The sequence below is a fragment of the Pseudomonas sp. Pdm06 genome, assembly GCF_014851795.1.
Lineage (GTDB): Bacteria > Pseudomonadota > Gammaproteobacteria > Pseudomonadales > Pseudomonadaceae > Aquipseudomonas > Aquipseudomonas fluorescens_AA.
In genome coordinates this window covers 576,018-633,688 of sequence record NZ_JACVAH010000002.1, presented here as the reverse complement: position 1 = coordinate 633,688, position 57,671 = coordinate 576,018, and the positions used below count along the sequence as shown (strand labels likewise).

Genomic DNA, 57,671 nt, shown 5'->3' with positions numbered 1-57,671 from the left:
CCGGCACCAGTCGATCCCCATTGGCCGGCCAGTCCGAAACATGCAATTGCATGTGCTGGACGCCCACGGGCAACTGCTGCCAGTGGGTGTACCCGGCGAGATCCATATCGGCGGTGTCGGTGTGGCCCGCGGTTACCTCAACCTGCCGCAACTCAGCGCCGAACGCTTCATCGCCGACCCGTTCTACGGCAAGGCCGACGCGCGCCTGTACAAGACCGGCGACCTCGGCCGCTGGCTGCCTGACGGCACCTTGCAGTACCTGGGGCGCAATGACGATCAGGTGAAGATCCGCGGCTTCCGTATCGAACTGGGCGAGATCGAAGCCAAGCTCGCCCAGCACGATGGGGTGAAGGAGGCCGCGGTGCTGGTCCGTGAGGACGTACCGGGGGAACAACGCCTGGTGGCCTATTTCACCCAATACGCGCCGGACGAAGCGGCGGACATCGACGCGCTGCGTACCTGGCTGCTGGCCCAACTACCGACCTTCATGGTGCCGGTGGCCTATGTAGGCCTCGACGCCATGCCGCTGACCCCCAACGGCAAGCTCAACCGCAAGGTACTGCCGGCGCCGGACCTGGAGGCTTTCATCACCCGGGGCTACGAAGCCCCCATCGGCGAAACCGAAATCACACTGGCCCAGTTGTGGGCTGAAGTGCTCAACGTAGAGCGCGTAGGGCGTCACGATCACTTCTTTGAACTGGGCGGGCATTCCTTGCTTGCCGTCAGCCTGATGGAACGGATGCGCCAAGAGGGTCTGGAAGCGGATGTGCGGACGTTGTTCGAGCAGCCCACGCTCTCGGAATACGCGGCAACGACAGAAAAAATGGAGATTGTCCTGTGAGTGTGATCGAACTGTTGGCGACACTAAAAGAAAAAGACGTACAGCTTTCAGTCAAGGGCGATCAGCTCGTGGTACGGGGCCGCAAACAGTCTCTTAGCGAGCCGGCGGTGCTGGCCTTGCTGCGCGAGCACAAAGCCGCGTTGATCGAGTTGATCCAGGCCGGGGAATACGATGACAGCAAGGCTGGCGAAATCGACATCCCAGCCAATGCCATCGCGCCCGGTTGCAGGCATATCACGCCGCAGATGCTGCCACTGGTGACCCTCGACCAGCCGGCCATCGACCGCATCGTGGCCACTGTGCCGGGCGGTGCGGCCAACGTGCAGGACATCTACCCGCTGGCGCCGTTGCAGGAGGGGATTCTTTATCACCACCTGACCGCCACCCAGGGCGATCCCTACTTATTGCAGGCGCACTTCAGCATCTCCCGGCAGGAGCGCCTGACGGATTTTGTCGACGCCTTGCAAAGCGTGATCGACCGCCACGATATCCTGCGCACTGCCATCGTCCGCGAGGGGTTGCAAGAAGCGGTGCAGGTGGTCTGGCGCGAGGCCCGGTTGGGCGTCAAGGACATCAGTGCCGACCTCGCCGAGGGTGACGTCATGGCGCAATTGCAGGCGCGCTTCGATCCTCGACATTATCGCCTGGACGTCAGCCAGGCGCCGCTGTTGCTGCTGGTGGTCGCCGAGGACCCAGCCAAGCAGCGCTGGGCCGCCATGCTGCTGTTCCATCACATGGCCCTCGACCACGCAGCCCTGACGGTTGTGCAGAGTGAAATGCAAGCCTACCTGATGGGGCAGGCCGGGCAATTGCAGCCGGCCGCTCCTTACCGCGACTATGTCGCTCGGACCCGACAGGCTGGCCAGCGCCAGGCTGACGAGAGGTTCTTCCGCCAGATGCTGGGGGACGTCGAGGAGCCGACCTTACCCTTTGGCCAACAGGATGTGCTGGGCGACGGCAGTGCCATCGAAGAAAGCCATCTGGCACTGGCCCCAGACCTCAGTCGCCGCCTGCGCACGCAGGCACGTCAGCTTGGCGTGAGCGCGGCGAGCATTTTTCACCTGGCCTGGGCGCAGGTGCTCGGCGGTGTATCGGGCCGTGACGACGTGGTGTTCGGCACGGTGATGCTCGGTCGCATGCAGGCCGGTGAAAGCATGACCCGGGCCCTGGGCATGTTTATCAATACCTTGCCGCTGCGCGTGGGTGTAGGTGCACAGAGCGTGCGCGATGGGGTGAAAAGCACCCACGCCGGGTTGAGCAGCCTGCTCAGTCACGAATACGCCTCCCTGGCCCTGGCGCAACGTTGCAGCGGCGTGGCGGCGCCGGCGCCGCTGTTCAGCGCGCTGCTGAACTACCGTCACAGTGCCAGCGCGGCGCATACCCCCGCGGCTGAAGTCAGCCTGGCCTGGGACGGGATGGAGGCCCTGGGCGCGGAAGAACGCACCAACTACCCACTGATCCTCTCGGTGGACGATTTCTCCGATGACTTCGCCTTGTCGGTGCAAGCCACTGCGCTGATCGGCGCGCAACGCATCGGCGATTACATGCAGGCAGCCGTTGAAAACCTGGTCGCCGCCTTGGAGTCTGCGCCCGGAGCGATGCTCAACAGCCTGTCGTTCCTGCCAGAATCGGAGCGTGAACGGGTGCTGCTGTCGTTCAACGACACCGACCTTGATTATCCGCGGGAACAACCGATTCATGCCTTGTTCGAGGCCCAGGCCGAGGCGCGCCCGGACGCGCCGGCAGCGGTACAGGGTGGGCAAGTCCTGACTTACCGCGAACTGGACAGCCAAGCCGGGCGTCTGGCCAGGCATCTGCTCGACCTTGGCCTGCAAGCGGGTCAAACCGTGGCGATCCTGCTGCCGCGCTCGCTCGATCTACTGGTCAGCCAGTTGGCCGTCCTCAAGTGCGCGGCGGTGTACTTGCCACTGGACATCAACGCGCCCGGCGAGCGCCAGCAGTTCATGATCGAGGACAGTCACGCCGTACTGGCCTTGACCCACAGCCGCGAAGCCTTGGCGGCGGATGTGCGTCGGGTGGACCTGGACAGTGTCGACCTTCCCGAGCCAGCGGCCCATTACAGCCAGCAACCCGCATCGAGCGAAGCGCCGGCCTACATCATGTACACCTCAGGTTCCACGGGGACGCCCAAGGGCGTGCTGGTGCCACATCGGGCCATCAGCCGGCTGGTGATCAATAACGGTTATGCCGACTTCAACCAGCAGGACCGGGTGGCCTTCGCCTCCAATCCGGCCTTCGACGCCAGCACACTGGAAGTCTGGGCACCGTTGCTCAACGGCGGTTGCGTCGTTGTGGTCGACCAGGACGTGCTGTTGTCCCAGGAACGCTTGCACAGGCTGTTGCTCGAGCAAGCGGTGAATGTGTTGTGGATGACGGCGGGGCTGTTTCACCAATATGCCGACCGCCTGATGGACGTGTTCGCCCAGTTGCGCTACTTGATTGTCGGGGGCGATGTGCTGGACCCCGCGGTGATCGCCCGCGTCCTGCAGGACGGCGCGCCGGCCCATCTGCTCAACGGCTACGGCCCGACGGAAGCGACGACGTTCTCGACCACCTACGAAATCCAGGCCATTGGCGACGGCAGCGTCCCGATTGGCCGGCCCTTGGGCAACACCCGGGTCTACATCCTCGATGCGCAGCAGCGACCCGTGCCCCAAGGCGTGGCCGGCGAGCTGTATATCGGCGGCCTGGGGGTCGCCAAAGGTTACTTGAACCGACCGGACCTGACCGCCGAGAAATTCCTTCTCGACCCGTTCAGCCAGAACGCCCAGGCCCTGATGTACCGCACCGGCGATCTCGGACGCTTCCGGGAGGACGGCAATATCGAGTACCTGGGCCGCAACGACGGCCAGGTGAAGATCCGCGGCTTCCGCATCGAACCGGGGGAGATCGAAGCCCGCCTGGGGCAACACGCTGCGGTGAAAGAGGCGACGGTGCTGGTGCGTGAAGACGTTCCCGGCGAAAAACGCCTGGTGGCTTATTTCACCTTGCATTCAACGGATGACAGCGCGGACATCGAAGCCCTGCGCGCGCACCTGCAAAGCCGCTTGCCGGACTATATGGTGCCGGCCGCCTACGTGCGGCTCGATGCCCTGCCGCTGACCCCCAACGGCAAGCTCGACCGCAAGGCCCTGCCGGTGCCGGATCAGGCGTCGATCGTTACCCGGGGCTACGAAGCCCCACTGGGCGACACCGAAATCACCCTGGCTCGCCTCTGGCAGCAAGTCCTTAACGTCGAGCGGGTGGGACGCCACGATCATTTCTTCGAACTGGGCGGCCATTCCTTGCTCGCCGTCAATCTGATCGAGCAGATGCGCCAGGTCGGCTTGAGTGCCGATGTCCGTGTGCTGTTCGGCCAGCCGACCCTTGCGGCACTGGCCGCGGCGGTGGGGGGCGGCAATGAGGTCGAGGTGCCGGCCAACGGCATCACCCCCGATTGTGAACGGATCACCCCGCAGATGCTGCCGCTGGCGACATTGACCCAGGAGGCGATCGACCGGATCGTTGCCGCGGTGCCGGGTGGTGTGCCCAACGTGCAGGACATCTACCCGCTGGCACCGTTGCAGGAAGGTATTCTCTATCACCATGTCTCGGCACAGCAGGGCGATCCCTACGTGTTGCAGGCGCTGTTCGCCTTCCAGGACAAGGCACGCCTCGACGCCTTCGCCCAGGCCCTGCAAGGGGTCATCGACCGGCACGACATCCTGCGCACCTCGATCATGTGGGAGGGACTGGAGCAGCCGATACAGGTGGTCTGGCGCAAGGCGCTGTTGAGCGTCGAGCAACTGCAGCTGGACGCGTCGGACGCCGATGCCGTGACCCAGCTGCATGCACGTTACGACTCTCGTCATCATCGCCTGGACATTCGCCAGGCCCCGCTGATGTGCCTGCGTTATGCCCATGACCCGGTCAACCAGCGCTGGGTGGCGATGTTGCTGTTCCACCACATTGCCCTGGACCATACCGCGCTGGAGGTGGTGCAGCAGGAAATGCAGGCGCACCTGCTCGGCCAGGCCGGACAATTGGCCGCCGCGCTGCCGTACCGCAACTATGTGGCCCAGGCGCGCCTGGGTGTCAGCGAGGCAGAACATGAGGCGTTTTTCCGCGAGATGCTCGGTGATGTCGACGAGCCGACCCTGCCGTTGGGATTGCAACAGGTGCAGGGTGACGGTCGCGGCATCGAGGAGGCCAAGCTGGAAGTGGACGCCGTTTTGAGCCACCGCTTGCGGGCGCAGGCGCGGCAGCTCGGGGTGAGTGCGGCGAGCCTGCATCATTTGGCTTGGGCGCAGGTGCTGGGGCGCCTGTCCGCACGGGAGGACGTGGTGTTCGGCACGGTCCTGATGGGGCGGATGCAGGGCGGCGAGGGCGCTGACCGGGTCCTTGGCATGTTCATCAACACCTTGCCGCTGCGGGTCAACCTGGATGAGCAGGGGGCCCGCGCGGGAGTCAAGACCACCCATGGGCGACTGACTGCATTGCTCGGTCACGAACACGCTTCGTTGGCCCTGGCGCAACGTTGCAGCCGCGTCGCCGCACCGGCCCCGTTGTTCAGTGCGCTGCTGAACTACCGGCACAGCGCGATCGGTTCGGCTTCAGCCGAGGCCATGAGCGCCTGGCAGGGCATGGAAATCCTGAGCAACGAAGAGCGGACCAATTACCCGCTGACCCTATCGGTGGATGACCTGGGCGATGGCTTCATGCTGAGCGCCCTGGTGTTGCAAGGCATCGGTGCGGCGCGCATCTGCGCCTACATGCACACGGCCCTGGAAAGTCTGGTGCAGGCCCTCGAACACGCGCCGCAGACGCCACTCAACCGACTGGAGATCCTGCCGCAAAGCGAACGTAACCAGCTACTGGAGGATTTCAACGCCACCCAGCGCACCTATCCACATGAGCAAACCGTCCTGGCGCTGTTCGAGGCCCAGGCCGCGTACCTGCCGCAGGCGATTGCGGTGGTGCACGGGCAGCGGCAAGTGAGCTACGCGGCGTTGAACGAGCAGGCCAACCGCCTGGCCCATCACCTGATCGGCCTTGGCGTGCAACCGGACGACTGCGTGGCGATCCTGTTGCCACGTTCCATCGAGCTGCTGGCCAGCCAATTGGCGATCCTCAAGTGCGCGGCGGCCTACGTGCCGCTGGACCGCAACGCCTCCCTGGAACGCCAGGGCTTCATGCTCGACGACTGCCAGGCCAAGTGCCTGCTGACGTTCAGTACCGAGACCGTGCCCGAGGGTGCATCGCGCATCGACCTGGACACGCTGGACAGCCAGGGCCCGGCGCACAACCCGGCATTGGCGCAGTCCAGCGAGTCGATCGCCTACATCATGTACACCTCGGGCTCCACTGGCACCCCGAAAGGCGTGCTGGTTCCCCATCGAGCCATCAACCGTTTGGTGATCAACAACGGTTACGCCGACTTCAACGCGCAGGACCGCATCGCCTTCGCCTCTAACCCGGCGTTCGACGCCAGCACCATGGACGTCTGGGGCGCCTTGCTCAATGGCGGGCAGGTGGTGGTGATCGACCACGAAACCCTGCTTGAGCCGTCAAGGTTCTCCCAGGTCTTGCAGGACTCGGGGGTTACGGTGCTGTTCGTGACCACGGCGATCTTCAACCAATACGTGCAACTGATTCCCCAGGCCCTCGGCCGCTTGCGGATCCTGCTGTGCGGCGGTGAACGGGCCGATGTGGCGTCGTTCCGGCGCTTGCTGGACCTGGCGCCCGGTTTGCGCCTGGTGCACTGCTATGGCCCGACCGAAACCACCACCTACGCCACCACCCTCGAGGTGAAGGCCGTGGCGGCGGACGCCGAATGCGTGCCCATTGGCGGACCGATCGGCAATACCCAGGTGTACGTGCTCGATGCACGCCAGCAATTGGCACCCTTGGGTGTCGTCGGCGAGATGTACATCGGCGGCCAGGGCGTGGCCAAGGGGTATCTGAATCGACCGGACCTGACCGCGGAAAAATTCATCGCCGACCCGTTCAGCCACGAACCCGACGCGCTGCTGTACCGCACCGGTGACCTCGGTCGCTGGTTGCCGGAAGGCAGCCTGGAGTGCTTGGGGCGCAACGATGACCAGGTGAAGATCCGCGGTTTCCGCATCGAGCTGGGCGAGATCGAAGCCAAGCTGGTGGCCTGTGACGGCGTGAAGGACGCGGTGGTGCTGGTGCGGGCCGATGAGTCCGGCGAGAAACGCCTGGTGGCCTATGTCATTGCCCAGCCGGCGGTTACGTTGAGCGTGGCCGGGTTGCGCGAGCAATTGTCCGCGACCCTGTCTGAGTACATGGTGCCTGCGGCGTTCGTGATGTTGCCGGCGTTCCCGTTGACGCTCAACGGCAAGGTGGACCGCAAGGCGCTGCCGGCGCCGGACGCCGAGGCTTACGCGAGCCAGGCCTACGAGGCACCCCAGGGCGAGATCGAACAGGTCTTGGCCGGTATGTGGGCCGAGCTGCTGAAAGTGGAACGGGTCGGGCGCCACGACAATTTCTTCGAATTGGGCGGGCATTCGTTGCTGGCGATGAGGCTGATCGAGCGCATGCGCCAGGTCGAGCTGTCGGTGGATGTGCGTGTGCTGTTCAGCCAGCCAACGCTGCAGGCGCTGGCCGCTGCGGTGGGCGGGCATCGTGAAGTGGTGGTGCCGGCCTGCGCCATCGTCGAAGGCTGTGAGCGCATCACACCGGCCATGTTGCCGCTGGCTGTATTGAGCCAGGAGGCCATCGATCGGATCGTGGCGAGCGTGCCGGGTGGGGCGCGTAACGTGCAGGACATCTATCCGCTGGCACCGTTGCAGGAAGGCATCCTTTATCACCATTTGACGGCGAAAATGGGTGATCCGTACGTGCTGCAGACGCTGTTCGGGTTTGACAGCCGGGCCCGCCTGGATGACTTTGCCCAGGCATTGCAGGGGGTGGTCGACCGGCACGACATTCTCAGGACCTCGATGGTCTGGGAAAACCTCGACGAACCGATGCAGGTGGTGTGGCGACAGGCTCGGCTCAGCGTCGATGAGTTGGAGGCGGACCCAAGTGCCGGCGATGCCGTTGCCCGGCTGTATGAGCGTTTCGATGCCCGGCATTACCGGTTGGACGTGCGTCAGGCCCCGATGCTGCGCCTGGCCATTGCCGAGGATGTCGCCAACCAGCGTTGGGTTGCCATGCTGCTGTTCCACCACATGGTCCTGGACCATACCGGCCTGGAAGTGCTGGAGCGTGAAATGCAGGCCCAGTTGCTGGGCAAGGTGCATGAACTGGGCGAATCGGTGCCTTATCGCAACTATGTGGCCCAGGCGCGCCTGGGTGTCGATCAACAGGCACATGAAGCGTTTTTCCGCGACATGCTTGGCGACATCGACGAGCCAACGCTGCCATTCGGCCTGCGGGACGTGCAAGGCGATGGCAATGGCGTGGAAGAGGTGAAGCTGGCCGTGGAGGCGGGCCTGTGCCGTCGTCTTCGTGCCCAGGCCCGCCAGTTGGGCATCAGCGCGGCCAGCCTGATGCACTTGGCCTGGGCGCAAGTCCTGGGCCGTGTCAGCGGTCGCGACGACGTGGTCTTCGGCACCGTGCTGTTGGGGCGCATGCAGGCCGGCGATGGGGCTGATCGGGCGCTGGGCATGTTCATCAACACCCTGCCATTGCGGGTGAGCCTGGCTGGACAAGGTGTATACGCAGCGGTGAAGGCGACCCACAAGCGACTCACCGGCCTGCTGGGCCATGAGCATGCTCCGTTGGCACTGGCCCAGCGTTGCAGTGGCGTGGTTGCGCCAACGCCGTTGTTCAGTTCGATGCTCAACTATCGTCATTGCGGGGTTGAGGTGACCGCGCAGGCGCTGACGGCGTGGCAAGGCATCGAGTCGATTGGCGGTGAAGAACGTACCAATTACCCCGTGACGCTGGCCGTGGATGATGAAGGCGAGGGCTTCAGCCTGGTGGTGCAGGCGCTGGTCGGGACCGGTGCGCGGCGTATCGGCGAATACGTGCAGACCACACTCGAAAGCCTGGTCACCGCTCTTGAGCAGGCTCCGGATACGCCATTGCAGGCCCTCGCGAGCCTGCCGGCGGCCGAACGCCAGCACCTGTTGGAAACGTTCAATGCCACTGCGGTCGACTACCCGCAGGGCCTGACCTTGCACGGCCTGTTCGAGGCGCGGGTCGAGGCTTGCCCGGACGCTGTAGCGGTAGTGGCCGACGAGGCGCAACTGAGTTACGCGCAACTCAATGAGCGGGCCAACCAGATTGCCCATCGCCTGCTGGAACTGGGCATTCGCCCGGATGACCGCGTGGCGATCTGTGCCGATCGCAGCCTGGACATGGTCGCGGGCCTGCTGGGGATTCTCAAGGCCGGTGCGGCGTATGTGCCGCTGGACCCGGATTATCCCCACGAGCGCCTGGCCTACATGCTGGAGAACAGCGCGCCCATGGTGGTGCTGACCCAACGTGCGTTGCAGGCGAGCCTGCCGGCGACGCAGGCGCGAACCTTGCTGCTGGATGAGGCGCAAGGGTTCTCGACGCAGCCCACCGACAATCCGCAGGTCGAAGGCCTGCATGCCCATCACCTGGCCTATGTCATCTACACCTCGGGCTCCACCGGCCTGCCCAAGGGCGTGATGAACGAGCATGGCGCGGTGGTCAACCGCCTGCTGTGGATGCAGGACGAATACGGCTTGACCGCCGCCGACGCGGTGCTGCAAAAGACTCCGTTCAGCTTTGATGTGTCGGTGTGGGAGTTCTTCTGGCCGCTGTTCAGTGGTGCGCGCCTGGTGATGGCCCGTCCGGGTGGGCATCGCGACCCGGCGTACCTGCGCGAAGTGATCCAGGTCCAGGGCATCACCACGCTGCACTTCGTGCCGTCGATGCTCGATGTGTTCCTGGCCCATGGCGAGGCAAGTCAATGCGCAGGTCTGGTGCGGGTGATGTGCAGCGGCGAGGCGTTGCCGGGTCATCTGGTGCGGCGCTTCAAGGCGCAATTGCCGCACACTGGGCTGTACAACCTGTACGGACCGACCGAAGCGGCGGTGGATGTGACCGCGTGGGACTGCACGGGCGCCGAAACGCCGGACAGCACGCCGATCGGCAAGCCGATTGCCAACACCCGGATCTACCTGCTCGATAGCCATCAACAACCGGTGCCCATGGGCGTGGCCGGGGAGATTTACATCGGCGGTGTGCAGGTGGCGCGGGGTTACCTGAACCGTCCGGAACTGACCGTCGAGCGTTTCCTGTGGGATCCGTTCAGCCGTGCGGCGAATGCGCGGATGTACCGTACCGGCGACCTGGGTCGCTACCTGCCGGACGGCAACATCGACTACCTGGGGCGCAACGATGACCAGGTGAAGATCCGTGGTTTCCGCATTGAGTTGGGCGAGATCGAAGCGCGGCTGGCGCAACACGAGACGGTGAAGGAAGCCGTGGTGCTGGCCCGTGAAGATGCACCGGGTGAAAAACGCCTGGTGGCCTATTTCACCCCGCACTCAGTGGATGAAATGGCGGATATCGAGGCCCTGCGTACCCATCTGTCAGGGCAACTGCCGGAATACATGGTGCCGAGCGCCTACGTGCGGCTCGATACGCTGCCGCTGACCCCCAACGGCAAGCTTGACCGCAAGGCGCTGCCGGCACCGGACCTGGACGCGGTGATCACCCGCGAATACGAGGCCCCACAAGGCGAAGTGGAAGCCCGCATTGCCCGGATCTGGGAAGACTTGCTCAAGCTCGAACAAGTCGGTCGCCACGACAATTTCTTTGAGCTGGGCGGGCACTCGCTATTGGCGGTGAAAATGATCGAACGCATGCGCCAGGTCGACCTGAGCGTCGATGTGCGGGTCTTGTTCGGTCAGCCCACGTTGGCCGCATTGGCCGCCGCCGTCGGTGGCTATCGGGAAGTTGTGGTGCCGGCCAACGGTATCCCGGCCGGTTGCACACGCATCACACCGGACATGCTACCGCTGGCCGAACTGTCTCAAGAGGAGATCGAGCGAATTATCGCGACGGTGCCGGGCGGCGCGACCAATGTCCAGGACATCTATGCCCTGGCGCCGCTGCAGGAAGGGATTCTGTATCACCACCTCACCGCCGCCGAAGGTGACCCCTATCTGCAGCAAGTGATATTCGGTTTCGACAATTTCACCCGCCTGGAAGATTTCGCCCACGCGTTGCAAGCCGTCATTATCCGACACGATATCCTGCGCACCGGTGTGCTCTGGGAGGGGCTGTCCGAGCCCATGCAGGTGGTCTGGCGTGACGCGCCATTGAGTTTCGAGTCGGTTGCGCTGGATCCGGCCCAGGGCGATATCGCCACACAGTTGCACCAGCGTTTCGACCCCAGGTTCTACCGCCTGGACATTCGCCAGGCGCCGATGATGCGGATTGTCTATGCGCAGGACACGGCGAACCAACGCTGGGTGGGCATGCTGTTGTTTCACCATCTGGTGGACGACGTCACGTCACTGGCGGTGCTGTCCGCGGAAATCGAGGCGCACATGCTCGGCCAGGCGCAGCGGCTGTCGGCGTCGGTGCCGTACCGCAATTACGTGGCCCAGGCCCGCTTGGGCGTGAGCCGTGAGGAGCACGAAACCTTCTTCCGCGACATGCTCGGCGATATCGACGAGCCGACGTTGCCGTTCGATTTGCAGGATGTGCAAGGCGATGGCAGCGGCCTCGAGGAGGTGCGCCAGGATGTCTCGACCGACCTGAGTCGCCGGTTGCGGGCCCAGGCGCGTCAGCTCGGGGTGAGTGCGGCGAGCCTGTATCACCTGGTTTGGGCGCAAGTCCTGGGCCAGGTGTCGGGCAAGGACGATGTGGTGTTCGGCACGGTGCTGGTGGGCCGGATGCAGGGCGGCGAGGGGGCCGACCGCGCGCTGGGGATGTTCATCAATACCTTGCCGTTGAGGGTAGGCCTGGGGGCGCAAGGTGTGCTCGTAGGGGTCAAGGCGACCCATGCCCGCCTGACCGCGTTGCTGGGCCATGAACATGCCTCCTTGGCGTTGGCGCAACGCTGCAGTGGCGTGCAGGCGCCGACGCCGTTGTTCAGTGCCTTGCTCAATTACCGTCACACCGCCACGGCGGTGTCGAGCGAGGCATTGTCGGCCTGGAACGGTATTCAGGTGCTGGGTGGCGAAGAACGGACCAACTACCCGCTGATGTTGTCGGTGGACGACCAGGGCGAAGCGTTCAGCTTTACCGTCATGACCCCGGCGCGCATTGGTGCGCAGCGGCTGTGTGGTTATGTGCAGCACACGCTGGAAAACCTGGTGGGCATGCTCGAACAGCAGCCGGACCTGCCCTTGCAGCACCTGTCGATCCTGCCGGCCTCTGAACGTGAGCAACTGCTGGTGACATTTAATGCCACCGAGGCCGACTATCCGCAACAGCAGACGATTCATGGTCTGTTCGAAGCCCAGGTCCAGCGTACGCCGGATGCCGTGGCAGTGATCCGTGGCGAGCAGCGCCTGAGCTATGGGGAACTGAACGAGCGGGCCAACCGCCTGGCCCACTACCTGCGCAAGCAGGGGGTGAAGCCCGATTCGCGGGTGGCGATCTGCGTCGAGCGTGGCATCGACATGGTTGTTGGGTTGCTGGCGATCCTCAAGGCCGGCGGCGGTTATGTACCGCTGGATCCGGCGTACCCGCTGGATCGGATTGCCTACATGCTGGAAGACAGTGCGCCGGCGGCGGTATTGACGCAGACGGCGACCCTTGGATTGCTGGCCGCAGCCTCGATGCCAGTGATCGATCTCGACAGTGGTTTGTGGCAGGACGAGTCCGTCCAGAATCCGGAGGTGGCCGAGCTGACGTCCTCACACCTGGCCTATGTCATCTACACCTCAGGTTCGACCGGTCTGCCCAAGGGCGTGATGATCGAACACCGCAACACGGTGAACTTCCTGACCTGGGCCCATCGTTCTTTCGATTCGCAGACCTTGGCGAAGACCCTGTTCTCGACGTCGTTGAACTTCGACCTGGCGGTCTACGAGTGCTTTGCGCCGCTGACCTCGGGCGGCAGCATCGAAGTGGTCACTAATGTGCTGGAACTGCAGCAGGGCGAGCACGACATCACCCTGATCAACACCGTGCCCTCGGCGCTCAAGGCCTTGCTGGAGTCCGGTGGGCTGGGCGAGGGCGTCGATACGGTGAACGTGGCCGGTGAAGCGCTCAAGCGCAGCCTGGTGGAAACCCTGTTCGAACAGACCCAGGTCAAACGCCTGTGCAACCTCTACGGCCCTTCGGAAACCACGACCTACTCAAGCTGGGTGTCGATGGCCCGCGAAGACGGATTTGCCGCGCATATCGGCAAACCCGTGGCGAACACCCAGTTCTATCTGTTGGATGAACACGGGCAACCGGTGCCGCTGGGCGTGCCGGGTGAAATCTACATCGGTGGTGCCGGGGTCGCTCGCGGTTATCTCAACCGTGATGACCTGACGGCTGAACGTTTCCTCAAGGATCCGTTCAGTACGGCTCCGAACGCCCGCATGTATCGCACTGGCGACCTGGGCCGCTACCTGCCGGACGGCAACATCGAATACCTGGGCCGCAATGACGACCAGGTGAAGATCCGTGGTTTCCGCATCGAACTGGGCGAGATCGAAGCCAAACTCGCCCAGGCTCCCAACATCAAGGAAACCGTAGTCCTGGCCCGGGAAGACGTGCCGGGGGACAAGCGCCTGGTGGCCTATTTCACCCAACACTCGCCGGACGAAGCAGTAGAGATCGAAACCCTGCGCATGCACCTGCAAGCGCAGCTGCCTGCCTACATGGTGCCCGCTGCCTACGTGCGCCTGGAGGCCTTGCCACTGACGCCGAACGGCAAGCTCGACCGCAAGGCGCTACCGGCCCCCGACAGCAATGCGTACACCACGCGTCTGTATGAAGCTCCCGTGGGTGACATGGAGATCAAGCTTGCAGCGCTGTGGGCAGAGTTGCTCAAGGTCGAACGGGTGGGGCGGCATGACCACTTCTTCGAACTGGGTGGTCACTCGTTGCTCGCTGTGACGCTGATCGAACGCATGCGCAAGGACGACATGGAGGCCGATATCCGTGTGCTGTTCGGCCAGCCGACACTGGCCCTGGTGGCTGCCGCCGTGGGCGAGGTACGGCATATCGATGTGCCGATGACGAAAATTCCCGCGTTGACGCGCAAACGCAGCATCTGAGTCGGCAACCTCCAACCGAAGGGTGAATGCCCTGTCCCGGGCTTTCCGGGCAGGGCGCTCGCCCTGAATCCTGCCCATCTGTATGTCGTGTCTGGCCGCCGTTGGGGCTTGTCCCTGCTTCCCATGACAGACATCACCTACCGAATGCTCTAATTTTTTTTGGCCTGTAAGGCAGCGGTTCGCAAACCGCCACCTTCGGTTGAACGTGACGATTATCCATCGCTTTGGCTCATGCGCCGAGGTCGGCCCCACCGCCGTCCAGGCGCTGCGCCGTACCTGAAAAACACATTTTTATCGTCAACCACTCCGAATTAGAAAAGCAGGTTCTTCGATGCAATTCAGCGAATTGATGGCAGCTCTTTCCCAGCATCCGATCCGTCTGCAACAAGATGGCGACAACCTCGTGATCCTAGGCGACGACGAAAGAATGGACCACGCGCTATGGGAGAGCCTTACCGTCCATAAGCAGGAACTGCTCGACCTGGTGGAGAGAAATGGTGGCGACTGGCTGAGTCCGGCATTCCGGATCACGCCGGACATGCTGCCCCTGGCTGACCTGACGCAGGAAGAGATCGACCGGATTGTCGATACGGTGCCCGGCGGCGCGGGCAATGTGCAGGACATCTACCCGCTGGCACCGTTGCAGGAAGGCATTCTTTACCATCACCTGGCGGCGGAGCAGGGCGACCCCTACGTGCTGCAATCCTTGTTCGGTGCCGATCGCAGGACACGCCTGGACGACTTTGCCCAGGCGTTGCAGGGCGTCATCGATCGCCATGACATTCTGCGTACCTCGGTGGTTTGGGAGGGACTGGACGAGCCGGTGCAAGTGGTCTGGCACGAGGCCACGCTGGCGTTGGAGGAAGTCGTGCTTGACCCTGCCGCCGGTGATGCCGTGTGGCAACTGCAACAGCGTTTCGACACCCGCCATCATCGTCTGGATGTGGGGCAGGCGCCGCTGATGCGACTGATTTGCGCGCAGGATCGTGACAACGACCGTTGGGTGGCGATCCTGCTGTTCCACCACATGGCGATAGACCATACGGCACTGGAACTGGTGCAGGGTGAAATGCAAGCGTTCCTGCTTGGGCAGGCCCACCAATTGCCCGACCCCGTGCCTTATCGCAACTACGTGGCACAGGTCCGCCTGGGTGTGGGCGGTGATTCCCATGAAGCGTTTTTCCGCGAAATGCTGGCCGATGTCGATGAGCCGACCTTGCCACTGGGTTTTGCCGAGGTACCTGAGGGCCAGTCGGTGATCGAGGAAGCCCATTTGCCGATCGATGCCTCGTTGAGCCGTCGCTTGCGGGCACAGGCGCGCCAATTGGGTGTCAGCGCCGCCAGTCTGCATCACTTGGCCTGGGCGCGGGTGGTGGGCGGTCTCTCGGGCAAACAGGACGTGGTGTTCGGCACGGTACTGATGGGGCGGATGCAGGGCGGCGACGGCGCCGACCGCGCCCTGGGCATGTTCATCAACACGCTGCCGCTGCGCGTGAAACTGGCCGGGCACGGTGCGCGCGAAGGCGTAAAAAATACCCATGCAAGCCTGACGGCGTTGCTCGGTCACGAGCATGCCTCGTTGGCCTTGGCCCAACGTTGCAGCGGTGTGGCTGCACCCGCTCCGCTGTTCGGTGCCTTGCTCAACTATCGGCATAGCAGCACAGCCCAAGCACTTTCGTCCCAGACCCTTGAAGCATGGGAAGGTTTGCATGCGCTGGGAGGCGCAGAGGGCACGAACTATCCGTTGACCTTGTCGGTGGATGATTTGGGCGAAGGCTTCAGTCTCAGCGTATTGGCCCTGGCCGGAATGGGCGCTCAGCGCATTGCTGGGTACATGCGTCAGGCATTGGAGAATCTGGTCTGGATGCTCGAGCAGCAGCCAGATATGCCCTTGCAGCGATTGTCGATCCTGCCGGCCTCGGAACGTGAGCAACTATTGGTGACATTTAATGCCACCGAGGCCGACTATCCGCAGCAGCAGACGGTTCACGGGTTGTTCGAAGAGCAAGCCCAGCGTACGCCGGATGCCGTGGCGGTGATCCGTGGCGAGCAGCGCCTGAGCTACCGCGAGTTGAATGAGCGGGCCAACCGCCTGGCCCATTACCTGCGCAAACAGGGCGTAGAGCCCGATTCGCGGGTGGCGATTTGCGTCGAACGCAGTATCGACATGGTTGTTGGATTGCTGGCGATTCTCAAGGCTGGCGGCGGTTATGTGCCGTTGGATCCGGCGTATCCGCTGGATCGGATTGCCTACATGCTGGAAGACAGTGCGCCGGCGGCGGTGTTGGCCCAGGACGCTACAGTCGGCTTGTTGAGCGATGCCTCGATGGCAGTGATCAATCTCGACAGCGGCGATTGGCAGGACGAATCCGTCCAGAATCCCGAGGTCACTGAGCTGACGTCCTCGCACCTGGCCTATGTCATCTACACCTCGGGTTCGACCGGTTTGCCTAAAGGCGTGATGATCGAGCACCGCAACACGGTGAACTTCCTGACCTGGGCCCATCGTTCATTTGACGCTCAAACCCTGTCGAAAACCCTGTTCTCGACGTCGCTGAACTTCGACTTGGCCGTCTATGAATGCTTCGCGCCGCTGACCTCGGGTGGCAGCATCGAAGTGGTCACTAATGTGCTGGAACTGCAGCAGGGCGAGCACGACATCACCCTGATCAACACCGTGCCGTCGGCGCTCAAGGCGTTGCTGGAGTCCGGTGGATTGGGCGAGGGCGTCGACACGGTCAACGTCGCCGGTGAAGCGCTCAAGCGCAGCCTGGTGGAGACGTTGTTCGAGCAGACCCAGGTCAAGCGCCTGTGCAACCTCTACGGTCCATCGGAAACCACAACCTATTCGAGCTGGGTGTCGATGGCTCGCGAAGACGGGTTTGCCGCGCACATCGGCAAACCGGTGGCGAACACCCAGTTCTATCTGCTGGACGAGCACAAACAACCCGTGCCGCTGGGCGTGCCGGGCGAAATCTACATCGGTGGTGCCGGGGTCGCTCGCGGTTATCTGAACCGTGATGACCTGACGGCCGAGCGCTTCCTGAAAGATCCATTCAGCAATGCTCCAAACGCCCGCATGTACCGCACGGGCGACCTGGGCCGGTATCTGCCGGATGGCAACATCGAATACCTGGGCCGTAACGATGACCAGGTGAAGATCCGTGGTTTCCGCATTGAACTGGGCGAGATCGAAGCCAAACTCGCGCAACACGATGCCTTGAGCGAAGCCGTGGTTGTGGCCCGTGAAGACGTGCCGGGCGACAAGCGCCTGGTGGCCTATTTCACCCAGCATTCGCCAGTAGACATCGAAACCCTGCGCACGCACCTGCAAGCGCAGTTGCCGGCCTACATGGTGCCGGTCGCCTACGTGCGCCTGGAGGCACTGCCACTGACACCGAACGGCAAGCTCGACCGCAAGGCGCTGCCGGCGCCGGATCTGGATGCCGTCATCAGCCGTGGCTACGAAGCCCCGCAAGGCGAAACCGAAACCACCCTGGCGCAGATCTGGCAGGACTTGCTCAAGGTCGAACGCGTGGGCCGGCACGACCATTTCTTCGAACTGGGGGGGCATTCCCTACTGGCGGTCACGCTGATCGAGCGCATGCGCCAGGCCGGCTTGAGCGCCGACGTGCGCGTACTGTTCGGCCAACCCACCCTGGCCGCGCTGGCGGCCGCTGTCGGCAGCGGGAAGGAGATCAGCGTTCCGGCGAACCTGATTGCGCTGGACTGCGAACGCATCACCCCCGAGCTGCTGCCGCTGGCCAACCTGTCCCAGACGACCATCGACCGTCTCGTGGCGACAGTGCCGGGCGGTGTGCGCAACGTGCAGGACATCTACCCGCTGGCGCCGCTGCAGGAAGGCATTCTTTACCACCACCTGGCCGCCGAGCAGGGCGACCCGTACGTGCTCCAGTCACAGTTCGCCTTCGACAACCGTGAGCACCTGGATGCCTTCATCGGGGCGCTGCAGGTGGTGATCGATCGCCACGACATCTTGCGCACCAGTATTGTATGGGAAGGTCTGGACGAGCCCATGCAAGTGGTCCGTCGTGAGGCCAGGCTGCACCTCGAAACGATCGATCTTGACCCGGTCGCTGGCGATGTCGCAGAGCAACTGCGCCAGCGTTTCGACTCGCGGCATTACCGCCTGGACATCGCTCAGGCACCACTGATGCGCTTGGCTTATGGACGGGACGAGGCCAATCATCGGCTGGTCGCGACATTGTTGTTCCATCACCTCGCCCTGGACCATACGGCGCTGGAAGTGGTGCAACACGAGATGCAAGCGTACCTGCTGGGTGAAGCTGGGCAACTGGCCGAAGCGGTGCCCTATCGCAATTACGTGGCACAGGCACGGCTGGGTGTGAATCGCGAAGAGCATGAAGCGTTTTTCCGCGACATGCTCGGCGACATCGATGAGCCGACGCTGCCATTCAATTTGCAGGATGTGCAGGCTGGCGGACACGATATCGAAGAGGCCCACCAGGCGTTGGATGACGCCTTGGACCAGCGCCTGCGGGCCCAGGCGCGTCAACTGGGGGTGAGTGCCGCCAGCCTGGTGCACTTGGCGTGGGCGCAAGTGCTGGCCAAGGTCTCCGGCAAGCAGGAGGTGGTGTTCGGTACGGTGCTGATGGGCCGGATGCAGGGCGGCGAGGGCGCCGATCGGGCGCTGGGGATGTTCATCAATACCCTGCCGCTTCGCGTGAGCCTGGGCGAGCAAGGCGTCAAGGCTGGCGTCAAGGCTGTCCATGGGCAACTGACTGCCTTGCTGGGGCACGAACATGCCTCGCTGGCGCTGGCCCAACGTTGCAGTGGCGTGGCGGCACCGTTGCCGTTGTTCAGTGCCTTGCTCAACTACCGCCATGCCGCCACGACGACGTCGAACGAAGTATCGTCGGCCTGGAGCGGTATGCAGGCGCTGGGTGGTGAAGAACGGACCAACTACCCGCTGACATTGAACGTCGATGACCTGGGTACCGGTTTCAACCTGACGGTGTTGGTCGGGCAGGAGATTGGCGCCCAACGGATTTGCGCTTATATGCACGCAGCGTTGCAAACGCTCGTGCTGGCGCTGGAACAGACGCCACAGGCGGCACTGCATCGTCTGTCGATCTTGCCCGCAGCGGAAATCGAGCAATTGCTGGTGACGTTCAACGCCACCGAGGCGGATTATCCGCAGCAGCAGACGATTCATGGCCTGTTCGAAGAACAGGTCCAGCGTACGCCGGAGGCCGTCGCGGTAATCCGTGGCGAGCAACGCCTGACGTATCACGAGTTGAACGAGCGGGCCAACCGTCTGGCCCATTACCTGCGCAAGCAGGGTGTACAGCCGGATTCGCGAGTGGCGATCTGCGTCGAGCGCGGTATCGACATGGTCGTGGGGCTGCTGGCAATTCTCAAGGCCGGCGGCGGTTATGTGCCGTTGGACCCGGCGTATCCGTTGGATCGGATTGCCTACATGCTGGACGACAGCGCCCCAGCGGCGGTATTGGCGCAGAAGGCGACCCTCGAATTGCTGGCAGACGCGTCGATGCCAGTGATCGATTTGGACAGCGGTTTGTGGCAGGACGAATCCGTCCTGGATCCCGAGGTGGCAGAGTTGACCTCCTCGCACCTGGCCTATGTCATCTACACCTCGGGTTCGACCGGTCTGCCTAAAGGCGTGATGATCGAACACCGCAACACGGTGAACTTCCTGACCTGGGCCCATCGTTCGTTCGATGACGCCACGTTGTCGAAAACCCTGTTCTCGACGTCGCTGAACTTCGACCTGGCGGTCTACGAATGCTTCGCGCCGCTGACCTCGGGCGGCAGCATCGACGTGGTCACTAATGTGCTGGAACTGCAACAGGGTGAGCGCGACATCACCCTGATCAACACCGTTCCGTCGGCGCTCAAGGCCTTGCTGGAGTCCGGCGGATTGGGCGAGGGCGTCGACACGGTCAACGTTGCCGGTGAAGCCTTGAAGCGCAGCCTGGTTGAAACCTTGTTCGAACAGACCCAGGTCAAACGCCTGTGCAACCTCTACGGTCCGTCGGAAACCACAACCTATTCGAGCTGGGTGTCGATGGCTCGCGAAGACGGGTTTGCCGCGCACATCGGCAAACCGGTGGCGAACACCCAGTTCTACCTGCTGGACGAGCACAAACAACCCGTGCCGCTGGGCGTACCGGGCGAAATCTACATCGGTGGTGCCGGGGTTGCTCGCGGTTATCTCAATCGTGATGACCTGACGGCTGAGCGCTTCCTGAAAGATCCATTCAGCAAGGTTCCCAATGCCCGAATGTACAAAACCGGCGACTTGGGTCGCTACCTGCCGGACGGCAACATCGAATACCTGGGCCGCAACGACGATCAGGTGAAGATTCGTGGTTTCCGCATTGAACTGGGCGAGATCGAAGCCAAGCTCGCCCAGGCTCCAAACATCAAGGAAACCGTGGTCCTGGCCCGTGAAGACGTGCCGGGCGACAAGCGCCTGGTGGCCTATTTCACCCAGCATTCGCCAGACGAATCGGCGGACATCGAAACCCTGCGCACGCACCTGCAAGCGCAGTTGCCGGCCTACATGGTGCCGGCCGCCTACGTGCGCCTGGAGGCACTGCCACTGACGCCGAACGGCAAGCTCGACCGCAAGGCGCTGCCGGCGCCGGATCTGGATGCCGTCATCACCCGTGGCTACGAAGCCCCGCAAGGCGAAACCGAAACCACCCTGGCCCAGATCTGGCAGGACTTGCTCAAGGTCGAACGTGTGGGGCGGCATGACCATTTCTTCGAGCTGGGTGGACACTCGCTGTTGGCCGTCAGCCTGATTGGCCGGATGCGCCAGCTCGGTTTGTCGGCGGATGTGCGGGTGCTGTTCAGCCAGCCAACGCTCGCGGCGCTGGCCGCCGCAGTCGGCAGTGGTGGCGAGGTTGTGGTGCCGGACAACGGCATCCTGCTGGGGTGCACCCGGATCACGCCGTCGATGCTGCCCTTGGTGGCGTTGGATCAGCAGGACATCGATCGTCTTGTGGAGACGGTGCCCGGTGGTGCGCGCAACGTGCAGGACATCTACCCGTTGGCGCCGTTGCAGGAAGGTATTCTCTATCACCACATCGCTGCGCACACGGGGGATCCCTATGTGTTGCAGGCCACGTTCACCGTCGCGGATCGCGAGCGGCTGGAGGCGTTTGCCCAGGCCCTGCAGGGCGTCATCGATCGCCACGACATCCTGCGTACTTCGGTGGTCTGGGAAGGCCTGGACGAGCCGGTGCAGGTGGTCTGGCGCAAAGCGCAACTGGCGGTGGAAGAATTGGCGCTGAGCGCCGAGGCAGGCGATATCGCCGCGCAGTTGCGCGAGCGCTTCGACACGCTGCATTACCGCCTGGACATGCAGCAGGCGCCGCTGATGCGCATTGCATTCGCCCACGACCCGGCCAATCAACGCTGGGTGGCGATGTTGTTGTTCCATCACATGGTCCTCGACCACACGGCGCTGGAAGTGGTGCAACACGAGATGCAGGCGCACCTGCTGGGCCAGGCCGACCAGTTGGGCCAAGCCGTGCCGTTCCGTAATTACGTGGCCCAGGCCCGCTTGGGCGTGAGCCGTGAGGAGCACGAAGGGTTCTTCCGCGACATGTTGAGTGATGTCGACGAGCCGACATTGCCGTTCGGCTTGCTGGACGTACGTGGCGATGGCAGCGATATCGAAGAGGCCGGACTGAGCCTGCCTGCCGACCTGAGCCGCCGTCTGCGGGCCCAGGCCCGTCAGTTGGGCGTGAGCGCCGCGAGCCTGCATCACCTGGCGTGGGCGCAAGTGCTGGGGCAGGTGTCCGGCAAGCAGGACGTTGTGTTTGGCACCGTGCTGATGGGGCGGATGCAGGGCGGCGACGGCGCTGAGCATGCACTGGGCATGTTCATCAATACCTTGCCATTGCGGGTGGGCGTCGGCGCCCAAGGTGTGCGTGACGGCGTAAAAGCCACCCACGCTCGCCTGACCGGCCTGCTGGGGCACGAGCACGCCTCGCTGGCGTTGGCCCAGCGTTGCAGCGGCGTGGTCGCGCCGATGCCGCTGTTCAATGCCTTGCTCAATTATCGACACAGTGCCGCAGGCGTTGCCTCAAACGAAGCCTTGGTGGCCTGGGACGGTATTCAACTGCTGAGCAACGAAGAGCGTACCAACTACCCGCTGACCTTGTCGGTGGATGACCTGGGCGAAGCTTTCCACTTGTCGGCGCTGGCAGTGCCGCAGGTCGGTGCGCAGCGGATATGTGCCTACATGAACATTGCCCTGGAGCATCTGGTCGAAGCGCTGGAACAGGCTCCGCAGACGCCGTTGCACAGCCTGTCGATCCTGCCGCCGGCCGAGCGTCGGCAATTGCTGGTGGACTTCAACGCCACCACCCGTAGCTATCCCCAGGACAGGACCGTCCATGGCCTGTTCGAGGCACGGGCCAAGGAGCTTCCGGAGGCAACCGCGGTCGTGCACAACGGCCACAGCCTGACGTACGCCGAGTTGAACCGCAGGGCCAATTGCCTGACCCGTCATTTGATTGGCCTGGGGGTGCAACCGGGTGATCGCGTGGCGATTCTGCTGGAACGCTCAGTCGGGCTGCTGGTCAGCCAATTGGCGATCCTCAAGTGCGCCGCGGTCTACGTGCCGCTGGACGTCAGCGCACCACTCGAACGTCAGGATTTCATGGTGCGTGACAGCGGTGCCCGGACGCTCCTGACCCTGAGCGCGATGGCGGTGCCTGAGGGGGTTGCCCGTGTGGATCTGGATAGCGTGGTCCTGGAGACCGAGGCGGACCATGACCTGCGGCTGATACAAAGCACCGAATCGGTGGCCTACATCATGTACACCTCCGGTTCCACCGGCACCCCGAAAGGTGTACTGGTGCCGCACCGGGCGATCAACCGACTGGTGATCAACAACGGCTACGCCGACTTCAACGCCCAGGACCGGGTGGCCTTTGCCTCCAACCCGGCCTTCGACGCCAGCACCCTTGATGTCTGGGCTCCATTGCTCAACGGCGGTTGCGTGGTGGTGGTCGACCAGGACGTGCTGTTGTCCCAGGCGGATTTCCACGCGCTGTTGCTCGAACAATCGGTCAGCGTGCTGTGGATGACCGCCGGCCTGTTCCATCAATACGCCGCGGGGCTGATGTCGGTGTTCGCCCAGCTGCGCTACCTGATCGTCGGTGGCGATGTGCTCGACCCAGCAGTGATCGGCCGAGTCTTGAAGGAAGGCGCACCGGCTCATCTGCTCAACGGCTACGGCCCGACCGAAGCCACCACCTTTACCACCACTCATGAGATCAAGAGCGTAGGCGAGGGCGGTATTCCCATTGGTCGCCCGATCGGCAACACCCGTGTCTACGTGCTGGACGCCAATCGTCAGCCAGTGCCCATCGGCGTGGCCGGCGAGTTGTACATCGGTGGCGATGGCGTGGCGAAAGGGTATCTGAATCGTCCCGAGCTGACCGCCGAGAAGTTTGTTGTCGACCCGTTCAATGCCGATCCCGGTGCCTTGCTCTACCGCACCGGCGACCTGGCGCGCTGGCGCGCGGACGGCACGGTGGATTACCTGGGGCGCAACGACGACCAGGTGAAGATCCGTGGTTTCCGCATCGAGCTGGGCGAGATCGAAGCCCGCTTGGGCGAATGCCCAGGCGTGAAAGACGCGGTCGTGCTGGCGCGGCAAGACGATGCCGGTCCCAAGCGCCTGGTGGGTTATGTGATCCCTGAGCGGGGCGTGACCTTGTCGGTACATGCCTTGCGCGAACAATTGTCGAGCGTGTTGGCCGATTACATGCTGCCCAGCGCGTTCGTGGTACTGCCAGCCTTCCCGCTGACCGCCAACGGCAAACTGGATCGCCGTGAACTCCCGGCGCCGGATGCCGAGGCCTATGCCTCTCGTGAATATGAAGCGCCGCTGGGCAAGGTGGAACAGACCCTGGCGCAAATCTGGGCGGACGTGCTGAAGGTCGAGCAGGTGGGGCGCCACGATCACTTCTTCGAACTCGGCGGGCACTCGTTGCTGGCGGTCACGCTGATCGAACGCATGCGCCAGGCCGGCTTGAGCGCCGACGTGCGCGTGCTGTTCAGCCAACCGACCCTGGCCGCACTGGCCGCGGCGATTGGCAGCGGCAGGGAAGTCAGCGTTCCGGCGAACCTGATTCCTTTGCACTGCGAACACATCACCCCGGACTTGTTGCCCTTGATCAACCTGTCCCAGGACGCCATCGACCGTCTCGTCGCCACCGTTCCCGGTGGTGCGCGCAACGTGCAGGACATCTACCCACTGGCACCGTTGCAGGAAGGGATTCTTTACCATCACCTGGCCGCCGAGCAGGGCGACCCCTATGTGTTGCAATCGCAATTCGCCTTCGACAACCGTGAACGCCTGGATGCCTTCATCGGGGCGCTGCAGATGGTGATCGATCGTCACGACATCTTGCGCACCAGTGTGCTCTGGGAAGGGCTGGATGAGCCGGTGCAAGTGGTTTGGCGCCAGGTGCTGCTTGAATCACAGTGCATTGTGCCGGACGCCACGGCTGGCGACGTTGCCACGCAACTGGCCAACCGCTTCGATGCGCGGCACTATCGTCTGGACCTGGGCCGGGCACCGTTGTTGCACCTGGCTTATGCGCGGGACGAGGCCCAGGACCGCTGGGTCGCGATCCTGTTGTTCCATCACATGGCGCTGGACCACACCGCCCTGGACGTGATGCAACATGAAATGCAAATGCATTTGCTGGGACTGGGCGAACAGTTGGGCGAAGCGATGCCTTATCGCAACTACGTGGCCCAGGCCCGCCTGGGCACGAGCGAACAAGAGCACGAAGCGTTTTTCCGCGAGATGCTCGGCGATATCGACGAGCCGACGTTGCCTTTTGGCTTGCAGGACGTGCAGGGTGAGGGGCATGGCATCGATGAGGATCGCCAGCCTGTCGATCTTGCGCTGTCCAGGCGCCTGCGAGTGCAGGCACGCCACCTGGGGGTGAGTGCTGCCAGTCTGGTGCACCTGGCCTGGGCACAGGTGCTGGGCAAGGTATCGGGCAAGCAGGAGGTGGTGTTCGGTACAGTCCTGTTGGGCCGGATGCAGGGCGGCGACGGGGCCGACCGTGCCCTGGGGATGTTCATCAACACCTTGCCGTTGCGGGTGGATGTGGGCACCCAGGACGTGCGCAGCGGCGTCAAGGCCACTCACGGGCGCTTGACCGCCTTGCTCGGCCACGAACATGCCTCGTTGGCACTGGCGCAACGTTGCAGTGGCGTGGTGGCGCCGACGCCGCTATTCAGCGCCTTGCTCAACTATCGCCACAGCGCGGTCCAGGTGACCCAGGACGCCTTGTCGGCCTGGAGCGGGATCAACGCACTGGGCGGTGATGAGCGGACCAATTATCCCTTGACCCTCAACGTGGATGACCTGGGTGACGGGTTCTTCCTCACGGTGATGGTCGATACGGCCATCGGTGCGCAGCGTATTTGCGGTTATATGCAGGTGGCCCTGGAAAACCTGGTCATGGCCCTGGAGCAGGCACCGCAAACCCCGCTCCACGCCTTGGCGATCCTGCCACCGGCCGAGCGCCGGCAATTGCTCGAAACCTGGAACACGACCGACGTCACCTATGCCGATGATGCCCTGATCCATCGGCAATTCGAGGGCTGGGCCGCATCTCAACCCGACACCGTGGCCGTTGTGCATGAAGAGCAGGTACTGACCTACGGCGAGCTCAATGCCCGCGCCAACCAACTGGCCCACAGCCTCGTGGCCCTGGGTGTTCGTCCGGATGATCGGGTCGCCATCTGTGTCGAGCGCGGCCTGGACATGATCATTGGCCTGCTGGGCATCCTGAAAGCCGGCGCGGGGTATGTACCGCTGGACCCGACTTATCCACCCGAGCGCATCGCCTACATGCTGCATGACAGCAGCCCCGTGGCGGTGGTGACCCAGTCGCAATGGCGCGACAGCCTGCCGGTATTGCCGGTGCCCACCCTGGTGCTCGACCCGGCCGACACCGATGAAATGAGCCAGCAACCGCGGCACAATCCCGACGTGGCAGGCCTGGACGCCAGCCACCTGGCCTACGTGATCTACACCTCCGGCTCCACCGGCCTGCCCAAGGGCGTGATGGTCGAGCACCGCAACGTCGCCCGGCTGTTTTCGGCGACCCAGCCCTGGTTCGAATTTGGCCCGCAGGATGTGTGGGCGCTGTTCCATTCCTTTGCCTTCGATTTCTCGGTCTGGGAAATCTGGGGCGCCTTGACCCACGGTGGCCGCTTGCTGGTGGTGCCGCAACTGGTCAGCCGTTCGCCGCAGTACTGCTATGCCTTGTTGTGTGAAGCGGGTGTGACCATTCTCAACCAGACGCCGAGTGCCTTCCGCCAGCTGATTGCGGCCCAAGGTGAAAGCGACCTGGGTCACCACCTGCGGCAAGTGATCTTCGGTGGCGAGGCCCTGGAAACCGGGATTCTCAAACCGTGGTACGCCCGCCAGGCCAATGCCCGGACGCAGTTGGTCAACATGTACGGCATCACCGAAACGACGGTGCACGTGACGTATCGTCCGCTTGACGCAGCCGACGCCCAGTTGGCCGGCGTCAGCCCGATTGGCAAGCGCATTCCCGACCTGCAACTGTACGTGCTCGACACCCAGCACGAGCCGGTGCCGGTGGGGGTGACAGGTGAGATGTACGTGGGCGGCGGCGGGGTCAGTCGTGGTTATTTGAACCGTGACGAGCTGACCGCCGAGCGTTTCCTCGACAACCCGTTCAGCCCCGAGCCGAATGCGCGGATGTACCGGACTGGCGACCTGGGTCGCTGGCTGGCGGACGGCAGCATCGAGTACCTGGGCCGCAATGACGACCAAGTGAAGATCCGCGGTTTCCGTATCGAATTGGGCGAGATCGAAGCCAAGCTGGCCGCGTGCAATGGTGTACGGGAGGCCGTGGTGGTGGCGCGCCAGGATACGCCGGGCGATCAGCGCCTGGTGGCCTATGTGATTGCCGAGGAAGGCGAGCCGCCATCGGCTGCCGAGCTGCGCGATGAGCTGCTGGGTTCGCTGGCCGAATACATGGTGCCCAGCGCATTCGTGATGTTGACGGTGTTCCCGTTGACCACCAACGGCAAGCTGGACCGCAAGGCATTGCCGGTGCCGGACCAGTCGTCGGTGGTGACCCGTGAATACGAGGCCCCTCAAGGCGAGGTCGAGATCGCCATTGCCAGGATCTGGCAAGACCTGCTGCATGTCGAGCGGGTCGGCCGCCACGACCACTTCTTTGAAATGGGCGGCCATTCGTTGCTGGCGGTAAAGTTGGTCGAGCGCATGCGCCAGATCGACCTGGCGGCCGATGTCCGCGTGCTGTTCGGCCAGCCGACGTTGGCGGCGTTGGCGGCTGCGGTGGGCGGTTGCCAGGAAGTGCAGGTGCCGGCCAACCTCATCCCGGACGACTGTTCGCGGATCACACCGGACCTGTTGCCGCTGGCCACGTTGAGCCAGGACGAGATCGACCGCGTCGTGGCGACGGTGCCCGGTGGCGTGGGTAATGTGCAGGACATCTATGCCTTGACGCCGCTGCAGGAGGGCATTCTGTATCACCACGTCGCGGCGGCCAAAGGTGATCCTTATTTGCAATACATACTGTTCGCTTTTGACAGCCGTGCCCGCTTGGATCTTTTCGCCAAGGCACTGCAAAGCACGGTATCCAGGCACGACATCCTGCGCACCGGCGTGGTCTGGGAAGGCATTGACGAACCGGTTCAAGTGGTCTGGCGCGAGGCGCGGCTGGGGTTCGATGAGATCATGTTGGACCCGGCGGCGGGGGATATCGCCCGGCAACTGCGCGAACGTCTGGATCCGCGCCACTATCGCCTGGATATTCGTCAGGCGCCGATGATGCGCATTGGCTACGCACAAGACGTGGCGAACGACCGCTGGGTGGGCATGCTGTTGTTCCACCATATGGTCGATGATGCGACCTCGCTGGCCATGCTCGCGGCGGAAATTGGCGCGCACATGTCTGGCGGCGAACAGGCACTGGCGGCGTCGGTGCCGTATCGCAACTTCGTGGCACAGGCGCGGCTCGGCGTCAGCCGCGAGGAACATGAAGCATTTTTCCACGAGATGCTGGGTGATGTGGCTGAACCGACGCTGCCCTTCGGTTTGCAGGATGTACAGGGTGACGGGCACGATATCGAGGAGGTCCGCCAGAGAGTCGATGCCGAGCTTGGCCAGCGTCTGCGGGTGCAGGCGCGTCAGCTTGGCGTGAGCGCGGCAAGTTTGTATCACCTGGCCTGGGCGCTGGTGCTGGGCAAAGTGTCGGGCAAGGAAGACGTGGTCTTCGGCACCGTACTGCTGGGGCGCATGCAAGGCGGTGAGGGCGCCGACCGTGCGTTGGGGATGTTCATCAACACCTTGCCGTTGCGGGTGAGCCTGGGCGCGCAAGGTGTGCGTGCCGCCGTCAAGTCGACCCATGCACGCTTGACGGCGCTGCTGGGGCACGAGCACGCCTCGTTGGTCCTGGCGCAACGCTGCAGTGGCGTGGCGGCACCGACGCCGTTGTTCAGCGCGCTGCTCAACTATCGCCATCTCGGTGCGCAGGCGCCATCCAGCGAAGTCATTGCGGCCTGGGAGGGTATCCAGACACTGGAAGGTGAGGAGCGCACCAACTATCCGTTGACGTTGTCGGTGGATGACTTGGGTGAAGGTTTCAACCTGACCGTCATGGCTCAGGCACCCATTGGCGCCGAGCGTGTTTGCAATTATGTGCAATGCGTTGTGGAGAATCTGGTTCAGGCGCTGGAGCAATCGCCGCTGGCCCCCTTGAGCGGGTTGAAGATCCTGCCGCCGGCCGAGCGTCGGCAATTGCTCGAGAGCTGGAACAGCACGGGCGTCGCATTTGCCCAGGACGCGCTGATCCATGCTCAGTTTGAAGTCTGGGCTGCAGCACAGCCCGAGGCTATGGCGGTGATGTTCGAAGAGCGGACGCTGACCTACAGCGAGCTCAACGCCCGGGCCAACCAGGTCGCTCATCGCCTGCTGGCGCAGGGTATTCGCCCGGATGATCGGGTCGCGATCTGTGTCGAGCGTGGTTTGGACATGATCGTCGGCTTGTTGGGGATTCTGAAGGCCGGCGGCGGTTATGTGCCGGTGGACCCGGCCTACCCGACGGAACGCATTGCCTACATGCTGCGTGACAGCATGCCGGTTGCGCTGTTGGCCCACGCCGCCACGCATCGTCTGTTGGCGGGTGTCTCGATACCGGTGCTGCAACTCGATGACGGCAGTTGGCAGGACGAATCCGTCGCCAACCCGCAAGTGCCGGGCCTGGATTCCAGCCACCTGGCCTATGTGATCTACACCTCGGGTTCGACCGGATTGCCCAAGGGCGTGATGGTCGAGCACCGCAACGTCGCGCGGCTGTTCTCGGCGACCCAACCCTGGTTCGATTTTGGTCCGCAGGACGTGTGGGCGCTGTTCCATTCTTTCGCCTTCGATTTCTCGGTCTGGGAAATCTGGGGTGCGTTGACCCATGGCGGCCGCTTGCTGGTGGTGCCGCAACTGGTCAGCCGTTCTCCGCAAGACTGCTATGCGCTGTTGTGCGAGGCCGGGGTCACGGTGCTGAACCAGACGCCAAGTGCTTTCCGGCAGTTGATCGTGGCTCAGGGCGAGAGCGAGTTGCGCCACAGCCTGCGCCAGGTGATCTTTGGCGGCGAAGCGCTGGAAACCGGCATGCTCAAGCCGTGGTATGCCCGTGTAGCCAATGCCGGGACACAACTGGTGAACATGTATGGCATCACCGAAACGACGGTGCACGTGACGTATCGAGCGCTTGAAGCGGCTGACGCACAGTCGACGGGTGTCAGCCCCATCGGCAAGCGCATTCCCGACCTGCAACTGTACGTGCTCGATGCCCAGCGCGAGCCGGCGCCGGTGGGGGTGGTGGGTGAGATGTACGTGGGTGGCGCGGGTGTCAGCCGCGGTTACTTGAACCGCGACGAACTGACCGCCGAGCGCTTCCTCGACAACCCGTTCAGCCCCGAGCCGAATGCGCGGATGTACCGGACTGGCGACCTGGGTCGCTGGCTGGCGGACGGCAGCATCGAGTACCTGGGCCGCAATGACGACCAGGTGAAGATCCGCGGTTTCCGGATCGAGCTGGGCGAGATCGAAGCGACCTTGGCCGCCTGCGAGGGGGTCAGGGAGGCAGTGGTCATCGCTCGCGAGGACGAGCCGGGCGACAAGCGCCTGGTGGCTTATGTGATTGCCACAGAGGGTGCCCAACCGTCGGCGGTCGACTTGCGTACACAGTTGTTGCGGTCGCTGGCAGAACACATGGTCCCCAGCGCCTTCGTGATCCTTGACGCGTTCCCGTTGACCACTAACGGCAAGCTCGATCGCAAGGCCTTGCCAGCGCCGGATCAATCGGCAGTGATCAGCCGTGAATACGAAGCCCCGCAAGGCGAGGTCGAGACAACCATCGCGCGGATCTGGCAGGACTTGCTCAAGCTTGGACGGGTCGGTCGTCACGACAATTTCTTCGAGCTGGGCGGCCATTCGTTGCTGGCTGTGAAACTGATCGAACGTATGCGCCAGGTCGACCTGGCCGCCGATGTGCGGGTGCTGTTCGGCCAGCCGACGCTGGCCGCGTTGGCCGCCGCGGTGGGCGGTGTCAGGGAGGTCGTGGTACCGGGCAATGCGATTGCGGACGGTTGCACGCGGATCACCCCGGACATGTTGCCCCTGGCTGATCTGGACCAGGACGCCATCGACCGAATCGTGGCCACGGTGCCGGGTGGCGTGACGAACGTGCAGGATATCTACGCCCTGGCGCCATTGCAGGAGGGGATTCTCTACCACCACCTTGCCGCGGAGCAGGGCGATCCCTACGTGTTGCAGGTGCTGTTCGGCTTTGACAACCGCGAACGGTTGCAAGCCTTTGCCCTGGCCTTGCAGAGCGTGGTGTCGCGTAATGACATCTTGCGCACCAGCATGGTCTGGCAAGGTCTGGAAGCACCGGTGCAAGTGGTATGGCGCCATGCGACCCTGGGCCTTGAAGAGATCGAGGTGGATCCGGCGGGGGGCGAGGTGGTGCAGCAACTGCACGGGCGTTTCGATCCGCGTCATTACCGTCTCGACATCGCCCAGGCACCGCTGATGCGCTTTGCCTTTGCCCAGGATGTGGCGAATCAGCGCTGGGTCGGCATGCTGTTGTTCCATCATATGGCGTTGGACCACACGGCGCTTGAGGTCGTGGTGCACGAGATGCAGGCCAGTCTCTTGGGCCAGGCGCACTTGCTTTCGCCCGCGGTGCCGTATCGCAATCATGTGGCCCAGGCGCGACTGGGGGTCAGTCGTGAGCAGCACGAAGCGTTTTTCCGTGAGATGCTCGGCGATATCGATGAGCCAACGTTGCCGTTCGGCTTGCAGGATGTGCAGGGTGATGGCAGCGGTATCGAAGAAGCACATCAGGACGTGGACGCTGCGCTTGCGCAGCGCCTGCGGGCCCAGGCCCGTCAGCTCGGTGTGAGCGCGGCAAGCCTGGTTCACTTGGCCTGGGGGCATGTGGTCGGGCGGGTTTCGGGCCGTGAAGAGGTGGTGTTCGGCACCGTGCTGATGGGGCGGATGCAGGGCGGCGACGGGGCCGATCGGGCCCTGGGCATGTTCATCAATACGTTGCCATTGCGCGTCAGTGTCGGCGCTCAAGGCGCCCGCGCCGGAGTCAAGGCGACCCATGGCCGGTTGTCGGCCTTGCTGGGGCACGAGCACGCCTCGTTGTCCCTGGCGCAGCGTTGCAGTGGCGTACCGACCTCGCTGCCATTGTTCAGCACCTTGCTCAATTATCGACACAGCGCGGCTGAAGCGGTGTCCGACCAGGCCATCTCGGCCTGGCAGGGGATGCAAACCCTGCACATGGAAGAACGCACCAATTATCCTTTGTGCTTGAACGTGGACGACCTGGGCGAAGGCTTCCGGTTCACCGCTCAAGCAGTGATCGAAGTGGGTGCCCAACGTGTCTGCGGTTACATGCATACAGCGCTGGAAAGCCTGGTGGCAGCATTGGAGCAGACGCCTGAACGGGCGTTGCGTGAACTGCCGATTGTGCCGGCAGCCGAGCGCGAACAGTTGCTGGTGGACTTCAACGCCACCCACGCTGACTATCCGCAAGAGCAGACCATCCATGGCCTGTTCGAGGCTCAGGTACTGCGCACGCCGGACGCCGTGGCGGTGCGCCATGGCCGGCATCAGCTCAATTATCGTGAGCTCAATGGGCTCTCCAACCGCTTGGCCCATTACCTGCGCAAACAGGGCGTGGAGCCCGATTCGCGGGTGGCGATCTGCGTCGAGCGCGGTATCGACATGGTCGTGGGGCTGCTGGCAATTCTCAAGGCCGGCGGCGGTTATGTGCCGCTGGATCCGGCGTACCCGCTGGACCGCATCGCCTACATGTTGGAAGACAGCGCCCCGGCGGCGATCCTGGTTCAAGGGACTACGCGCAACTTGCTGGGCGAAACGGCGATACCGGTGATCGACCTCGACAAAGGCATCTGGCAAGACGAGGCGGCGCCCAATCCGCAGGTGCCGGGCCTGAGCTCGTCGCACCTGGCCTATGTCATCTACACCTCGGGTTCGACCGGTCTGCCTAAAGGCGTGATGATCGAACACCGCAACACGGTGAACTTCCTGACCTGGGCCCATCGCTCATTTGACGCTCAAACCCTGTCGAAAACCCTGTTCTCGACGTCGCTGAACTTCGACCTGGCGGTCTACGAGTGCTTCGCGCCGTTGACCTCGGGTGGCAGCATCGAAGTGGTCACTAATGTGCTGGAACTGCAGCAGGGCGAGCACGACATCACCCTGATCAACACCGTGCCCTCGGCGCTCAAGGCCTTGCTGGAATCCGGTGGGCTGGGCGAGGGTGTAGACACGGTCAACGTCGCCGGTGAAGCCTTGAAGCGCAGCCTGGTTGAAACCTTGTTCGAACAGACCCAGGTCAAGCGCCTGTGCAACCTCTACGGCCCTTCGGAAACCACGACCTACTCAAGCTGGGTATCGATGGCCCGCGAAGACGGATTTGCCGCGCATATCGGCAAACCGGTGGCGAACACCCAGTTCTATCTGTTGGATGAACACGGGCAACCCGTGCCGCTGGGCGTGCCGGGTGAAATCTACATCGGTGGTGCCGGGGTCGCTCGTGGTTACTTGAACCGCGACGACCTGACGGCTGAACGTTTCCTCAAGGATCCGTTCAGTACGGCTCCGAACGCCCGCATGTACCGCACGGGTGACCTGGGCCGCTACCTGCCGGACGGGAACATCGAATACCTGGGCCGTAACGATGACCAGGTGAAGATCCGTGGTTTCCGCATCGAGTTGGGCGAGATCGAAGCCAAGCTCGCGCAACACGATGCCTTGAACGAAACCGTAGTCCTGGCCCGTGAGGACGTACCGGGCGACAAGCGCCTGGTCGCCTATTTCACCCAACATTCGCCTGACGAAGCAGTAGAAATCGAAACCCTGCGCACGCACCTGCAAACGCAACTGCCGGCCTATATGGTGCCCGCCGTCTACGTACGCCTGGACGCGTTGCCACTGACACCGAACGGCAAGCTCGACCGCAAGGCGCTGCCGGCGCCGGATCTGGATGCCGTCATCAGCCGTGGCTACGAAGCCCCGCAAGGCGAGGTCGAAACCACCTTGGCGCAGATCTGGCAAGACTTGCTGGGCCTGCAACAGGTCGGTCGTCATGACCAGTTCTTCGAACTGGGGGGCCACTCGTTGCTGGCGATTCAATTGATTTCCCAGGTGCGTCTGCGCCTGGGTGTGGAGTTGGGCCTGACCGAACTGTTCGCCCAGCCCCAGCTCATGGGGTTGGCGCAGGCAGTGGCCCTTGCCGGGCGCAGCACGTTGCCGGAGATCGTCCGGGTTTCTCGAAAGGACGACTTGCCCTTGTCGTTCGCCCAACAGCGCCTATGGTTCCTGGCACAGATGGAAGGGGCGAGCGCGGCCTACCACATACCCGCCGGGCTGCGCTTGCGCGGTGTGCTGGACCGCCTCGCTTTGCAGCGGGCTCTGGACCGTATTGTCGCCCGCCATGAGGCCCTGCGTACCACCTTCGTGCAGGTGCGGGGACAGGAGGCTCGGCAGTGTATCGCGCCCGTCGATGTCGGGTTCGCGCTACTGCACCATGACTTCTGCGGCCTGGCCGATGCCGAGGGCCAACTGCACGCACTGGCGGCGCAGGAAGCCACTGATACCTTTAGCCTGGAGCAGGGGCCATTGATCCGGGGCCGGCTGGTCCGCCTCGGCAGCGAAGACCATGTGTTGCTGCTGACCATGCACCACATCGTCTCGGACGGCTGGTCCATTGGCGTGTTGATCAAGGAATTGACGGCGCTTTATGAAGCGTTTCGTCATGACCTGGACGATCCACTGCCGGCGTTGACGGTGCAGTACAGCGACTACGCTGTCTGGCAACGTCGCTGGTTGAGCGGCGAGGTGCTGCAAACCCAAAGCGATTACTGGCGACAGGCCCTGGCCGATGCGCCAGCCTTGTTGATGCTGCCCACCGACCGTGCGCGTCCTGCGCAACAGGACTATGCCGGGGCGACATTGCCGGTGGTCTTCGACGCCGATTTGACCGCGAGCCTCAAGGCCCTGAGCCAGCGCCACGGCGTCACCTTGTACATGACCATGATGGCGGCCTGGGGGGCGTTGTTGAGCCGGCTTTCGGGCCAGGATGAAGTGGTGATCGGCTCGCCGGTGGCCAACCGCACGCGGTCGGAAGTCGAAGGATTGATCGGCTTCTTCGTCAACACCTTGGCCGTGCGCATCGATCTCTCGGGGGCGCCGACGGTGGAAACCTTGCTGGCCCGGGTCAAGGCCCAGGCCCTTGGCGCCCAGGCGCATCAGGACCTGCCATTCGAACAAGTGGTAGAGGTGCTCAAACCGGTGCGCAGCCTTGCCCACAGCCCGCTGTTCCAGGCCATGCTGTCGTGGCAGACCCATGACAACACCGAACTGGTGCTGGGGGACTTGAAACTCGAAGGCCTGGGTGCGGCAAGCAACGTTGCCAAATTCGACGTGTCCCTGGAACTGAGCGAGATCCAAGGGCAGATGTTTGGTGCCCTTGAATACGCCACGGCGTTGTTCGACGAGGGCACGGTGCAGCGTTACCTCGGCTACTTCCAACGCCTGCTGCGGGCCATGGTCGCCAGTGACCAGACCCGGATCGAACGGATCGCGCTGCTGGACAACGCCGAACGTGAGCATTTGCTGGCAGGCCTCAACGCGACCCAGGCCGCATACCCACGTGAACAGACCATCCACCAGTTGTTCGAAGCCCAGGTCGAGGCTCGACCGGACGCCATCGCTGTCGCGTTCGGTGATGAGCGACTGAGTTACGCCGAACTGAACCGCCAGGCTAACCAGATGGCTCATCACCTGATCGGCCTGGGCATCCGCCCGGATGATCGGGTGGCGATCTGCGTTGAACGCGGTGCCGACATGCTCATCGGTCTGTTGGCCATTCTCAAGGCCGGTGCCGGTTACGTACCGCTCGACCCGGCGTTTCCAGCCGAACGCTTGGCCTACATGCTCGCCGACAGTGCCCCGGTGGCGCTGCTGAGCCAAGGTGAGTTGCTAGATCGTCTGCCCGCGTTGACGGTGCCGGTGGTGCTGCTCGACCGCGCCGAGCGCGTGCGTTGTGGCATTGCCGCCGGTCGCGACGACAATCCGCTCGTTGCGTCCCTGGGCGTGCGTCACCTGGCCTACGTCATCTACACCTCGGGCTCCACCGGCAACCCCAAAGGGGTGATGATCGAACACCGGGGCCTGGTCAACTACTGCGTCGATGCGGTCCGCTTGTTCGGCCTGACACCGGACGACACGGTGTTGCAGCAGAACACCTTGAACTTCGACCTGTCGGTGGAAGAGATCTTCCCGGCGCTGCTGGCCGGTGCCACCCTGGCGCCGACCCGACAGCTGTTTGGCAGTGCCGAGTTGCAACAAAACGGCGATATTCGCCCGACCTTCCTGCACCTGACAGCGGCCCATTGGCATACCCTCGCGGCCGAATGGCACAACTCGCCGGCCCAGGCTCGGGACTATTTGCGCGACGTGCGGTTGATCAACGTCACCGGTGACGCCTTGTCGACGCAGAAACTGCAGATGTGGGACGCGGTTCGTCCGGCGCATACCCGATTGGTCAACACCTATGGCCCGACCGAGGCCACGGTGTCCTGCACCGCCGCCTACATGGAGCATGACGCGGTCGATGGCATCCTCGGCAATGCCAGCATCGGCAGGCCGATGGCCAACACCCGTATCTACCTGCTCGATGCGCACCGCCAGCCGGTGCCGTTCGGGGTCGCGGGGGAAATCTTCATCGGGGGCGACGGTGTGGCGCGGGGTTACCTGAACCTTGACGCCATCAACGCCGAACGCTTCCTGGCCGACCCGTTCAGCGACCAGCCCGATGCGCGCCTGTACAAGACCGGCGACCTGGCCCGTTATCGTCCGGACGGACGCCTCGAATACCTGGGGCGCAACGACTTCCAGGTCAAGGTCCGTGGCTTCCGTATCGAACTGGGCGAGATCGAGGCCCGGCTGGGTGACTGTGCCGGGGTCAAGGAAGCGGCGGTGATCGTGCGCGAAGACACGCCGGGCGACAAGCGCCTGGTGGCCTATGTGGTGCCGCAGGCTGGAGTGAACCTGACCGCGGCGAGCTTGCGTGCGCAGTTGTCGGTGCAGCTGGCCGAGTACATGCTGCCAGGTGCGTTCGTCAGCCTGGTCGCGCTGCCGCTGACGCCGAACCGCAAGCTCGACCGCCAGGCGTTGCCGGCACCCGATGCCGAGGCGTACGCCAGCCGCACCCATGAAGCGCCTCAGGGCAACACGGAAATCGTTCTGGCGCAGATCTGGCAAACCCTGCTCAAGGTCGAGTCGGTGGGCCGCCACGATCACTTCTTCGAACTGGGTGGGCATTCCTTGCTGGTGATGCGCTTGATCGCCCAGGTGCGCGAACAATTGGGCGTGGAGCTGAACCTGAGGGAGGTCTTTGCCCAACCGCAATTGAGTGCGCTGGCCCAGGTGCTCTCCCAGGCGGCGCACAGCACCCGGCCCGGTATCGTGCCGGTGTCCCGCGAACAGGCGTTGCCGTTGTCTTTCGCCCAGCAGCGCCTCTGGTTCCTGGCGCAATTGGATGGGACCAGTGCGGCGTATCACATCCCCACGGGCCTGCGCCTGCGAGGCACGCTGGATACTTCGGCGCTCACGCGTGCACTGGACCGTATCGTGGCCCGCCACGAGGCCTTGCGGACCACTTTTGTGCAGGCGCAGGGGCAGGAAGTAGAGCAGCGCATTGCCCCGGTGGATGTCGGCTTCGCGTTGCGGTTGCAGGCCCTGGCAGGGCGAGCGGACGCCGAAACCGAACTGATGGCCCTGGCCGAGGAAGAGGCTCGCCAGGCTTTCGACCTGGCCCACGGCCCGTTGGTACGTGGCCGACTGGTGCGGATGGCGGACGATGATCACGTGCTGTTGGTGACCCTGCACCATATCGTCTCGGATGGTTGGTCCGCCGATCTGCTGACCCATGAGTTGGGCGTGCTGTATGAGGCGTTCCGTCAGGGGCAGGACGATCCATTGCCGGCGTTGCCGATTCAGTACGCGGACTATGCCCTCTGGCAGCGGCGCTGGCTCACCGGGGAGGTCTTGGACCAACAGGAACGCTTCTGGCGGCAAACCCTGGCCGACGCACCGGCCCTGTTGACGTTGCCCACCGATCGGCCACGGCCTGCGCAGCAGGATCACGCCGGCGCGGCGGTGGGGATTGTCCTCGACGAAACCCTGACCCAAGGCCTCAAGGCGTTGAGCCAGCGCCATGGTGCCACTTTGTTCATGACGGTCATGGCCGCCTGGGCCACGGTGCTCAGTCGCCTCTCCGGCCAGCACGATGTTGTCATCGGCACGCCGGTGGCGAACCGCATGCAGGCGGAAGTCGAGGGCTTGATCGGCCTGTTCGTCAACACGCTGGCGCTGCGCGTCGATGTGGCGGATGAACTGACGGTGCAAGCCTTGTTGCAACAAGTGAAGGTTCGGACCCTGGATGCCCAGGCGCACCAGGACCTGCCTTTCGAACAGGTGGTGGAGGTGGTCCGGCCATTGCGCAGCCTGTCCCATAGCCCGGTGTTCCAGGCCATGCTGTCATGGCAGAACAACGAAGCCACGGGATTGGAACTGGGCGATATATCGCTGCAAGGGCTGGGTGTGACCAGCCGCACCGCGAAATTCGACGTGTTGCTGGACATGGCCCTGATCGACGGGCGCCTGTTCGGGGCACTGGAATACGCCACGGCGTTGTTCGACCCCGCCACGATGGAGCGTTACCTCGGCTACCTGGAGAGTGTCCTGCGGGCCATGGTTGCTGATGAACAGACCCTCGTGGCGCAGATTCCGCTGCTGGGTGACAACGAGCGTCAGAACCTGTTGGAAACGCTCAATGCCACTGCGGTCGACTACCCGCAGGGCCTGACCCTGCACGGCCTGTTCGAGGCGCGGGTCGCGGCCAGTCCGGACGCGGTTGCCGTGGTCTCCGGCGAGGCGCAACTGAGTTACGCGCAACTCAATGAGCGGGCCAACCAGATTGCCCATCGCCTGCTGGAACTGGGCATTCGCCCGGATGACCGCGTGGCGATCTGTGCCGATCGCAGCCTGGACATGGTCGCGGGCCTGCTGGGGATTCTCAAGGCCGGTGCGGCGTATGTGCCGCTGGACCCGGATTATCCTCACGAGCGCCTGGCCTACATGCTGGAGAACAGCGCGCCCATGGTGGTGCTGACCCAACGTGCGTTGCAGGCGAGCCTGCCGGTGACGCAGGCGCTAACCTTGCTGCTGGATGAGGCGCAAGGGTTCTCGACGCAGCCAACCGACAATCCGCAGGTCGAAGGCCTGCATGCCCATCACCTGGCCTATGTCATCTTCACCTCGGGCTCCACCGGCCTGCCCAAGGGCGTGATGAACGAGCATGGCGCGGTGGTCAACCGCCTGCTGTGGATGCAGGACGAGTACGGACTGACCGCCACAGACGCGGTGCTGCAAAAGACCCCGTTCAGCTTCGACGTGTCGGTGTGGGAGTTCTTCTGGCCGCTGTTCAGCGGTGCGCGCCTGGTGATGGCCCGTCCTGGCGGGCATCGCGACCCGGCGTACCTGCGCGAAGTGATCCAGGCCCAGGGCATCACCACGCTGCACTTCGTGCCGTCGATGCTCGATGTGTTCCTGGCCCATGGTGAAGCTGGCGAGTGCGAGGGGTTGCGTCAGGTGATGTGCAGCGGCGAAGCGTTGCCGGGGCATCTGGTGCGGCGCTTCAAGGCGCAATTGCCGCACACTGGCCTGTACAACCTGTACGGTCCGACCGAAGCGGCGGTGGACGTGACCGCGTGGGATTGCGCGGGGACGGACACCCCGGACAGCACGCCGATCGGCAAGCCGATTGCCAACACCCGGATCTACCTGCTCGATAGCCATCAACAACCGGTGCCCATGGGCGTGGCCGGGGAAATATACATCGGCGGTGTGCAAGTGGCGCGGGGTTACCTGAACCGTCCGGAACTGACCGTCGAGCGTTTCCTGCGGGATCCGTTCAGCCGTGCGGCGAATGCGCGGATGTACCGCACCGGCGACCTGGGTCGCTACCTGCCGGATGGCAACATCGACTATTTAGGGCGTAACGACGATCAGGTGAAGATCCGTGGGTTCCGTATCGAACTCGGCGAGATCGAGGCCAAGCTTGCCCAGCATGAGGCGATCAAGGAAGCCGTGGTGCTGGCTCGCGAAGACGTGCCGGGGGCCAAGCGCCTGGTGGCTTACTTCACCGTGCACGGTGACGAGCACAGTGTCGAGATCGAAAACCTGCGAACACAGTTGCAAGCCCAACTGCCGGAATACATGGTGCCGAGCGCCTACGTGCGGCTCGATACGCTGCCGCTGACGCCGAATGGCAAGCTGGATCGCAAGGCATTGCCGGCGCCGGACCTGGCGTCGGTGATTACCCGTGAGTACGAAGCGCCGCAGGGCGCTGTGGAAACGACACTGGCACAACTGTGGGCCGAGCTGCTCAAGGTCGAAAAGGTGGGGCGTCATGACCACTTCTTCGAATTGGGTGGGCACTCGTTGTTGGCGGTCACGTTGATCGAGCGCATGCGCCAGGCCGGCTTGAGCGCCGATGTGCGCGTGCTGTTCGGCCAGCCGACCCTGGCCGCGTTGGCGGCAGCCGTGGGCGGTACGACGGAAATCGTGGTGCCGGACAACGGCATCGTGCCGGGTTGTGAGCGGATCACCCCGCAGATGTTGCCGCTTGCCGACCTGACACAGCAGGAAGTCGACGCCATCGTTGCCTGGGTGCCCGGTGGCGTGAGCAATGTCCAGGACATCTACGCCCTGGCGCCATTGCAGGAAGGGATCCTGTATCACCACCTGGTTTCGTCGCAGGGCGATCTCTATGTGCAGCAGGCCATGTTCAACCTGGAGGACCGTGCCCGGTTGGATGCGTTCGTGAGTGCGCTGCAAGGCGTGATCGACCGCCACGATATCCTGCGCACGGCTGTGCTTTGGGAGGGCTTGCGCGAGCCGGTGCAGGTGGTGCTGCGGGAAGCGCCGCTGGCGGTGCAGACCTGTACGGTCGAGCCGGGCGAGGACGTGGCGACGCAGCTTCGTGAGCGTTTCGACCCTCGGCACTCTCGGCTCGATGTGCGCCAGGCGCCCATGATGCGGCTTGCCTGTGCCTATGACGACGAGCACCAGCGCTGGGTCGCGCTGCTGCTGTTTCATCACATTGCACTCGACCACACCGCGCTGGAGGTGATCCAGCACGATATGCAAGCGTACTTGCTCGGGCAGCAGGCTCAGTTGGGCGATGCTGTGCCGTATCGCAACTACGTGGCCCAGGCGCGGCTTGGCGTGACGCAAAGCGCCCACGAGGCGTTCTTCAGGGACATGCTCCAGGATATCCAGGAGCCGACCCTGCCATTCGGTCTGCAGGACGTGCAGGGCGACAGCCATGTCATCGAACAGGCCCGGTTGGGCGTGGACGACAGTTTGAATCGTCGTCTGCGGACACAATCGCGACTGCTTGGCGTCAGCGCGGCGAGCCTGCATCACCTGGCCTGGGCGCGGGTGGTGGGCGCCGTGTCCGGGCGCGAAGACGTGGTGTTCGGTACCGTACTGATGGGCCGGATGCAGGGCGGTGAGGGGGCCGATCGGGCGCTAGGGTTGTTCATCAACACCTTGCCGCTGCGGGTTGACGTCGGCGTCGACGGGGCCCGGGCAGGCGTCAAGGCAACGCATGCGCGTCTCACCGCGCTGCTGGGACACGAGCATGCGTCGCTGGCACTGGCACAGCGTTGCAGCGGTGTCGCTACGTCGACGCCGTTGTTCAGTGCACTGCTGAACTACCGGCACACTGCAACGCAGGTCACCGAGGAGGCCCAGTCGGCCTGGAACGGGATCGAGGGGCTCGGCGGCGAGGAGTGGAGCAACTATCCACTGTCGCTGAACATCGACGACCTCGGCGAGGCCTTTGTGCTGACCGCCCTGGCGGAGTCGCGCATCGGGGCAGAACGCATCTGCGGCTACATGCACACGGCGCTGGAAAGCCTGGTCGATGCGCTTGAGCGCACGCCCGAGGCACCCGTGCGTGAGCTGGCGATATTGCCAGCGGCGGAACGCCGGCAACTGCTGGTCGACTTCAATGCGACCGACACGGTCTATCCCCGCGAAGAGACGGTCCACGGCTTGTTCGAGGCCCAGGTCAGGGCCCGGCCTGACGCGATTGCACTCCAGCATGGGGCGCAGCAACTCACCTACCGGGAGCTGCACGAGCGAGCCAATCACCTGGCGCATTGCTTGCTTGAACGGGGCGTCCAGCCAGGGTCTCGAGTCGCGATCATGCTGAACCGTTCGTTCGAGCTCATCATCAGCGAACTGGCGATCCTCAAGTGCGCCGCCGTCTATGTACCGCTGGACCACCATGCGCCCGAGGAGCGGCAGCGTTTCATGTTGCAAGACAGTGCCGCGGTGCTGGTGTTGACGACCCGTGACAGGGCCTTGCCGGAAGACATGCCGCGATTGGACCTGGACACACTGCAATTGATCCAGGCTGCACGGCCGGCGGTATTCCCCGGTCAAACCAGCGATACACCGGCGTACATCATGTACACCTCGGGCTCCACGGGCCACCCGAAAGGGGTGATCGTGCCGCACTTGGCCATAGGCCGATTGGCGATCAATAACGGCTACGCGGATTTCGGTGTACAGGATCGCGTGGCGTTCGCCTCGAACCCGGCGTTCGACGCCAGTACGATGGAAGTGTGGGGGGCATTGCTCAACGGCGGGCGCGTTGTGATCATTGATCACGAAACGTTGCTCAGCCCGACGCAATTCGCCCAGGCGCTGACAGAGGCCGAGGTGTCGGTGCTGTTCGTCACCACCGCCATGTTCAATCAGTACCTGGTCTTGATCCCGGATGCTCTGGCAGGCTTGCGGATCCTGCTGTGCGGTGGCGAGCGCGGTGATCCGGCTTCCTTCCGGCGGCTGTTGGCCCATGCTCCTTCGCTGCGGCTGGTGCATTGCTACGGTCCCACCGAGACCACCACCTTTGCGACGACCCATGTGGTCTCTGCCGTGCCACATGGCGCAACGAGTGTTCCGATCGGCCGTCCTATTGCCAACACCCGGGTGTATATCCTCGATGCCGCGCGCCAACCAGTACCTGTGGGTGTCGCGGGGGAGATCCATATCGGGGGTGTCGGGGTGGCCCTTGGTTACCTGAACCGGCCGGACCTGACCGGGGAACGCTTCATTGCCGATCCGTTCAGCGATTCGGGGAGCGCGCGCCTGTACCGCAGTGGCGATCTTGGCCGCTGGCTGCCCGACGGCACCATCGAATACCTGGATCGCAATGACGGTCAGGTCAAAATACGTGGCTTCCGTATTGAGCTCGGTGAGATCGAGGCCCGTTTGCACGAGTGCCATGGGGTGCGCGAGGCCCTGGTGGTAGCGCGTGAAGACAGTCCGGGCGACAAGCGCCTGATCGCGTATTACACCGAGCACGAGAACGGTGGGGACCTCGATGCGGACGTCCTGCGCGCCCAACTGCGCTCCGTGCTGCCGGAATACATGATCCCGGCGGCCTACGTGAGATTGACGGCTTTGCCGCTGACACTGAACGGCAAGGTCAACACCGGGGCGTTGCCGGTACCGGAAATGCACGCTTATGGGAGCCAGGACTACGAGGCGCCGCAAGGCGACCTGGAAGTCACGCTGGCTGGCTTGTGGGCCGACGTCCTGAAGCTGGAGCAGATCGGTCGTCACGACAACTTCTTTGAGCTGGGCGGTCATTCACTACTGGCGATCCGGCTGGTCGGATTGCTGGCACAGGCCAACCTGACCATCTCGCTGGCCGAGCTGTTCCAGCACGAAAGCGTCGCGTCGATGGCATCGATGCTGCTGGCCCGCACCGAGGATGCCCAGGTCAAGGAGGCCATCGTACCGGTGCGTACCACTGGCCAGCAGAATCCGCTGTTCCTGGTGCACGAGTTCAGTGGCCTGGACCTGTACTTCCCGATGCTGGGCAAGCACATCGATCCGGATATCCCGGTGTATGGCTTGCCTGCCGTCGAATGGGGTGAGCCGCAGTTGCAAACGATGGAGTGCATGGCCTCGCGCCTGGTGGGGATCATTCGTTCGGTACAACCCAAAGGGCCTTATCGCCTGGCCGGCTGGTCGTTCGGTGGCGTGCTGGCCTACGAGACCGCGATCCAGCTGATCGGCCTGGACGAGGAGGTCGAGTTCGTCGGTCTCATCGACAGCTATCTGCCTCGGCTGGTGGATCAGGGCCGGTCGCGCTGGGCATTGGACGAAGCCCACAAGCTGCATCTGCTGGACCGCTGCGATGTTTTCTGGAGGGCTTCGTTGCCTGGCGAAGAAGTACTTGCAGTGATCCTGGAGAATCTGGCCGATCTGCAAGGACAATTGGATCGATTCGATTTCACAGGCCTGGTGCAGCATTGCCGTGACGAGGCGTTGCTGCCTGCCGAGCTGGCCGTCTATAGCGCGGAGCAGCTCTGGCAGTACCTCGATCGCGAAGTGGCCCATGGTCACGCGTTGGCCCATTACGCGGTGTATCCGATTTCCGTACCGGTGCATCTGCTGGTGGCCGAAGAACGCAAGGACGACGCGCCCGAGCACTCCGGCTACCTGGGCTGGGACGCTGTCCTGCCCACGTCTAAGTTGCATTGCGTCAAGGTTCCGGGTAACCACCAGAGCATGATGCAAGCGCCTCATGTCAAGGCATTGGGCCAGGCCATCACTGCTGCACTCCACACCGCTGCATCGCGTCCGGCCCCCTCACCGAAGAGCGGTTACCAGCCGCTGCTGACGATCCAGGGCGGGCGTGCCGATCGAGCGCCGATCTTCTGCGTGCCAGGTGCCGGCGACAGCGTCACCGGTTTTATCGGGTTGACCGATGCCTTCGGTCCTGACTGGCCTATCCATGGGCTGCAGCACCGCGGGCTGGATGGCAGCACGGAGCCTTTCAGCCTCGTGGAGACGGCCGCCCAGGTGTACCTCGACGCGATCGACAAGGTCCAACCGGAGGGGCCGGTGCATCTGCTCGGCCATTCCTTCGGCGGCTGGATCGTGTTCGAAATGGCGGCCCGCCTGCATGCCCGGGGTCGCAAGGTGGCCTCGTTGACGCTGATCGACAGTGAGTCGCCGGGCGGCAACGGGGTGGTGGGCAAGCCCTATACCGCGACGGGGGTGCTGAATCGGCTGATCGAGGCGATGCAGTTGGCTTCTGGCAAGTCGTTGGGGATCGATGCCACGGTCTTCGGTACCCAGGACGATACCGCGCAGATGCGTTTGCTGCATGCGGGCATGGTACGGGCCGGCATGCTGCCGCAGCGTTCGGCGGTGGATTCGATGCGCGGTCCGGCGCGGGCCTTCGGTACGGCCCTGCGCACGGTGTATCAACCGCAACATCGCTACACCGGGCCGGTGCGCTTGGTGCTGGCCGATGATCCAACCCTGGACACGGCCGGTAACAAACGCGAACAGGAACAAATGATCGAAGGATGGCGCAAGCATATCCCCGACCTCAGTATCTGGTACGGTCCGGGCAACCACTTCACGATCCTCAAGGCCCCTCACGTACACAACCTGGCAGCCTGGTGGCAGGACGGCCTTCCCATGCTCGACGAGGAGGCCGCCAGTGACTACGTATGACTGTCTCTCCTTGACGCGCATCCATGGAGCCCGGCGCCACATTGGCCGGGTCTGAAAAATCAACGCACTCATGGTTATTTATGGAAAAGTCGAAGTTTCGCAAAATCGCTATCGTGCTCGTACTGGTCGTGGTGGCCGGTCTGATTTTCTACAGCGCGCAATCGCCGGGCAAACCGCCGGAGTACCTGACCGCCACGGTCGAGCGGGCTGACATCGAGAACTCGGTGTTGGCGAGCGGGACGCTCCAGGGGGTCAAGCAAGTCGACGTCGGTGCCCAGGTATCGGGCCAGCTTAAATCGCTCAAGGTCAAGTTGGGCGACAAGGTCAAGAAGGGCCAGTGGCTGGCGGAAATCGACCCCATGCTGGCACAGAACTCATTGCGCCAGACCCAGGTCAACGAAGAAAACCTGATGGCCAAGCGGCAGGCCACGGCGGCGCAACTCAAGGACGCCAAGGCCACCTATGACCGCTACAAAAAACTGCAGCCGGACGACGCGATCTCCAAGCAGGAGTACGAGACTGCCGAGTCGAACTACAAAGTGGAAGCGGCGAACCTGCTCTCTCTCGATGCGCAGATAAAGGACGCCCGTATCCAGGTGGAAACCGCACGGGTCAACCTGGCCTACACCCACATCGTCGCGCCGATAGACGGCTATGTCGTGGGGATCGTGACGCAGGAAGGCCAGACTGTGATCGCCGAGCAACTGGCGCCGGTCCTGCTCAAGCTCGCCGACCTGGACACCATGACGGTCAAGGCGCAGGTATCGGAGGCCGATGTGATTCACATCGTTCCCGGCCAAGAGGTGTATTTCACCATCCTGGGGGAGTCGGAAAAGCGCTACTACGCCACACTGCGAGGCACCGAGCCTGCGCCGCAGAACTTCCTCGAAACCCAGGCAGCCGGGGCGCCCAAACAGAACACCGCGGTGTTCTATAACAGCCTCTTCGATGTGCCGAACCCCGATCATCGCCTGCGTATCTCCATGACTGCCCAGGTTCGTATCGTCTTGGACAAAGCCAAGGATGTGTTGACGGTTCCCGTCGCCGCGCTGGGGGCGAAAAACCAGGATGGCAGCTTCGTGGTCCGCGTGCTCGATGCCGAAGGCAAGGCTCAGCCGCGCAACGTGCAGACGGGCATCAACAACAACGTCAGGGCCGAGATCAAGGATGGCCTGGCTGAAGGTGACAAGGTTGTCATCGGCGAGCCGACCCCCGCCGTGGCAGGAGCCTGACCATGACGCGACCACTGTTGGAACTCGAGGGCATCACCCGCAGTTTCCTTGCGGGCGAAAAGGCGTTCATAGCGCTCAAGAACATCAACTTGACGATCAATGCGGGCGAGGTGGTCGCGATCACCGGTGCTTCCGGTTCCGGCAAGTCGACCTTGATGAATGTACTCGGCTGCCTCGATCATCCGGACGCCGGAAGCTATAAGGTGGACGGGTGCGAAACCGGTTCGATGGACGACCGTGAACTGGCCAGGTTACGTCGCGACCACTTCGGTTTCATTTTCCAACGCTACCATTTGCTGCCGCACCTGAGCGCTTTGCACAACGTCGAGATGCCGGCTATTTACGCCGGTGCCGCAGAGTCACAGCGCCACAACCGTGCCGGGGACCTGTTGAAGCGCCTGGGGTTGGTGGGGCACCTGAGCAATCGGCCGAGTCAACTCTCGGGTGGCCAGCAGCAGCGGGTGAGTATCGCTCGGGCACTGATGAATGGCGGCGAGATCATTCTGGCGGACGAACCCACCGGTGCGCTGGACACCACCAGTGGCAAGGAAGTCATGAAGATCCTGCTGGAGCTCAATGCGGCGGGGCATACGGTCATCATCGTGACCCACGATGAGAAAGTGGCGGCTCACGCCCAGCGCATCATCGAGATCCGCGACGGTGAAATCGTCAGTGATCGTCCCAATCCGCAGAGGCCGCTGCAAGATCTGCCGGCACAAGACACGCGTCCGGCCAAGGTCAAGCCCACGAACGGCCTGCTCGCCAGCTTCGGCCTGTTCAGCGAGGCGTTCAACATGGCCTGGGTGGCGCTGGTCTCGCATCGAATGCGAACCCTGCTGACCATGTTGGGCATCATTATCGGTATCACCTCGGTGGTATCGATCGTGGCGATTGGCGAAGGGGTCAAGCAATATGTCCTCAAGGACATCCAGGCGATCGGCAGCAACACGATCGAAATCATGCCTGGGTCCGACTGGGGGGACAGTCGCTCGACGGCTATCGAAACGTTGGTGCTGTCCGATGTGACCGCCCTGGGCGACCAGTATTACATCGACAGTGCGACGCCCAACCTGGGTCGCAACCTGCTATTGCGTTATGAAAACATCGATGTCAATGCGACCGTCAACGGTGTGAGCGCGAGTTATTTCCAGGTTCGCGGAATCAAGATCGGCTCGGGTGTGGCGTTCAGCAAGGACGATGCCCGGCGGCAATCGCAAGTGGTAGTCATCGACCACAACACAAGTCACAGATTGTTTGGCTCGCACACAGACCCGCTGGGTAAGGTGATTCTCGTCGACAACCTGCCTTGCACGGTCATCGGCGTGACCGAAGACCGCAAAAGCGTCTTCAACACCAGCAAGAACCTGAACATCTGGATGCCCTATGAAACCGCGGCCGGTCGGTTGCTGGGCCAGCGTTTCCTGGACAGCATCACGGTGCGGATAAAGGACGGGCAACCGAGCAAATTAGTGGAGGATAACGTCGTCAAGCTCCTGGAGCAGCGTCATGGTATCAAGGACTTTTTCACCTACAACCTCGACAGTGTGATGCAAACGGTGCAGAAGACCAGTCAATCGCTGGCGCTGCTGCTCTCGCTGATTGCGATCATCTCGCTGGTGGTCGGTGGCATCGGTGTAATGAATATCATGTTGGTCTCGGTGACCGAGCGTACCCGGGAGATTGGTATCCGCATGGCTGTCGGTGCACGCCAGTCCGACATCCGCCAGCAGTTCCTGGTGGAGGCGGTGATGGTGTGCCTGATGGGGGGCACGATTGGCATCGCCTTGTCGTTTGGTATCGGCTACGTCTTTTCGATCTTCGTCAAGGAGTGGCAGATGGTGTTCTCGGTGGGATCGATCGTCACCGCTGTCGTCTGTTCGACCCTGATCGGCGTCGTGTTCGGCTTCGTGCCCGCGCGCAATGCCGCGCGGCTCGATCCGATCAATGCACTGGCACGGGACTGACCCGGGCTACCCAGGCTTGAAGCCAGGTAGGGAACCCTGTGGCGAGGGAGCAAGCTCCCTCGCCACATAAGGTGTGCCTGGCGCCTTATACCGCTACGCGTGCCGCATGCGGGCGAGTCTCGCCGACCTTCCTCACCGCCTGTTCGAAGCGGTCCAGCACCATGCCGACCTCGGTCTCGGTGATGGTCAGGGGGGGCAGGAACCTGAGCACTGCGCCATGGCGCCCACCGGTTTCCATTATCAAGCCGTTGTCGAAACAGTTGAGCTTGATCGCGTGTGCCCGAGCACCGTCGGCCTGGCCGGCGCGCTGGTTGTCGGTCGGCTTGGTGATTTCCACGCCGATCATCAGTCCGCGACCGCGGATGTCGCTGATGAATGGGAAACGCTGCGCGATTTCCCGCAGGCCGCTTTCCAGTCGTTCGCCCATTCGGGCGGCATGGATGACGAGATGGTTTTTGCGGATTTGCTGCATGGTGGCGGCGCCAGCGACCATCGCTATCTGATTGCCGCGGAAGGTCCCCGCATGCATGCCGGGGCCCCAGGTGTCCAGATGTTCGGCGTAGACGATCACCGCCAGTGGGTAGCCACCGCCGATGGCTTTGGACAGCACCAGGATATCGGGGACGATGCCGGCGTGCTCGATGGCGAATGTGCTGCCGGTGCGACCCAGGCCGGTCTGGACTTCATCGACGATCAGCAAGATGTCCTGCTCGAGGGTGATTTCCCGTAGCGCCCGCAGCCAGTTGGCCGAGGCCGGGATGCAACCGCCTTCGCCTTGCACCACCTCGACGATGACCGCCGCCGGTTTGGCGATGCCGCCTTCCGGGTCCGAGAGGACGGTACGGATGTAGTCGATGGACAGTTGATCGGTATGCTCGCCATTGGTGCCGAACGGGCATCGAAACCGATAGGGGAAGGGCAGAAAGTGCGTGCCTTGTGCGATCAGGCCATCGCCGGTCTTGGGGGACAGCTTGCCCATCGCCGACAGTGCGCCGGCCGTCATCCCGTGGTAGCCGCCGTGGAACGCCATCAATGGCGAGCGCTTGGTGTAGTGGCGGGCCAATTTGATGGCGGCCTCGACGGCATCCGAACCGCTGGGCCCGCAGAAGAGAATCTTGCTGGTGTCACGCATTTGCGCAGGCAGCATCGAGAACAGCTCCTGCACGAACGCATGCTTGGCCGGTGTGGCCAGGTCCAATGCCTGCTGCAGGTGATCGCTGTCGAGGAAACGCATCACCGCATCCCGGACCTCGGGCGGGTTGTGCCCCAGGGCCAGTGTCCCGGCGTTCGACAGGCAATCGAGGAACTCCTGGCCGCTGGCATCCTTGATACGCATGCCCTTGCCGCTGACGAACAGGCGCTGGAAAGTCTGTGCATAGGTACGTGCGTTCGACTCGACGTTTTCGAGGTAAGTGAGTGCTTCCATATTCGATCATCCATTGGCTATGGAACGTGAACCGAGCGGGGCCATTCATGCTCGACAGCAAGTGCAGCCATTACTGGGCAGGTCGGGATCATTTCAACAGGCCCCCGTCTTTATCGCGAGTTTTCCTGCCGACACCTGTCCCCAATTTCCACGCCAGACATTGGAACGGGCGCAAGGTTAAATAACTGCCATACGAGCCTCATCAAGCCATCGTTAATAATCCGCCATCTCCCTGAGTTGTGCCGGTGCCGGGTGCTTGCTGTTTTCACCTTTGACACCCCTAGAGAACCCTATGCATGTCTTCAAGCCTCCAGAGAGCATATTGCTGGTGACACTGTGTGCGGTGGCCTTGAGTGGCTGCGTATTGGGCCCTGACTATCGGGTGCCAGACGTCCCGATCGCCGCCAAATGGCAGGCACCGGTGCCCCATGGCGCGTCCGTGGCCGCGTTGGCCGACTGGTGGCGGCAATTCGATGACCCGGCATTGACCGAGCTGTTGCGCCTGGCCGAAGCCGATAGCCCGTCCATGGACCAGGCTTGGGCGAATATCTCGCTGGCCCGTGCGACCGCCGACAGTGACGCCGCCGATGCCTTGCCCAAGTTCGACGGCAGGCTGTCCGGTGGCCGAGGCGGGCAGCAGACCGGTTCGCAGCGCCTGGGGGGCTCAGGTTCCTCTGCAACGATGGATGCCGCCTGGGAGCTCGATCTGTTCGGCAAGTTGCGCCGCAACAATGAAGCCGCCAACTCCCGCGTCGAAGCACGGGTGGATGACTGGCATGACGCGAGGGTTTCCCTGGCGGCCCAGGTGGGTGATTACTACGTGCAATACCGGGGCTGCCAGAAGTTGGTATTGGCTTACCGTGACCAGGCCCAGTCACAGCAAGACACCGCGCGCATGACGCGCCAGTCGTTCGGGGCGGGCTTCACGTCCTCCGCCGACGCCGCGCTGGCCGATGCCAGTGCCGCCAGCAGCGCTGCGGCCCTGGTCCAGCAGCAGAGTGAATGCCAGGTGCTGCTCAAGAGCCTGGTGGCACTGACAGGCAGTGATGAAGGGCGACTGCTGGACGTGCTGGGCCACACGCCGGCGCAACTGCCGCATCCGGCCGAACTCAACGTGCAACAGGTTCCGGCCGACTTGCTGCGCCAGCGCCCGGACATTGCCTCCGACGAGCGCGAGCTGGCAGCGGCGAATGCCGAGATCGGCGTGGCCCAGGCTGATCGCCTGCCGAGCCTGAGTCTTTCCGGGACGATTTCCGTGGGAACCATGGTGGGCCAGCGCAACCGTTCCTGGTCGCTGGGCCCGGTGCTGTCGATTCCGCTGTTCGACGGTGGCAAGCGGCGCGCGGCGGCGGAGGGTGCCAAGGCCTCGTATGACGCGGCCCTGGCGGTCTATCGCCAAACGCTGCGCACCGGTGTGATGGAAGTGGAGCAGGCCCTGGTGCGTCTCGATGCGGCACGTCGCCGGGAGTCGGATGTGGAGCGTTCCACCGCAGGTTTCCGGGAGTCTTTCGAGGCCATCGACCGTAGTTGGCAGGCCGGCAATGTCAGCCTGTTGGACCGGGAAACCGCACGCCGCCAGGCGCTGACAGCCGAGATTGAATTGATCACCTTGCAGCAGAATCAAGTGCGCTACTGGATCGCTCTGTACAAGGCACTGGGGGGCGGCTGGCAAGCGGATCAGCCCCTGGTGCGGAGTCGGGCATCGGGCGGGGACGGCGCGTGAGGTCGCGACCAGGCAAGTTCGCGTTGGCGATCGCGGTGTGCGCGATCGTGGTGGCGTTGATCTACTTTCGCCGGGGCGCCGAGCCGGTCGAGGCCGCCCCCCAGGTCAGCAGCTTGAGCGTGGAAGTCGTCCAGGCGCAACGCCAGGTCTGGCCACAGTTACTGTTTGCCAATGGCGCGCTCGCCCCCTGGCAGGAAGCGGTCATCAATGCCGAGACCAGCAACCTGCGCATCGCCAGCATCGAGGCTGATGTGGGCAGCCGGGTGAAGAAGGGTCAACTGTTGGCCACGCTGGCCAGCGAAACGGTGGTTGCCGAAGAGCACAAGCAGAAGGCGCTCGTCGCCCAGGCCGGCGCCAACTTGGAGCAGGCCCGTTCCAATGATCGTCGGGCCCGGGTCGTCGGGCAGGGCGGGGCCCTGTCGGAGCAACAGCGTGAAGACTACCGGATCAAGGTCGCACTCGCCGAGGCTGACCTCGCCGGCGCCCGTGCCGAATTGCAGAGCACGCGGATCAGGCTCGGACAAACCCGCATCCTCGCCGTGGACGATGGCATCATTTCGGCGCGCACGGCGCTGCTTGGCAAGGTGCTCTCCGCCGGCGACGAGCTGTTTCGCATGGTGCGCGATGGCCGCATCGAATGGCAGGCCGAGCTGGATGCCCGCCAACTGGCCCAGGTTCAGCCAGGCCAGGTTGCCCGTATGACGTTGCCCGACGGCCAGAGCCTGGAAGGGCGCGTGCGGCTGGTATCGCCCACGTTGAATACCAAGACCAGCCGGGGATTGATCTACGTCTCCCTGCCCACCGACAGCGCCGCCCAGGCCGGTATGTATGCCAGCGGCCAGATCGAGCTGGCGCCCCGCGAGGCCGTCACGGTGCCAGACACTGCCGTCATCCTGCGGGACGGGCGTTCCTATGTGTTCACGCTCAATGATGACATGCGCGTGGTCCAGCGACCGGTGGTGGTCGGCCGACGCTTGCATCAGGCCGTGGAGATTCTCAGCGGCCTCGATGAGCCTGCCCGAATCGTGCGTGCTGGCGGTGCGTTCCTCAACGATGGTGCGAGTGTGACCCTCGTTCAATCCCAGGTAGCCCAGCCATGAACATTTCAGCCCTGTCGATCCGCCATCCGGTCCCGGCCGTCATGCTGTTCATTCTGCTGACGCTCTTTGGCCTGTCGGGTTTCGAGAAGCTCGCCATCCAGGATTTCCCGGACATGGACCTGCCAGTGGTGGTGATCAGCGCCACGCTGGAGGGCGCAGCCCCGGAGCAACTGGAAACGGAAGTGGCGCGCAAGATCGAGGACAAGCTGACGTCCCTGCGCCTGCTCAAGCACGTGACGACGACCATCACCGATGGTGCCGTCAACATCAGCATCAGCTTTGACATCGACAAGGATGGCAACGAGGCGCTCAACGAAGTGCGTAACGCGGTCGACAGTGCCATGGCGCAGTTGCCGGCGAGCCTGGACACACCCTCGGTTTCCCGGCTGACCACCAGCGCCTCGGCATTGCTCACCTATGTCATCGACTCCGATAACCTGGATGAAGAAGCGTTGTCGTGGTTCGTCGACAATGAGTTGAGCAAACAGCTGCTGGCGGTGCCCGGGGTGGCAATGATCGCGCGCATGGGCGGTGTCGACCGGGAAGTCCAGGTCAATCTCGATCCGGCCCTGATGGCGGGCCTGGGTATTCGTGTCACGGACATCGCCAACCAGTTACGGGCGATGCAAAAGGACAACTCCGGTGGCCAGGGCAATCTGGGCAGTGGCCAGCAAGCCATGCGGACCCTGGGTGCCATTGACGATCCGGCGGCCCTCGGTGCCATCGACATTCCCAGCGGCGACGGTCGCCTGCTCGCCCTGGGGCAGTTGGCCGACATTCGCGACACCCACGCCGAACGCAGCACCCGGGCGTTTCGCGATGGCAGGCCCGTGATCGGTTTCCAGGTCACCCGTTCCCTGGGGTTCTCCGATGTCGGCGTCGCCAATGACGTACGCAAGGCCATGATCGCGTTTGAAAAACAGCATCCCAACGTGCAGATCGTTGAAGCCAGTGACACGGTCAAGGCCGTGCTCGCCAACTATCACGATTCGATGAATTTGCTGTACGAAGGCATGCTGTTGGCGGTGCTGGTGGTCTGGTGGTTCCTGCGGGACTGGCGCGCCACGCTCATCGTCGCCACGGCACTGCCGCTGTCGATCATCCCCACCTTTGGCGTGATGTACCTGGCCGGGTTCACCCTCAACGCCGTCTCCCTGCTGGCCCTGGCGCTGGTCATCGGTGTGCTGGTGGACGATGCCATCGTCGAGATCGAGAACATCGCGCGACACTTGCGCATGGGCAAAACCCCGCTTCAGGCCGCCACCGAAGCCGCGGATGAAATCGGTCTGGCGGTGCTCGCCACCACGGCCACCCTGGTCGCAGTGTTCCTGCCCACGGCGTTCATGGGGGGGATCGCCGGGAAGCTGTTCCGCCAGTTCGGCGTGACGGCGTCGGCGGCGCTGCTGTTTTCACTGCTGGTGGCACGGCTGCTGACGCCGATGATGGCGGCTTATTTCCTCAAGGCAAGGCATGAAGCCGACCATGACAGCCCGTTGATGACTCGCTACCTGGGCTGGATCCATGCCAGCCTGACTTGGCGCAAGACCACGATGGGCCTGGCCGGCCTGTGCTTCGTCGGGGCTCTGGCGCTGGTCCCGTTGCTGCCCACCAGCTTCCTGCCAGCGCAGGACACCGGCCGCAGCAAGATAACATTGGAGATGCCGCCAGGAACGACACTGGAACACACCACCGCGATGGCCTTGCAGGCCAGCGAGCGGCTGCGCGAACTCCCCGACGTCACGCATGTGTTCAGCTCGGTGGGGACCGCCAGCAGTTCGGGCGCCGGGCCTGGCGATATCACTGGCGCCGGCGATGCGATCCTGACGGTGGAGCTGGCGCCTCGCAATGCCCGCGATCGCAAGCAGGTGGAGGTCGAAGCGCAGATGCGCCAGGTGTTGCGCACGCTTGCGGGAGTACGCATCAATGTTGGCGGCGATGGCAGCGGAGAGAAGCTCAATATTGTGCTTGCCAGTGATGACGGCGATCTGCTGGAGCGCACGGCAAGCGCCCTTGAGCCCCAGTTGCGTGAGTTGCGCGGGATCGGCAATGTCTCGTCCAGCAGCGCCTTGCAACGACCGGAAATCCAGATGCGGCCGGATTTTGCCCGGGCAGCGGAATTGGGCATCACCAGCCAGGACATCGCCGATACCTTGCGCATGGCGACTTACGGCGAATACTCCTCGCAACTGGGCAAGATCAATTTGTCCCAGCGCCAGGTGGACGTGCGAGTGCGCATGGATTCGCTGTTGCGCGACGACTTGCAGGCGATCAGCCAATTGCGGGTAACCGGTCGAGACGGCCAGGTCGCCCTGGCCTCGTTGGGGGACATCAGCATGGGCAGTGGGCCGGCGCAAATCAGCCGACTGGACCGTCTGCGCAATGTCACCCTGTCTATCGAACTCAACGGTCGCAACCTGGGTGAGGTCATGGCCGAGGCCCGCCAACTGCCGGTGATGCGCAACTTGCCAGCCGAAGTGAAACTGGTGGAACAGGGCGAATTGCAGTTGATGACGGAATTGTTCGCCAGCTTCGGCCTGGCCATGGCCATCGGCGTGTTTTGTATTTATTCAGTCCTGGTGTTGTTGTTTCACGACTTCTTGCAACCAGCCACGATTCTTTCGGCCTTGCCGCTCTCGCTGGGTGGCGCGTTGTTGGCCTTGCTGGTGTGCAATTTCAGTTTTTCCCTGTCGTCGGTCATCGGCTTGTTGATGTTGATGGGCATTGTGACCAAAAACTCCATTCTGTTGGTGGAGTACGCCATCATGGCTCGCCGCGATTATGGCCTGGGTCGATACGATGCGTTGGTGGATGCTTGCCACAAGCGTGCCCGTCCGATCCTGATGACCACCATTGCGATGGGGGCCGGGATGTTGCCGACGGCGATGGGAATGGGCGAAGACCCGAGTTTCAGACAACCGATGGCGGTGGTGGTCATGGGTGGTTTGCTGACGTCGACGTTGTTGAGCCTGCTGGTGGTACCGGTGATTTTCACTTACGTGGACGATGCGCTTGAATGGCTGAAGCGTCGCACTCGATCGCCAATGGAAGAGGGGGCGCTAGAGGAAGTTTGAGGGGGAAAACAATATTCCCCCAACAAGTACTCGATTCGGTCAGTGAACGAGCAATCGTTGGGGGTGGGTTTAAACGGCTTGTTGGATCGGGCTATTGCCATTCCATTCCATGTGAGCCGGTGTGGCATCCATCGAATGCATCCAGCGGATCAGCGAACGACGCCCACCAATCCCCATCTTTATGGCGGCGCGCTTCAAATAGCTTTCGACTGTATTGACCTTCAGGTTCAGTTGCTCGGCAAGTTCGGGGGCAGTGCGTCCGGCCAGCAAACCTACGCACACTTCCGTTTCGCGAGAGGACAGACTCAATCCTGACAGTAGCAATCGATCGGCGAACCTTTGGCGCAGCGCTTCCATGCCGCCGTTTTCCGAAGCGTCCAAAGCCAGGAAAGGGTCCTGCTGGGTGGATTCCGGTGGAACAAGGGCTGCCACGTGCTCCTCGACCATGGGCAACAAAAGACAGGAAAAGTCTTTCAATAAGGCATGTTCTTGTGCGGTAAATCCCTTCGAAAGAGGCGATCGATAGATGGACAGTACATAACGACGACCATTCTTTCGGGTCGAAAGGTGTAATTGCGTCGTCGTGCTGTAACCGGGAGCTTTTTCTGATCGCTCGGATTTAAGCAGGCACCGGGAAAAGTTGGGTATTTTCTGCGGTGCTGCATCTCCAAAGAGTATGTCGTCGGCCAGGAAAAATGGCTTGGCGGTGTGGGTGTCCATGAGTGCACCGACGCAAGCGTTGTCGAGGCCGACGCAACCTATGCTGGAGGTGCTGGGTTCAGACATATTACTTGTGCCGATCCGTTGTTCGGTAATATGTGTTGCATCCACGGGTATTTCCGTGAGTATCAGGTCGTGCAACATACGCGGGAAATTGCGACTGCCTGTACTGGCAATGACTTTACCAACGTGCGGGAATAATCGTTGTAGGTTCATCCTTTCTCCAAAATCGTCCAATTATTTGATTAGAGCTGAAACTCAGTGTGCATGGGTATCGTTGCCGGAATATTTCGAGCGGGGAGCATCTGGGTAGTATCCAAGGCGTTATGGAGTGTATCTGACGAGCGGTGTGTCATGTGGGGGGTGGTATGTACCGTTGTTCTGTTGATGGCGTTCTTGCTGAGGACCTCGTCATAAGTTTTAAGCGTGCATGGCAAGGTGCCGTAAATTATGTTTTCTCCCTTCGAGCCTAATGCCGTATTGAGTCTTTCAATTGGCCAGCCAGAACGTTTCAGGATTTTTTCCATCAAGGTGTCCACGACGATTTCATAGGCGTGAATTTTTTGTTGTTGAGCGAACTTAATCATTGACAGGAAAAGTGCCGCCGTGCGAATGTCTACATTAGCTCGGGTGAGTTTTCCCGTGGAGAAATTATTAGTTGAAAGTGCGAATCTTGTGGCTTCCCAACAGTGACCCAAGTGCGGTCTGGTTTTTTCGGTTGGCAGGATAAAGCTCAGGGGGCCGCTCATCAATGTGGGTTTGTTGGAGGGGCGTAGTCGAACACAACCGGTAACGCGGTCGTTTTCATGGGCATAGATATAGATCGCGTCGGGGTCGTCGTATTCATCCCACTCATAATCGCTGCCTTGATAACTTTCAATGTCCCACTTCTTTCTATCGATGAAGGCGAGTTTGCGAATGGACAGTATTTGTTCGAGGGTTTTAAGGGGGATTTTTGAGTAGCTTACGATGCTGGTGGATACGTCGGAAAATCCATAGGTGCATGGGGAGTAATTCATGGATGCGACTTCTTGGCTGCAGGTGAAGCTACTGTTAACTTTGCACTACGGTATTTCAACTGTCCTAAAGTACAGTCTTTGATTTATAGAGTGTGCAGCCTAATTAGTGGGTACGATTTTGTGAGCGGCTTATAAATTG

General features: G+C 62.9%; 11 protein-coding genes (1 of these 11 only partly in view). 8 read left to right on the top strand and 3 right to left on the bottom strand.

The window, feature by feature from the left end; genetic code table 11:
• The 5 genes from IB266_RS05695 to IB266_RS05675 all read left to right on the top strand — a co-directional run.
• Positions 1-841, top strand: the end of a protein-coding gene (locus IB266_RS05695; RefSeq protein WP_192260506.1) for a non-ribosomal peptide synthase/polyketide synthase. Its footprint begins 28,190 nt before the window's first position; only the last 841 of its 29,031 coding nucleotides appear in the window; its start codon lies beyond the left edge, outside the window; it ends in the stop codon at positions 839-841.
• Entirely contained in the window at positions 838-14,013 is a 13,176-nt protein-coding gene (locus IB266_RS05690) for a non-ribosomal peptide synthetase (RefSeq protein WP_192260505.1), read from the top strand. Before IB266_RS05695 ends, IB266_RS05690 begins: the two co-directional genes overlap by 4 nt.
• Positions 14,014-14,386: 373 nt before the next feature.
• Positions 14,387-45,277: a non-ribosomal peptide synthase/polyketide synthase gene (locus IB266_RS31055; RefSeq protein ID WP_412548289.1), complete on the top strand. Its 30,891-nt coding sequence runs from the start codon at positions 14,387-14,389 to the stop codon at positions 45,275-45,277.
• 80 nt (positions 45,278-45,357) lie between these two features.
• Positions 45,358-46,509 carry a macrolide transporter subunit MacA gene (gene macA / locus IB266_RS05680; RefSeq protein WP_192260503.1) on the top strand — a complete coding sequence of 384 codons (1,152 nt, stop codon included), beginning with the start codon at positions 45,358-45,360 and terminating at the stop codon, positions 46,507-46,509.
• A gap of 2 nt (positions 46,510-46,511) precedes the next feature.
• On the top strand, positions 46,512-48,473 hold the full coding sequence (locus tag IB266_RS05675; protein WP_192260502.1) for a MacB family efflux pump subunit: 1,962 nt from the start codon (positions 46,512-46,514) through the stop codon (positions 48,471-48,473).
• 85 nt (positions 48,474-48,558) lie between these two features.
• Here IB266_RS05675 and IB266_RS05670 read toward each other — a convergent pair whose 3' ends face one another.
• On the bottom strand, positions 48,559-49,899 hold the full coding sequence (locus IB266_RS05670; RefSeq protein ID WP_192260501.1) for a diaminobutyrate--2-oxoglutarate transaminase family protein: 1,341 nt from the start codon (positions 49,897-49,899) through the stop codon (positions 48,559-48,561).
• Positions 49,900-50,191: 292 nt separating this feature from the next.
• Here IB266_RS05670 and IB266_RS05665 point away from each other — a divergent pair, with 292 nt between their 5' ends.
• From IB266_RS05665 to IB266_RS05655, 3 genes are read left to right on the top strand one after another with little or no spacing between them, the layout of a single operon-like run.
• Positions 50,192-51,622: an efflux transporter outer membrane subunit gene (locus IB266_RS05665; RefSeq protein ID WP_192260500.1), complete on the top strand. Its 1,431-nt coding sequence runs from the start codon at positions 50,192-50,194 to the stop codon at positions 51,620-51,622.
• Positions 51,619-52,722, top strand: coding sequence for an efflux RND transporter periplasmic adaptor subunit (locus tag IB266_RS05660; RefSeq protein WP_412548284.1), 1,104 nt, complete (start codon positions 51,619-51,621; stop codon positions 52,720-52,722). Before IB266_RS05665 ends, IB266_RS05660 begins: the two co-directional genes overlap by 4 nt.
• A complete protein-coding gene (locus IB266_RS05655; RefSeq protein ID WP_192260499.1) occupies positions 52,719-55,793 on the top strand; it encodes an efflux RND transporter permease subunit in 3,075 nt (1,024 codons plus the stop codon). Before IB266_RS05660 ends, IB266_RS05655 begins: the two co-directional genes overlap by 4 nt.
• 69 nt (positions 55,794-55,862) lie before the next feature.
• On the opposite strand, the gene IB266_RS05650 is transcribed toward IB266_RS05655, so the two are convergent.
• On the bottom strand, positions 55,863-56,729 hold the full coding sequence (locus IB266_RS05650; protein WP_192260498.1) for a helix-turn-helix transcriptional regulator: 867 nt from the start codon (positions 56,727-56,729) through the stop codon (positions 55,863-55,865).
• A gap of 29 nt (positions 56,730-56,758) precedes the next feature.
• Positions 56,759-57,532, bottom strand: coding sequence for an acyl-homoserine-lactone synthase (locus IB266_RS05645; protein WP_192260497.1), 774 nt, complete (start codon positions 57,530-57,532; stop codon positions 56,759-56,761).
• Between the last annotated feature and the right edge of the window lie 139 nt (positions 57,533-57,671).

Bases quoted from the DNA above. Each gene is read 5' to 3' on its own strand.
- IB266_RS05655 (WP_192260499.1), top strand. From the start codon at position 52,719: ATGAACATTTCAGCCCTGTCGATCCGCCATCCGGTCCCGGCCGTCATG.
- IB266_RS05665 (WP_192260500.1), top strand. From the start codon at position 50,192: ATGCATGTCTTCAAGCCTCCAGAGAGCATATTGCTGGTGACACTGTGT.
- IB266_RS05645 (WP_192260497.1), bottom strand. From the start codon at position 57,532: ATGAATTACTCCCCATGCACCTATGGATTTTCCGACGTATCCACCAGC.
- IB266_RS05675 (WP_192260502.1), top strand. From the start codon at position 46,512: ATGACGCGACCACTGTTGGAACTCGAGGGCATCACCCGCAGTTTCCTT.
- IB266_RS05650 (WP_192260498.1), bottom strand. From the start codon at position 56,729: ATGAACCTACAACGATTATTCCCGCACGTTGGTAAAGTCATTGCCAGT.
- IB266_RS05670 (WP_192260501.1), bottom strand. From the start codon at position 49,899: ATGGAAGCACTCACTTACCTCGAAAACGTCGAGTCGAACGCACGTACC.
- macA (WP_192260503.1), top strand. From the start codon at position 45,358: ATGGAAAAGTCGAAGTTTCGCAAAATCGCTATCGTGCTCGTACTGGTC.